51 protein-coding genes and 1 tRNA gene (1 of these 52 cut by a window edge) are annotated in these 56,623 nt (G+C 57.7%); 22 read left to right on the top strand and 30 right to left on the bottom strand.

The window, feature by feature from the left end; all coding sequences use genetic code 11:
• Positions 1–160, bottom strand: partial view of a hypothetical protein gene (locus DHN10_RS02855; protein ID WP_108813720.1) — the 5' end (the start) only. Its footprint begins 593 nt before the window's first position; the window shows 160 of its 753 coding nt (coding positions 1–160); it begins with the start codon at positions 158–160; its stop codon lies off the left edge, out of view.
• Positions 161–237: 77 nt separating this feature from the next.
• On the bottom strand, positions 238–1,110 hold the full coding sequence (gene dapA / locus DHN10_RS02860) for a 4-hydroxy-tetrahydrodipicolinate synthase (RefSeq protein ID WP_108813721.1): 873 nt from the start codon (positions 1,108–1,110) through the stop codon (positions 238–240).
• A gap of 182 nt (positions 1,111–1,292) precedes the next feature.
• On the opposite strand from dapA, the gene DHN10_RS02870 reads away from it, so the two are divergent.
• Positions 1,293–3,338, top strand: coding sequence for a lytic transglycosylase domain-containing protein (locus tag DHN10_RS02870; RefSeq protein ID WP_108813723.1), 2,046 nt, complete (start codon positions 1,293–1,295; stop codon positions 3,336–3,338).
• A 9-nt stretch (positions 3,339–3,347) separates the two neighbouring features.
• Here the strand turns inward: DHN10_RS02870 and DHN10_RS02875 are convergent, their stop codons facing one another.
• Positions 3,348–4,214 carry a DMT family transporter gene (locus DHN10_RS02875; RefSeq protein WP_108813724.1) on the bottom strand — a complete coding sequence of 289 codons (867 nt, stop codon included), beginning with the start codon at positions 4,212–4,214 and terminating at the stop codon, positions 3,348–3,350.
• Positions 4,204–4,884 (bottom strand): tRNA (5-methylaminomethyl-2-thiouridine)(34)-methyltransferase MnmD, encoded by a 681-nt coding sequence (gene mnmD / locus DHN10_RS02880; protein ID WP_108813725.1) that lies wholly within the window; start codon positions 4,882–4,884, stop codon positions 4,204–4,206. Before mnmD ends, DHN10_RS02875 begins: the two co-directional genes overlap by 11 nt.
• A gap of 47 nt (positions 4,885–4,931) precedes the next feature.
• Between mnmD and DHN10_RS02885 the strand changes: the two genes are divergently transcribed.
• Complete coding sequence (locus DHN10_RS02885; protein ID WP_108813726.1) at positions 4,932–5,936, top strand: NAD(P)/FAD-dependent oxidoreductase; 1,005 nt, start codon at positions 4,932–4,934, stop codon at positions 5,934–5,936.
• Between the two features lies 1 nt (position 5,937).
• Here the strand turns inward: DHN10_RS02885 and DHN10_RS02890 are convergent, their stop codons facing one another.
• The 5 genes from DHN10_RS02890 to DHN10_RS02910 are packed head-to-tail and all read right to left on the bottom strand — an operon-like array spanning position 5,938 to position 9,539.
• Positions 5,938–6,606, bottom strand: coding sequence for a cupin domain-containing protein (locus DHN10_RS02890; RefSeq protein ID WP_108813727.1), 669 nt, complete (start codon positions 6,604–6,606; stop codon positions 5,938–5,940).
• 9 nt (positions 6,607–6,615) lie between these two features.
• A complete protein-coding gene (locus DHN10_RS02895) occupies positions 6,616–7,374 on the bottom strand; it encodes a LamB/YcsF family protein (protein WP_108813728.1) in 759 nt (252 codons plus the stop codon).
• Positions 7,375–8,394 (bottom strand): biotin-dependent carboxyltransferase family protein, encoded by a 1,020-nt coding sequence (locus DHN10_RS02900; RefSeq protein ID WP_108813913.1) that lies wholly within the window; start codon positions 8,392–8,394, stop codon positions 7,375–7,377. It abuts the gene before it with no gap.
• Positions 8,394–9,128: a 5-oxoprolinase subunit B family protein gene (locus tag DHN10_RS02905; protein WP_108813729.1), complete on the bottom strand. Its 735-nt coding sequence runs from the start codon at positions 9,126–9,128 to the stop codon at positions 8,394–8,396. The genes DHN10_RS02900 and DHN10_RS02905 overlap by 1 nt, the downstream gene beginning before the upstream one ends.
• Positions 9,129–9,137: 9 nt before the next feature.
• A complete protein-coding gene (locus DHN10_RS02910; RefSeq protein WP_108813730.1) occupies positions 9,138–9,539 on the bottom strand; it encodes a rhodanese-like domain-containing protein in 402 nt (133 codons plus the stop codon).
• A 158-nt stretch (positions 9,540–9,697) separates the two neighbouring features.
• On the opposite strand from DHN10_RS02910, the gene DHN10_RS02915 reads away from it, so the two are divergent.
• The 3 genes from DHN10_RS02915 (at position 9,698) to DHN10_RS02925 (ending at position 14,860) form a co-directional block, all read left to right on the top strand.
• The gene (locus DHN10_RS02915; RefSeq protein ID WP_108813731.1) at positions 9,698–10,423 is read left to right on the top strand and encodes an OmpA family protein; all 726 of its coding nucleotides are present in this window, start codon (positions 9,698–9,700) and stop codon (positions 10,421–10,423) included.
• Positions 10,424–10,598: 175 nt separating this feature from the next.
• Positions 10,599–11,744 (top strand): efflux RND transporter periplasmic adaptor subunit, encoded by a 1,146-nt coding sequence (locus tag DHN10_RS02920; RefSeq protein ID WP_108813732.1) that lies wholly within the window; start codon positions 10,599–10,601, stop codon positions 11,742–11,744.
• On the top strand, positions 11,741–14,860 hold the full coding sequence (locus DHN10_RS02925) for an efflux RND transporter permease subunit (protein ID WP_108813733.1): 3,120 nt from the start codon (positions 11,741–11,743) through the stop codon (positions 14,858–14,860). The genes DHN10_RS02920 and DHN10_RS02925 overlap by 4 nt, the downstream gene beginning before the upstream one ends.
• 7 nt (positions 14,861–14,867) lie before the next feature.
• Here the strand turns inward: DHN10_RS02925 and DHN10_RS02930 are convergent, their stop codons facing one another.
• A complete protein-coding gene (locus DHN10_RS02930) occupies positions 14,868–15,905 on the bottom strand; it encodes a flavin monoamine oxidase family protein (protein ID WP_108813734.1) in 1,038 nt (345 codons plus the stop codon).
• A gap of 72 nt (positions 15,906–15,977) precedes the next feature.
• Complete coding sequence (gene katG, locus DHN10_RS02935) at positions 15,978–18,191, bottom strand: catalase/peroxidase HPI (protein ID WP_108813735.1); 2,214 nt, start codon at positions 18,189–18,191, stop codon at positions 15,978–15,980.
• 125 nt (positions 18,192–18,316) lie between these two features.
• Here katG and DHN10_RS02940 point away from each other — a divergent pair, with 125 nt between their 5' ends.
• The 5 genes from DHN10_RS02940 (at position 18,317) to DHN10_RS02960 (ending at position 23,334) form a co-directional block, all read left to right on the top strand.
• The gene (locus DHN10_RS02940; RefSeq protein WP_108813736.1) at positions 18,317–19,216 is read left to right on the top strand and encodes a hydrogen peroxide-inducible genes activator; all 900 of its coding nucleotides are present in this window, start codon (positions 18,317–18,319) and stop codon (positions 19,214–19,216) included.
• A 98-nt stretch (positions 19,217–19,314) separates the two neighbouring features.
• On the top strand, positions 19,315–19,638 hold the full coding sequence (locus DHN10_RS02945; RefSeq protein ID WP_108813737.1) for a hypothetical protein: 324 nt from the start codon (positions 19,315–19,317) through the stop codon (positions 19,636–19,638).
• A gap of 132 nt (positions 19,639–19,770) precedes the next feature.
• Positions 19,771–20,859 (top strand): glycosyltransferase, encoded by a 1,089-nt coding sequence (locus DHN10_RS02950; protein ID WP_108813738.1) that lies wholly within the window; start codon positions 19,771–19,773, stop codon positions 20,857–20,859.
• A complete protein-coding gene (locus DHN10_RS02955) occupies positions 20,846–22,870 on the top strand; it encodes a glycosyltransferase (protein WP_108813739.1) in 2,025 nt (674 codons plus the stop codon). The genes DHN10_RS02950 and DHN10_RS02955 overlap by 14 nt, the downstream gene beginning before the upstream one ends.
• Entirely contained in the window at positions 22,867–23,334 is a 468-nt protein-coding gene (locus DHN10_RS02960; protein ID WP_108813740.1) for a hypothetical protein, read from the top strand. Before DHN10_RS02955 ends, DHN10_RS02960 begins: the two co-directional genes overlap by 4 nt.
• 41 nt (positions 23,335–23,375) lie before the next feature.
• Here the strand turns inward: DHN10_RS02960 and DHN10_RS02965 are convergent, their stop codons facing one another.
• The 4 genes from DHN10_RS02965 to DHN10_RS02980 form a co-directional block, all read right to left on the bottom strand.
• Positions 23,376–25,811 carry a GcvT family protein gene (locus DHN10_RS02965; RefSeq protein WP_108813741.1) on the bottom strand — a complete coding sequence of 812 codons (2,436 nt, stop codon included), beginning with the start codon at positions 25,809–25,811 and terminating at the stop codon, positions 23,376–23,378.
• Between the two features lie 136 nt (positions 25,812–25,947).
• Positions 25,948–26,379: a universal stress protein gene (locus tag DHN10_RS02970; protein ID WP_108813742.1), complete on the bottom strand. Its 432-nt coding sequence runs from the start codon at positions 26,377–26,379 to the stop codon at positions 25,948–25,950.
• Positions 26,376–28,988: a TRAP transporter permease gene (locus DHN10_RS02975; protein WP_108813743.1), complete on the bottom strand. Its 2,613-nt coding sequence runs from the start codon at positions 28,986–28,988 to the stop codon at positions 26,376–26,378. The genes DHN10_RS02970 and DHN10_RS02975 overlap by 4 nt, the downstream gene beginning before the upstream one ends.
• A 104-nt stretch (positions 28,989–29,092) precedes the next feature.
• Positions 29,093–30,064, bottom strand: a complete 972-nt coding sequence (locus DHN10_RS02980; RefSeq protein ID WP_108813744.1) for a TAXI family TRAP transporter solute-binding subunit — start codon at positions 30,062–30,064, stop codon at positions 29,093–29,095.
• A gap of 228 nt (positions 30,065–30,292) precedes the next feature.
• Here DHN10_RS02980 and DHN10_RS02985 point away from each other — a divergent pair, with 228 nt between their 5' ends.
• From DHN10_RS02985 to DHN10_RS02995, 3 genes are read left to right on the top strand one after another with little or no spacing between them, the layout of a single operon-like run.
• A complete protein-coding gene (locus tag DHN10_RS02985) occupies positions 30,293–31,624 on the top strand; it encodes an aspartate aminotransferase family protein (protein WP_108813745.1) in 1,332 nt (443 codons plus the stop codon).
• Positions 31,625–31,660: 36 nt separating this feature from the next.
• Positions 31,661–33,661: a cache domain-containing protein gene (locus tag DHN10_RS02990; protein ID WP_108813746.1), complete on the top strand. Its 2,001-nt coding sequence runs from the start codon at positions 31,661–31,663 to the stop codon at positions 33,659–33,661.
• Positions 33,658–34,293, top strand: a complete 636-nt coding sequence (locus tag DHN10_RS02995) for a response regulator transcription factor (RefSeq protein WP_108813747.1) — start codon at positions 33,658–33,660, stop codon at positions 34,291–34,293. Before DHN10_RS02990 ends, DHN10_RS02995 begins: the two co-directional genes overlap by 4 nt.
• Here the strand turns inward: DHN10_RS02995 and DHN10_RS03000 are convergent.
• The gene (locus tag DHN10_RS03000; RefSeq protein WP_108813914.1) at positions 34,290–35,156 is read right to left on the bottom strand and encodes an urea carboxylase-associated family protein; all 867 of its coding nucleotides are present in this window, start codon (positions 35,154–35,156) and stop codon (positions 34,290–34,292) included. The two genes, DHN10_RS02995 and DHN10_RS03000, sit on opposite strands and share 4 nt — an antisense overlap.
• A gap of 148 nt (positions 35,157–35,304) precedes the next feature.
• Between DHN10_RS03000 and DHN10_RS03005 the strand changes: the two genes are divergently transcribed.
• Entirely contained in the window at positions 35,305–35,790 is a 486-nt protein-coding gene (locus DHN10_RS03005) for a DM13 domain-containing protein (protein ID WP_108813748.1), read from the top strand.
• Here DHN10_RS03005 and DHN10_RS03010 read toward each other — a convergent pair.
• Positions 35,787–36,584: a hypothetical protein gene (locus DHN10_RS03010; protein ID WP_108813749.1), complete on the bottom strand. Its 798-nt coding sequence runs from the start codon at positions 36,582–36,584 to the stop codon at positions 35,787–35,789. The genes DHN10_RS03005 and DHN10_RS03010 overlap by 4 nt on opposite strands.
• Before the next feature lie 439 nt (positions 36,585–37,023).
• Between DHN10_RS03010 and DHN10_RS03015 the strand changes: the two genes are divergently transcribed.
• Complete coding sequence (locus DHN10_RS03015; protein WP_108813750.1) at positions 37,024–37,824, top strand: citryl-CoA lyase; 801 nt, start codon at positions 37,024–37,026, stop codon at positions 37,822–37,824.
• Between the two features lie 71 nt (positions 37,825–37,895).
• Here DHN10_RS03015 and DHN10_RS03020 read toward each other — a convergent pair whose 3' ends face one another.
• Entirely contained in the window at positions 37,896–38,924 is a 1,029-nt protein-coding gene (locus DHN10_RS03020; RefSeq protein WP_108813751.1) for a LacI family DNA-binding transcriptional regulator, read from the bottom strand.
• 99 nt (positions 38,925–39,023) lie between these two features.
• On the opposite strand from DHN10_RS03020, the gene DHN10_RS03025 reads away from it, so the two are divergent.
• The 5 genes from DHN10_RS03025 to DHN10_RS03045 are packed head-to-tail and all read left to right on the top strand — an operon-like array spanning position 39,024 to position 44,970.
• Positions 39,024–40,553 (top strand): tripartite tricarboxylate transporter permease, encoded by a 1,530-nt coding sequence (locus DHN10_RS03025; protein WP_108813752.1) that lies wholly within the window; start codon positions 39,024–39,026, stop codon positions 40,551–40,553.
• Positions 40,550–41,014, top strand: coding sequence for a tripartite tricarboxylate transporter TctB family protein (locus tag DHN10_RS03030; protein WP_108813753.1), 465 nt, complete (start codon positions 40,550–40,552; stop codon positions 41,012–41,014). Before DHN10_RS03025 ends, DHN10_RS03030 begins: the two co-directional genes overlap by 4 nt.
• Positions 41,015–41,052: 38 nt before the next feature.
• A complete protein-coding gene (locus DHN10_RS03035) occupies positions 41,053–42,024 on the top strand; it encodes a tripartite tricarboxylate transporter substrate binding protein (protein WP_108813754.1) in 972 nt (323 codons plus the stop codon).
• A gap of 58 nt (positions 42,025–42,082) precedes the next feature.
• Positions 42,083–43,486, top strand: coding sequence for an acylating sulfoacetaldehyde dehydrogenase (gene sauS / locus DHN10_RS03040; protein WP_108813755.1), 1,404 nt, complete (start codon positions 42,083–42,085; stop codon positions 43,484–43,486).
• A complete protein-coding gene (locus DHN10_RS03045; protein WP_108813756.1) occupies positions 43,483–44,970 on the top strand; it encodes an AMP-binding protein in 1,488 nt (495 codons plus the stop codon). Before sauS ends, DHN10_RS03045 begins: the two co-directional genes overlap by 4 nt.
• A gap of 101 nt (positions 44,971–45,071) precedes the next feature.
• On the opposite strand, the gene DHN10_RS19645 is transcribed toward DHN10_RS03045, so the two are convergent.
• The 4 genes from DHN10_RS19645 to DHN10_RS03060 form a co-directional block, all read right to left on the bottom strand.
• Entirely contained in the window at positions 45,072–45,248 is a 177-nt protein-coding gene (locus tag DHN10_RS19645) for a hypothetical protein (protein WP_159086897.1), read from the bottom strand.
• 160 nt (positions 45,249–45,408) lie between these two features.
• The gene (locus DHN10_RS03050; protein WP_108813757.1) at positions 45,409–45,783 is read right to left on the bottom strand and encodes a cold-shock protein; all 375 of its coding nucleotides are present in this window, start codon (positions 45,781–45,783) and stop codon (positions 45,409–45,411) included.
• Between the two features lie 299 nt (positions 45,784–46,082).
• A tRNA-Ala gene (locus DHN10_RS03055) sits at positions 46,083–46,158 on the bottom strand.
• Positions 46,159–46,241: 83 nt separating this feature from the next.
• Positions 46,242–46,568, bottom strand: coding sequence for a TIGR02300 family protein (locus tag DHN10_RS03060; RefSeq protein WP_108813758.1), 327 nt, complete (start codon positions 46,566–46,568; stop codon positions 46,242–46,244).
• Positions 46,569–46,680: 112 nt separating this feature from the next.
• Here DHN10_RS03060 and DHN10_RS03065 point away from each other — a divergent pair, with 112 nt between their 5' ends.
• Entirely contained in the window at positions 46,681–47,370 is a 690-nt protein-coding gene (locus tag DHN10_RS03065) for a M48 family metallopeptidase (protein ID WP_108813759.1), read from the top strand.
• A 31-nt stretch (positions 47,371–47,401) separates the two neighbouring features.
• Positions 47,402–48,052, top strand: a complete 651-nt coding sequence (locus DHN10_RS03070; protein ID WP_108813760.1) for a GntR family transcriptional regulator — start codon at positions 47,402–47,404, stop codon at positions 48,050–48,052.
• Here the strand turns inward: DHN10_RS03070 and DHN10_RS03075 are convergent.
• The 8 genes from DHN10_RS03075 to DHN10_RS20160 all read right to left on the bottom strand — a co-directional run bounded on the left by DHN10_RS03075 (position 48,042) and on the right by DHN10_RS20160 (position 56,537).
• On the bottom strand, positions 48,042–48,884 hold the full coding sequence (locus tag DHN10_RS03075; protein ID WP_108813761.1) for a TerB family tellurite resistance protein: 843 nt from the start codon (positions 48,882–48,884) through the stop codon (positions 48,042–48,044). The two genes, DHN10_RS03070 and DHN10_RS03075, sit on opposite strands and share 11 nt — an antisense overlap.
• A 196-nt stretch (positions 48,885–49,080) precedes the next feature.
• The gene (lpdA, locus tag DHN10_RS03080) at positions 49,081–50,469 is read right to left on the bottom strand and encodes a dihydrolipoyl dehydrogenase (RefSeq protein ID WP_108813762.1); all 1,389 of its coding nucleotides are present in this window, start codon (positions 50,467–50,469) and stop codon (positions 49,081–49,083) included.
• Between the two features lie 51 nt (positions 50,470–50,520).
• The gene (locus DHN10_RS03085) at positions 50,521–50,931 is read right to left on the bottom strand and encodes an MAPEG family protein (RefSeq protein ID WP_108813763.1); all 411 of its coding nucleotides are present in this window, start codon (positions 50,929–50,931) and stop codon (positions 50,521–50,523) included.
• Complete coding sequence (locus tag DHN10_RS03090; protein WP_108813764.1) at positions 50,928–51,329, bottom strand: hypothetical protein; 402 nt, start codon at positions 51,327–51,329, stop codon at positions 50,928–50,930. The genes DHN10_RS03085 and DHN10_RS03090 overlap by 4 nt, the downstream gene beginning before the upstream one ends.
• 16 nt (positions 51,330–51,345) lie before the next feature.
• Positions 51,346–51,732: an MAPEG family protein gene (locus DHN10_RS03095; RefSeq protein ID WP_108813765.1), complete on the bottom strand. Its 387-nt coding sequence runs from the start codon at positions 51,730–51,732 to the stop codon at positions 51,346–51,348.
• A 241-nt stretch (positions 51,733–51,973) separates the two neighbouring features.
• On the bottom strand, positions 51,974–53,158 hold the full coding sequence (gene odhB, locus DHN10_RS03100; RefSeq protein WP_108813766.1) for a 2-oxoglutarate dehydrogenase complex dihydrolipoyllysine-residue succinyltransferase: 1,185 nt from the start codon (positions 53,156–53,158) through the stop codon (positions 51,974–51,976).
• Positions 53,158–56,115: a 2-oxoglutarate dehydrogenase E1 component gene (locus DHN10_RS03105; protein ID WP_108813767.1), complete on the bottom strand. Its 2,958-nt coding sequence runs from the start codon at positions 56,113–56,115 to the stop codon at positions 53,158–53,160. The genes odhB and DHN10_RS03105 overlap by 1 nt, the downstream gene beginning before the upstream one ends.
• Positions 56,112–56,537 (bottom strand): DUF805 domain-containing protein, encoded by a 426-nt coding sequence (locus tag DHN10_RS20160; RefSeq protein WP_108813768.1) that lies wholly within the window; start codon positions 56,535–56,537, stop codon positions 56,112–56,114. Before DHN10_RS20160 ends, DHN10_RS03105 begins: the two co-directional genes overlap by 4 nt.
• Between the last annotated feature and the right edge of the window lie 86 nt (positions 56,538–56,623).

Below are 56,623 nucleotides of genomic sequence, written 5' to 3' on the forward strand. Positions count from 1 at the left end.
CCGTCCAACGCCGGATCAGGCGACCACCGCGTGGCACATCGAAAAGAACCTGAGAACGCTGCAACACCACATTCAGGATGTCAGCGTCGTCAAACATGCCGACGTCAAGGGACGTGATGACATCAGAGTTGATCAGATCCTGCAGGACGTCGATATCCATATATCACCTTCTGTCGCCAGGATGGTCGGGCTGGTGAAGATGCGCGCCGCCTTGCTGGCGCGCATCCTGTTCACTACTCAGTTCAGCAAACCCGCATGCACCATGGCACTGCGCAGCTTTTCTTTCGTTTCATCCGTCAGCTCGGTCAATGGTGAGCGCACTTCATCGCTGCACAGCCCCAGCAGTGACATGCCGTATTTCGCACCGACCAGGCCCGGCTCTGTGAACACTGCCTCGTGCAGTGGCATCAGCCGGTCCAATTGTGTCAGCGCCTTGGCATAGTCGCCCGCCAATGTGCTTTCCTGAAATTCAGCAATCAGCTTGGGTGCGATGTTGGCCGTGACCGAAATACACCCGTGGCCGCCATGTGCGTTATAACCCAGCGCGGTCGCGTCTTCGCCAGATAGTTGGATAAAGTCAGGCCCGCAGCGCATCCGTTGCGCAGGGACCCGTGACAGGTCGGCGGTGGCGTCTTTGACGCCCACGATCATCTCATGCTTGGCCAGTTCCGCCATTGTGTCGGGCGTCATGTCGATGACCGACCGAGGTGGAATGTTGTAGATGATGATCGGCAATCCGCAATCGGCGGCGGCAGTGAAATGCGCGATTAGCCCACGTTGCGTTGGCTTGTTGTAATAGGGCGTGACCACCAGCGCCGCATCCGCGCCCGCCGCCTTGGCTGCTTTGACCAGTCGCACAGTCTCAGCCGTGTTGTTCGACCCGGCACCGGCGATCACGGGGATGCGCCCGGCTGCCTCATTGACGACCGTTTCGACCACCAGATCGTGTTCTTCATGGGTCAGCGTCGGGCTTTCACCGGTTGTACCGACTGGCACCAGCCCGTGGCTGCCTTGATCGACATGCCAGTTCACAAGTTTTTTCAGCGCGTCCACGTCAACTTTGCCGTCGCGAAACGGCGTGACGAGGGCGGGGAGAGATCCCTTAAACATGGCACGCTTCCTTCTTGTGATTGGCCGGGATTGGCCACTTAAAATCGCGCGGACACTAGGCTGCGCGCGCCCTTTCGACAAGCCCCAGATGCACGGCTTTCTGCCGATTGTCAGGTTTGTGAGTTGTGATTGCGCGCGGCCCGGCTACCTTGGGTGTGCAGGCAATTGGCAAGGTAAGTGACATGCGCATTCCAATGATCATAGCGATGATTGCAGCAATGGGCCTGCCGGCGCAGGCGCAAACCGTGCCGCCAGAGGCTGTGGCCGCGATTGCCGCTGCGGACGAAGACTGGGACATCGGCTATGCTTTGGCCCGCGATGCAGGGCCGGTGACAATCGATGCCATCACTTGGCTGCGTTTGCGTGCGGGAGACGCAACCTTTGCCGAATACCGCGAGTTTATTACACAGAAAGCAGGTTGGCCGGGGATCCGCCGTTTGCGCGCCGAAGCAGAGCTGGTCATCGATGAAGGTCATGATCCGGCGCAGGTGATCGCCTTTTTCGCAGAAGACGCCCCGCAAACCGGTGAAGGTGCCGTGCGTCTAGCGGAGGCGCTGATTGCTTCAGATCAAGAGGACGAAGCCCGCGCCGCCTTGCGCGCCGCGTGGATCAATCTGCGCCTGAGCGAGGATGGGCATGAGGTGATGGTCGCCAGCTTTGGCGATCTTTTGCAGCCGTTCCACCGCGCCCGCGTGGATGCGTTAATGTGGCGGTCGCGCCGTGCAGAGGCTGAACGGATGCTGCCTCTACTGGATGAGGGTCAAAAGGCGTTTACTACCGCACGGATCGGTTATGCATCGGGCACCCGCAATATGCGCCCTTTATATGACGCTGTTCCCGCTGCGCTGCGTGCGGACCCCGGTTTTGCCTATGATCGCTATTCCTGGTTGGCGTCGCGCGGGGAATGGACTGATGCGGTTGAGATGCTCATGGACCGATCTACCAGTCGCGCCGCTTTAGGTGAACCTCTGCGTTGGTCGGGCTATCGCCGCATTCTGGCGCGTTGGGAAATGCGCGAGGGGCGCGCGCAGCAGGCCTATGATTTGGCGTCGCGCCACTATTTGTCAGAGGGGTCGAGCTATGCAGATCTGGAGTGGTTGTCGGGTTACATCGCCCTGACATACTTGGGTGACCCGGAGCTTGCCCGCGGGCATTTTGAGAATGGCTTGCGTGTTTCCACTGGTCCAATCTCGGTCAGCCGGATGCAGTATTGGATTGGTCGCGCGCAGTCCGTTTTGGGAGAAACCGATGCTGCCGCCGCAGCCTACGCCGCTGCCGCCGAGCATCAGACGGCGTTTTATGGGTTGTTGGCGTCAGAGCAGACCGGGCGACCGTTGGCCCCCACCCTGTCAGGCTCTGCCATTGCGTGGCGCGACGCGCCGGTCTTTGACGACGAGATTGTCAAAGCCGCCCTGACCTTGCTGGCTGGTGGCGAGCGTGGGGCGGCGTTTACGTTCTTTGCCGCACTTGGCCAGAGCTTGGATGCCGAGGGTTTGACCGCATTGGGTGCGTATCTTAGCGAGATTGACGAGCATCGCTATACGTTGCTTTTGGGAAAGGCCGCTGTCACGCGGGGTATTTTGATCCCCGAAATTTACTTTCCCATTCATGATCTGGCAGAGATGGACCTGCCCGCGGCCCCGGCGTTGTCTTTGTCCATTGCTCGCCGCGAAAGTGAGTTCAATGAAAGTATCGGTAGTCCCGTCGGCGCGCTGGGCTTGATGCAGCTCATGCCAGCGACAGCGCAAGAGGTGTCAGAGGGGCTTGGGTTGCCGTATTCGCGCGGGCGCCTGACCTCTGATTGGCAATACAATGCGACCTTGGGCGCGCAATATCTGGATTTTTTGACCCAAGAGTTTGGCCCGACGCCCGTTATGATAGCCGCCGGTTACAACGCTGGGCCAAGCCGCCCCATCCGCTGGATCGATGAACGAGGTGACCCGCGCCTGCGCGAGATGGATGTGGTGGATTGGATCGAACATATCCCGTTTCGCGAAACACGGAACTACGTGATGCGGGTGACGGAAAGCATTCCCATCTATGAGGCCCGCTTGACCGGGCAAACCGGCCCTGTGCGCTTTACCGCTTTGTTGGAGGGGCGCAAGCCGTTGATCCGCCCGGTTGCGCGGCCAGCGCCGGATGTGGCGATGGCGACGTCGTCGGCCCCGTCGATGGAGGTTTTGACCGAAACACCGGATGTGCGCCCTGTGGCCAGGCCGGGAGGTTAGGTGCCCGACCTAAGCGGAGGCCCGCCGTGACCGCCAAAGCGTGAACAGCCCGGCCCCTACAACGATTGCCGCCCCGATCGCCACATTGGGGCGCAGCGTTTCGCCCAAGAGGAACAGGCCGATGGCGCTGGCAAAGACCAGCTGTAGGTAGGCGAAGGGTTGCACCGCGCTCGCCTCGGCCACTTCATAGGTTTTGATCAAGAGCCAGTGGCCAAGTGCCCCGGTGATGCAGAGTGTTGCCATCCATTGCCAGTCATGGGCGGTTATCGGTTCCCAGTACCAGATGCCCACTACCGTCATCAGCGCGGCCCCCGATGTGCCGGTCCAAAAGAATGATGTTGCCGTGCTGTCCTTGCGTGCCGCATAGCGGGTCAGCAGGCCATAGAGCGCAAACATCAGCGCGGACAGCAAGGGGATCGCCGCTGCAGGGGCAAAGACGGTGTAGCCCGGTTGCAAGATCACCAGTACACCTACAAAGCCGATGCCAATCGCGGCCCAGCGCCGCCAGCCGACGTTTTCGCCCAAAACCGGCCCGGACAGGGCGGCGATCAAAAGAGGGTAGCAGGCAAAGATGGCGTGGCTTTCCACCAAACCCAGCAACACAAAGGCACTAACCATCACGCAGATTTCAGTGGCAAGCAGTGTGCCCCGGAAAATTTGCAAGATCGGTTGTTTTGTTGCTGCGGCGGCGCGAATTGACCCGGATTGCCGGGCGGCAATGGTGACCACGAAGGCGGCAAAGAACCAATAGCGGATCATCACGATTATGATTACGTTGTAATTTTCGGCCAGAAGCCGCGAAATTCCGTCCTGCACTGCAAAGACAAATGTCGTTGCAATCATCAACAAGATACCAAGGCGCGGGTTATTCTGCATGCGCCATCCTTGCCGTTGTCATGTGACGTTTGCGCCCATAGCCGGGGGTGCGGGTGACGGTGAACCCGGCCTCTGCCAGTGTGCGCCGGATATGTCCGGCGGCAGAGTATGTCGCTGCCGTGCCGTTCGGTTTGGTATGGGTGCCAACGGCATTCAGCAAGGACGGCTCCCACAGTTCAGGGTTCTTTGCCGGTGAGAAGCCGTCAAGGAACCAAGCATCCGCTTTGCCCTGCCATTGCGGGAGTGTCGCGCGGGCATCCCCGAGGATCACCTCAAGCAGCGGCCCATCCGAAAGCTGGGTAACGCCAGTGCCCGGTGTCCATTCGGCCAGAAGTGTTTCAGCGTAGGGAGCAAGCTGCGGGAAGTGGCGCAATGCGTCACGCATGTCTGGCAGGGCCATGGCGAAAGCCTCAAAGGATGTGAACCGCAGGATGCCCGGTCGCCCGGCCTTGTCCCAGAGCGCCCATGTCACCAGCAGGTTCAGCCCGGTGCCAAACCCAAGCTCTGCAATCTGAAAGTCATCATTGAACCGCGCGGGCAGATCGTTGCCAGCAAGAAAGACATGCTCGGTTTCGGCCAGCCCGTTGTCGAGCGAATAATAAGGATCATCAAAAGCGGTCGCGATGGGCACGCCATCCCGCCATTCCAATTCTGCTCTCTGGTCTGTCATGCGCGTGTGCCCTACCTTTGCGTCATCTTTGTGCGGAAGGGCGCGGAATGGCAACGACAGATGTGACGGTGATGGGGGCCGGGGTGTTCGGCCTATCAGTGGCCTTTGCCTGCGCGTCACGGGGTGCAGCGGTGCGGGTCATTGATCCGCATGGTGTTGCTGCGGGTTCCAGCGGTGGTTTGGTCGGGGCTTTGGCCCCGCATGTGCCGGAGAACTGGAATGAAAAGAAGGCGTTTCAATTTGAAAGCTTGATCATGGCACAGGCGTTTTGGGATCGCGTTGAGGCGGTGACAGGGGCTGATGTGGGCTATGTCCGGTCGGGCCGTTTGCAGCCATTGGCGGACGACCGTGCCGTTGCATTGGCCCGGACCCGTGCACAGGGTGCGGCCGAGCTGTGGCAGGGCAAGGCCACCTGGGACGTTCGAGAGGCGCAAGATGCTGCATGGATGCCTCCTACGCCTTCGGGTTGGGTTGTGTATGACACGTTGTCGGGTTTGATCCATCCGCGTCGGGCCACGCGCGCGCTGGCAGATGCTGTGGTTGCCCTTGGGGGTGAGGTTTTGACCGAAGGCCAAGCGCAGGGGCAGGTGGTCTGGGCCACGGGATGGCCGGGCATGGTTGAGGTTGGAGGCAATGGGGTGAAAGGACAGGCCGCATTGCTGCGTCACGATGCGGCGGGTCAGCCGCAGCTTTTTGCTGATGCGTTGCACATCATCCCGCACGGTGATGGGACCGTTGCCATCGGGTCTACGTCGGAGCGAGAATTTGACGACCCCACCGGGACGGATACCGCATTGGATGATGTCATCACCCGCGCCGTTGCAGCATTTCCAGTGTTGAAAGGGGCGCAAGTCATTGAGCGTTGGGCGGGTGTGCGTCCGCGCAGCAAAAGCCGCGCGCCGGTCTTAGGTGCACATCCGACAAGGTCGGGCGCGTATATCGCCAATGGCGGGTTCAAGATTGGATTTGGCATGGCCCCGAAGGTCGGTGAGGTCATGGCTGATCTGGTATTGGACGGGCGCGATACGATCCCAGAGGGGTTCCGCGCCTGATTTAGATGGCCGGAGCCTGTGCAAAGGGCAGATGCCCCGTCTTGATCCAAACCCGCGCGCCATCATCATCGGCGGTCAAGTTCAGTGGCGCACCTTCTGGCAGGCGCAGCCATGAGCCTTTCGTCAAAGTGTCGCCACCTTCAACGCCGCTGCCCGCAATCATCAATAGTTCCACCCCGCCTTGCGGCGTTTCGTTCAACGTCACACGGGGTGCGAGCGAAACAAAGCGGACCTGTTCTTTTGTATCTTTATGCAGGGTTTTGGCGCTGATCCCGTCGGCAATGGGTGTCAGCCCGTCGTCCATTACCATGCGGAATTGCGTCCGGTCATCGGGGTCAAATTGCCAAAGCTTGACGAAAATCGTGCACCCTTCAGCCGCGCCCGGCGTGTGCGATGTAGTCGGCGGATTGCGTACGTAGGTGCCAGCGGGGTAGTCGCCGTGTTCGTCCTGAAAGACACCCTCCAGCACAATGAATTCTTCGCCACCCGTATGCGTATGCGCTGAGAATGTGCTGCCGGAGGCGTAGCGCACGATGGACGTGGCGCGTGCGACCTCATCCCCGATCCGGTCCAGCATCCGCCGGTCCACGCCGGGCATGGGTGAAGCGATCCAATCAAGGCTTTCGGAATGGACAAGGGCGCGCTGCGTGAAGTCTGCGTTCAGTTCCATAGGATACCTTCAAAATTGGGCGATTGTGACGCCAGCTTTTGTCAGATGATCGCGCAACCCGCGTGCCAGCGCAACGGCCCCCGGCGTATCGCCATGTAAACAAATCGTGTCGATTTGGCAGGGGATAAGCGTGCCGTTCTCGGCGATGATGGCCCCTGCTTCAAGCATTTCTAGGACACGCGGTGCGGCGGCCTCTGCGTCATGCAGCACCGCACCCGGCAGGCTGCGGTCCACCAGTGTAGCGTCGTCGTTGTAAGCCCGGTCGGCGAAAATCTCGCCCGCCCAATTGCAGCCCAACTCGCGTGTCACCTCTTCCATCGCGGTTGCGGCCAGCACCATGATGATGATGTCAGGATCCACGTCCAATGCGGCCTGATAACAGGCACGCGCCAGCGCGTGATCGACGCACGCCATGTTCGAGAGTGCCCCGTGTAGTTTAAGGTGCCGGACCTGTCCGCCTGCCCGTTTCGCCATCGCCTGCGCCGCGCCCAATTGATAGGCGACAGCATTGGCGATTTCTTCATGTGGTAGCGGCAGCTTGCGCCGCCCGAACCCCTTGAGGTCCGCAAAACCGGGATGCGCACCGATCCCCACACCCTTTGCCACCGCCCGCTGCATCGTTTGTGCCATCACATCAGGGTCGCCCGCATGAAAACCGCAAGCGATGTTGGCCGAACTGACGATATCAAGCAGGGCTGCATCATCGCCCATCGTCCAGGGGCCAAAGCCTTCGCCCATATCTGCGTTCAGGTCGATGTTATGTGTCATTCAGGGCCTCTCAAGATCGTCACCGGGGGTTGCCCCGCTGATCAATTGGTAGCCAAGCAAGTCGGCAATGTCATGTGGGTCGCGCAGCACAGGCGTGCAGCGGGCCCTGAGTTGGCGCAATTGGGCGGCGTAAGTGGTGGCAGTGGCGTCGGCCTCTACCACGCTCAGGAACTGAAAGCGGAGTGCCGTGCCGGGGGCCGCTTGCGCCACTTTAGGCAGGTCGGCGGGGATGACGCTGCCGATCCGAGGGTAGCCGCCGATGGTCTGGCATTCGGCCAGCAGGATGTAGGGCACGCCATCGCCAGTCATCTGGATATCGCCGGATACAATCAGGTCCGACACGAATGTGAGGCCACCTTGCATACCGAAGCCTTTGCCTTCGTAATCGAGCCTGATCCCTTGCCTGTTTCCCCGCGGATTGCGTTGAAAAGTCGTCGTGGCAAAAGCCGCTAGCGTCTGATCCGAAAAGAAGCCGGTCTGGGGGCCGGGCATGATCCGTATCGTGCCGCCAGAAAGCCGATCATCAACGTGCAGTTTGACCGGTGCGCGCATCCGGTCCATGTCAGCTCCGATGGGCAGCGCGTCATCTGTGGCAAGCCGCGTGCCGATCCCAGCGGTCAGATGTGTGGCACGGCTGTCCATGATGGGTGCTGTGGTGATGCCGCCAGCGAGGGCAAGGTATCCGTAGACGCCCTTGGTCGCGCCGGCGATTGTCAGCTTGGCGCCAGCGGGCAGGAATTGTGTGGTGTTATGTTCGACTGTCGCGCCGTCGATGTTTGCCTGCATCACGGCGCCAGTCAGGGCAAAGTGCGTCCCCTCGCTTACGGTGAATGTGCCGCCAAAGCCCATCATTTCGATCACAGCATTGTCGGTGCCTGCGCCAAGCAGCGCTGCCCCCTCAAGCAATGCCAGTGGATCGGCGGCGCCGCCGGTGGACAGCCCTTGAGCCTTCCATCCCGGCCTGCCGAGGTCTTGCACCGTCAGTCCCGGCCCGGCTTTGTGCAGCGTCAGGGTTGGCATCAGCGCAGCACCTCGCATCTGGCACCGCCGTTGGTTGTGCCGTCCCGTTGGATCGTTGCGAAATCGGTGTCAGAGACAGCGGCGAATTGCACGACATCACCCGGTTGCAAGGCGAAAGGTTGTTTGGTTTCGGGCAGGTAGACGCGAAACGCTGTCTGTCCGATGTGCCGCCAACCGGTTGGGGCCTCTGCCGCCCAGATGATCAACTGGCGCACCGCACAGATCAGCGCCCCTTGGGGGAGCGTATCGGTCAGTGCGGATTGGCGGGGGATGTTCCAGTGGTCGGGCAGTAGACCCAGATAAGGTTGGCCGGGTGCGAACCCGATCGCCATGACCCGCACTTGCTGGGTTGTGATTTCTGCGATGGCTTGATCGACTGTGCATCCGGCCAATTGGGCTGCTTCGGCCAGTTGCGCGGCGTGATCGGGGCTGAAACAGGCCGGAATGCGCCAGAGCCGTCGGGGGGGCGTGTCGCCTGACATGGGCTCTGCCAACAGCGTGAGGATTGCGGTGGTGACGGCGTTCCGGTCTGTTGCCGACGGATCGAAACCGATGCGCACAGAGACCAGCGAGGGCGCAACTTCGGTCACTCCGGCGATATCCGCCGCCTCGACCTGATCGCGAAACGCCAAGGCGCGGGCGTTGGCAGTGTCGTTGAGGTTGCGGGCAAAGCGCACAAGAATACCGTCCACGCCGAGCGGGCAAATCTCTGGGTCTTGCAGCGCGTCATTCATGGGCGCGGTCTAGGGGGATTTGTCGAGGCTGTCGATGGGGCCGCCTGCTTTGGTCCAACTGCCAAAACCATCTTTGAGGTGCGCGGCCGGAAAGCCCATCTCGTTCAATGTCGCCACTGTCAACGCGGACCGCCATCCAGAGGCGCAATGAAAGATGAAGGTCCGGTCTTCACCGAAGATATCTTTGAAATAGGGGCTTTCGGGATCGACCCAGAACTCTGCCATGCCGCGCGGGCAATGAAAGCTGCCGGGGATCGCCCCGCTGCGCTGCCGCTCGCGGACATCGCGCAGATCAATGAAGGTGACATTTGGGTCATCCAGCATGGTGATGGCGTCAGCGGTTTCGACTTCCTCGATCCGCGCGCGGGCTGCCGCCACGAGTGCGGCGGCGGATGTGGTGAGCTTGGGCATAGCGTCTCCTTTGCAATCATCTTGCGCACAGCGGGCAGGGGGATGTCCAGAATGGACTGCAACAATTCCTGACGCCGATATGATGAGGGTTCATTTTACTCTGAGCGGAAGTTTGGCCTAGGTGGCCCCAACGCAAATTTACTCACGGAGACCCCAAAATGCGCACATCAACCCTAACTTTCCTTTGCCTTCTTGCCGCAGCCGCAGGCCCGACCCTTGCCCAGGAAGACACCACCGACACGGACGCAATGACCGAAGAAGTGATGGAAGAGATGGCTGACGAAACGATGGCCGAGGATGCCATGGAAGACGAAACGATGTCTGAAGACACCATGGCGGAAGACACTATGGCCGAAGAGACTATGGCGGACGACACCATGGCAGAAGACACCATGGAGGAGGAAATGGCTGAAGAGGAGACCATGGCCGAGGATGTCATGCAGGAAGCGACACCAAGCCTTGAAGAGATCGCCGCCGCCGATCCTAACCTCGAGGTTGCTAAGAACGAAGACGGCGAAGTCGATGCGATGGTTATGCTCTCGGATGTGTTGTTCAGCTTTGGCGACGCCTCTTTGGAGGCCTCATCGTTGGAAACATTGCGTGGTGTTGCCGACAAACTCGACGGTGTCACCGCCATTGAGATCACTGGCCATACCGATGCCATTGGCGATGAATCCTTCAATGAAGCGCTTGGTCAGCGGCGCGCTGATGCGGTGCGCGACTGGCTGATCGCCAATACCGATCTGGCGGCGGAAGTCGTGACTTCACGCGGCGTCGGAGAAACCGATCCGATTGCGCCCAACCTTACCGAGGATGGTGCCGACAACCCCGCTGGGCGCGCCCAGAACCGTAGGGTGGAATTCACCTTGCCTGACGCGGGCTGATCAGACCGTAGGCAGAGGGCCACAGCTGTGATCAGCGGTGGTCCTCGCCCATTTTGCGACTTATTCTTGCCCGCTCTCTGGTAACTGCGGCAAACTGACCATAACTATCCCTCATTCAATTCTGTCTGCGGATTTGACCTGCGTGTGTCCGCAATGACGATCGAGGGATAAGCCAATGGCATCTGATACAACCCCGAATTTGACGGGAAAACTGACATTTCAAAATGACAAGGGCGCTGGGCGCTCAAAATGGCTCGCTGTTTTGCTGGCGCTCATTTTGGTGGGCTGGATGGGCAGCGGATACATCATTCCCACTGCCGATGCCGAGGAGGCGGCCCCTGAGGCACCGGCCAAGCGTGCAATTGCGGTCGCCGTCTTGCCGTCGCAAGCCAAGGACGTGCAACTGGTGCTGAGCGCCGAAGGCCAATCAGAACCGGACCGTGCCAGCGGCATTCAGGCCGAAGCCACCGGGCAAGTCCAATCGGTCCTCGTTGCCCGTGGTGATCTGGTGACAGCTGGCCAAGAGATTGGCCGCATTGACGCAGAAACGATCCAGGCTCAGTTGGCGCAGGCTCAAGCGCAGCAAGAACAGGCGACCCGTGATCTGAACAATGCCCTTGCCTTGCAGGCGCGCGGCGTCGCGACCGAAGACCGGGTGAGCCAATCGCGTGCCGCAAAAGCCGCTACCGATGCGGCTGTTTCGGCCGCAGAACAACAGTTGGATAATACCGTCGTTCGTGCCCCATTTGCGGGCCGTCTCAATGACATGACCCTTGATGAGGGCGAGTTTGTTGATGCAGGTGACGTTGTTGCCGAAGTTTTGGACAATGATCCGCTGACCGTTGTTATTCAGGTGCCGCAGCAGGCCCTGTCTCGCATTGATATCGGCCAGATGGCCCAAGTGCAGTTTATCACGGGCGAAGAACGCAGTGGTGCGGTGAGTTTTATCGGGGCCAATGCTGATCAGCAAACCCGGACATTCCGCGTTGAAGTCACCGTCGATAATCCTGACAGCGTGATGCCTGCGGGTCTGAGCGCGCGCATTGTCCTTCCAACCGGCATGGCCCGAGGGCATTTTATCTCACCCGCGATCCTGTCGCTGGGCACAGATGGTGCGCTTGGTATCAAAACCGTTGAGAGCGACAACACAGTGGCCTTTGCCCCGGTGTCGATTGTACGCGCCCAAACAGATGGTGTCTGGGTCACAGGCCTGCCGGAAGAGGCGGATATTATCACCGTCGGTCAGGGTTTTGTTGGCGCGGGTGACGTGGTTGAGCCACGCCTGGTGGAGGCAGCGCAAACTGCGGGAGTGTCACAATGATTGGTTTGATCGATGCGGCCTTCAGCCGCAGCAAGGTTGTGCAGCTGGTCTTGTTCTTTCTGCTGGCGATTGGTGCGCTGTCCTACAGTGCGATCCCCAAGGAAAGTAACCCCGAAATCCCCATTCCGGTGGCCTATGTCTCGACCTCGATTGACGGCATCTCGCCAGAGGATTCCGAGGATGTGCTGATCGGACCAATGGAGGCTGAATTTGCGTCACTCACCGGATTGAAATCCATGACGGCGACAGCCAGCGAAGGCCGTGCGACTGTGCAGCTGGAGTTTGAACCGGGCTTTGATTCCGATGCCGCACTGGACAAGGTCCGCGAAGCTGCAGACAAGGCCGAAAGTGAACTGCCGTCGGATGCCAGCATCACGGTCACGGAAATCAACACCGCCCTCTTTCCGATCATGACAGCGATCCTGTCCGGCCCCGTGCCGGAACGCACGCTGAACGCTTTGGCCGAAGATCTGCAAGACGACATTGAATCGCTCAGTGGTGTGCTTGAGGTGGATGTCGGCGGCAAGCGCACAGAGCTGTTGGAGGTGTTGATCGATCCGACTGTTTTCGAGACGTACAACATTTCGTTTGATGAGCTGATTAGCTCAATCACCAACAACAATCAGTTGATTGCCGCAGGTGCGATTGAGAGCGAAGCGGGTCGCGTTGTCTTGAAGGTGCCGGGTTTGATCGAGAACCTTGAAGATGTGATGGAGCTGCCCATTCTGGTGCGCGGCCAGACGGTTGTGACCTTTGCCGATGTGGCGACGATCCGGCGCACCTTTGAAGATCCCACAGGTTTTGCCCGGATTGACGGCCAGCCCGCACTTGCCCTTGAGATAAAAAAGCGGGTTGGTGCAAACATCATCGAGACCGTTGACGAGGTGCGTGCCGTCATCGACAGCGCGCGGGCGGATTGGCCGGAAAGCGTGCAAGTTCGCTACACGCTGGACGAAAGTGAGCAGGTGCAATCCATGCTCAGCGATCTGGAAGCCAACGTGATTGCCGCCATCATTCTGGTGATGATCGTGGTGGTCTATGCGCTTGGCTTGCGGTCGTCCTTGCTGGTGGGCCTGGCCATTCCCGGTGCGTTTCTGAGCGGTGTTGCGGGTCTTTATTTCATGGGCTTCACGATGAATATCGTGGTTCTCTTTTCTCTGATCCTTGTCGTAGGGATGCTGGTGGACGGGGCAATCGTCACGGTAGAGCTCGCCGACCGATATCTGCACGACGGCGATGCACCAAAGATTGCCTACGCCAAAGCAGCCAAGCGGATGGCGTGGCCTATCATTGCCTCGACCGCGACGACGCTTTGCGTGTTCTTCCCGCTGTTGTTCTGGACCGGTGTGGTTGGCGAATTCATGAAATTCCTGCCGATCACAGTGATCTTTACGCTGGCTGCATCACTGTTCATGGCACTGATCTTTATCCCTGTCATGGGCGGATTGATTGGCAAGCGCCAAGCGCAGTCAGCCAAGGCCAAGGCCCAGCTTTATGCCGCCGAAAAGGGTGATCCACGCGATATGACCGGCTTTATGGGCGGTTACGTGCGGGTGCTGCAATGGTCGCTGCTGCGCCCTTGGACCACGTTGAGCTTTGCCATGATGGCGCTGGTGGCCTCTTTTGTTGCTTATGGCAGCCTTGGCAATGGTTTGACCTTCTTTCCAGAGGTTGAACCCGACTATGCGCAGGTCGAGGTGCGGGCAAAGGACAATTTTTCGGTCTATGAGCAGGATGCGCTGGTCCGTCAGGTTGAGGCCCGTTTGGCCAATTATGAAGAGATCGCAAGCGTCTATGCCCGCTCTGGCAGTTCAAACGACGGCGGCGATGTGATCGGGTCGTTGCAATTGGAATTGGCGGAATGGGACACGCGCCGCCCAGTGACCCAGATCGCAGTGGACATCCGCACCGATATGGCTGAAATCCCCGGTATCGATGTGCAGGTGCAGACTGACTCCGGTGGTCCCGGTGGCGGCAAGCCGATCAATCTGGAGGTTCTGGGTAATATTCGGGCCGAACAGGAAACTGCCGTCCAGACCATCATCGCCAAGATGGAGCAGATGGGCGGTTTCATCGACGTTGTCGAATCCCGCCCTAACCCCGGTGTGGAATGGCAGATCACTGTTGACCGCTCAGAGGCGGCGCGCAGTGGCGCCAATGTCGCCCTGTTAGGGCAGGCCGTGCAGCTGCTGACCAGCGGCATCACCGTTGCCGATTATCGCCCAGAAGATGGCGATGGCGAGGTTGATATCGTTGTCCGGTTTCCTGCTGTAGACCGGACCTTGGCCGAGTTGGAATCGCTGCGCGTTCCCACAAACGCAGGTCTTGTGCCGATCTCGAACTTTGTCTCCTTTAGTCCAGCCCCGCAAAGCGGTGAGATCACCCGCATTGATCAGGCCCGTGTCATCACGATCTCGGCCGATGTGACAAGCGATGTGCTGGCCAATGATCAAACCATCGCCTTGCAGGCCGCCATTGAAACGCTTGATCTGCCCAGCAGTGTCAGCGTTGAATTCGGCGGCGAGGCCGAGGAACAGGCTGACGCAATGAGCTTTCTTGTTGGTGCGTTTGCGTCGGCGATTGGCCTGATGTTCCTGATCCTGCTGACCCAGTTCAATAGCTTCTGGCAGGCCTTTGTCGTCATGTCTGCAATCGTCTTCTCGATCGCGGGGGTCCTGATTGGATTGATGGTCACAGGCCGGCCCTTTGGCGTGGTCATGGGCGGGATTGGTGTTATCGCGTTGGCGGGGATTGTTGTGAACAACAACATCGTGCTGATCGACACGTTCAACCAACTCAAGGCGCAGGGCCTATCCTCGCTCGAGGCGGCCTTGCGTACCGGTGCGCAGCGTTTGCGCCCTGTTGTGCTGACCTCGGTGACGACTGCGCTGGGCCTGATGCCGATGGTGATTGGCCTGAATATCAACTTCTTTACCCGCGAAATCATCTATGGCGCCCCGTCAACCCAATGGTGGACCGAACTGTCCAGTGCGATTGCCGGTGGATTGGTCTTTGCGACGATCCTGACCTTGCTGGTCACCCCGGCAATGCTGATGCTGGGCGAACGGCGGGCAAAGCGGTTTGAAACCGGCCCTGATCTGGTGCCTGCCGAATAAGTCTGCGCTAAAGGATCTTTCTGGCGGTATGTTCTGCTGCTGCCAGTGCTCCTTCGATCAACCCGCCGTTGTCGGGGGCCATTTCGGTGGAGGTAAAGATGAGTTTGTCATTCCAGACACGCGAAAGTGGGGCTGGCATTTGATAGGGTGGATGCCCCGTAGGGGGTGTGGCGTCTGCGGCGGTCGAGGTGAATGCCGCGGCTGACCAGTCCTCCAAGTGGCTTGTCAGTGGTTTGCTTGCGGCTGCACCAAAGATGTTTGTCAGCTGCGTCAGTGCGGCATGCTGTACCTGATCACCGACCTGCGCGCGGACATGTGCCGGAAGCCCGACAAAGCCGAAGAGCGCGCCAAATGTGCCATCCTCGGGGCTGGCATCATGGATTTCGACCATTGGACCCCGCCTGCTGCTTGCGTCACCTGAAAGGCCCGCATCACGCCAGAAGGGCGTGCCATAGACGGCGACAAATTTAGCATGTGCACCCATCCAAGTAGGGATGGATTTGAGTGTGGCGATTTGGGGTAGAACAGGCGCATATGTCAGGTCGGCGGCGACCCGAGGTGGCAAGGCCAGCACGATCCGGTCTGCGGTGATGGTCCGCCCATCGGCGAGCGTCGCGCTTGGCGCGTCGCTGATATGTGCGGCTTGCGCGTTCATCGTCATGCGTGACGGATCAAGCCGTGCTGCCAGCGCGTCGGTCAGGGCGCTGGTCCCGCCCCCAATCCGCAGTGCACCCGCCATCGACATGAAGCCTGCATTTTGCATGACCTCGCCACTTGCTTGCTCATAAAGCTGTGTGCCTTGCGCGTGTTGTTCAAATGCATGCAGGCCCAGTTCGGGCAGCAGGGCCGCGATCCGTTCTTGCCCCGGCCAAATCCATGATGGCCCAAGATCAACGGCGACATCACCCACGATCAGCGATTTGATCCGCCCGCCCAAGCGCCTGCGCGCGTCCAACAGATGATAGTCGTGGTCTGCCTGTTGTAGGCGATAAGCCAAAGATAGCCCGCTAAGGCCGCCACCAATGATTAATGTTTGGGTGTGCATGACGCCGACCTTTGCTGTGGAGGTCCAGCGTAGGGGATGGGCGTAGCCTTGGACAGGCTACGCCCGATTTGTTTACTTCACATCAAAGCGATCAAGGTTCATCACCTTGGTCCATGCTGCAACGAAATCCTGCGCGAATTTCGCGGCCGCATCGCCTTGCGCATAGACCTCGGACAAGGCCCGCAGTTGCGAGTTGGAGCCGAAGACCAGATCAACACGGGTGCCAGTCCATTTGACGTCGCCTGTCGCGCGATCGTGGCCTTCAAAGGTGCCCTCTTCGCTCCCCTTCTTCCACTCGGTCGCCATATCGACGAGGTTGGTGAAAAAGTCGTTGCTGAGCGTATCGGTTTTGTCAGTCAACACACCATGCTTGCTGTCGCCAGAATTGGCACCCAGCACCCGCAGACCACCGATCAGTACGGTCATCTCTGGCGCTGAAAGCGTCATCAGCTGCGCGCGGTCCACCAGCAGTTTCTCTGCAGGCACGCTGTAGTCAGCCTTGGCAAAGTTGCGGAAACCATCGACTTCAGGCTCCAACGGCTCAAAGCTCTCGGCGTCTGTCTGCTCTTCCAAGGCATCCATGCGGCCCGGTGTGAAGGGCACAGTGATGTCGTGACCTGCGTTCTTGGCCGCCTGTTCGACCGCTGCGCAGCCACCCAAAACGATGATATCAGCGAGCGAGGCGCGTTTGCCGCCCGATTGCGCATCGTTGAACGAGGTCTGCACGCCCGTCAGGGTATCCAGCGCCTTGGCCAGCTTCGCAGGCTCGTTCACCGGCCAGTCCTTTTGCGGGGCCAGACGGATGCGCGCGCCATTGGCGCCGCCGCGTTTGTCCGAGCCGCGGAAGGTCGAGGCCGATGCCCAAGCAGTCGAGACCAGTTCGGAAATCGATAGATCAGAGGCCAGCAGTTTTGATTTTAGGACTGCGATATCTGCGTCATCGATCAGGTCGTGATCAACGGCAGGGATCGGATCCTGCCAGATTAGATCTTCTGCAGGCACTTCATCACCCAGATAAAGAACCTTTGGCCCCATGTCGCGGTGGGTCAGCTTAAACCAAGCACGGGCGTAAGCATCCGCGAACTCTGCAGGGTTTTCGAGGAAACGCTGCGAGATTTTGGCATAGGCTGGGTCCAGCTTCATCGCCATATCCGCCGTAGTCATCATCGGCGCGTGTGTGCGTGATGCGTCATGTGCATCTGGCACCGCGTCACCCATGGCTCCGCCCTTGGGGTGCCATTGGTTGGCGCCAGCGGGGCTTTTGCCCAACTCCCACTCATTGCCTAGCAGCGTTTCGAAATAGCTCATGTCCCATGTGATTGGCGTCGCAGTCCAAGCGCCTTCGATCCCGCTGGTGGTGGTGTGAACGCCCTTGCCGGACTCAAACCCGTTCTTCCAGCCAAGACCCATTTGTTCGATTGGCGCGGCTTCTGGCTCTGGTCCCATCAGGGCTGCATCACCGGCACCATGCGCTTTGCCAAAGGTGTGACCACCAGCGACCAAGGCCACGGTTTCCTCGTCGTTCATCGCCATGCGCGCGAAGGTTTCACGCACATCATGACCAGAGGCGAGCGGGTCAGGGTTACCGTCCGGTCCTTCTGGGTTAACGTAGATCAGGCCCATCTGCACAGCGGCCAGCGGGTTTTCCAGATCACGGTCGCCGGAATAGCGGCTGTTTGGCTTATCGGAACTGGCCAGCCATTCGTCTTCGCGACCCCAATAGACGTCTTCTTCTGGTTCCCATGTATCGGCGCGACCACCTGCAAAGCCGTACATCGGCAGGCCCATCGATTCCATTGCGACATTACCAACCAGCACAAAAAGGTCGGCCCAGGAAATCTGGTTGCCGTACTTCTGCTTGATCGGCCAAAGCAGGCGGCGGCCTTTGTCGAGGTTGCCGTTGTCGGGCCAGCTGTTAAGCGGGGCAAAACGCTGTTGACCGCCGCCTGCGCCGCCTCGGCCGTCTGCCGTACGATAAGTGCCCGCGGCATGCCATGCCAGACGAATAAAGAACGGGCCGTAGTGACCATAGTCAGCGGGCCACCAGTCCTGACTGTCGGTCATCAGCGCGTGCAGGTCCGCCTTGAGCGCCTTAAGGTCGAGTTTCTGGAACTCTTCGGCATAATCGAAATCCAAACCCATCGGGTCAGACGCGGGCGATTTTTGGTGCAGGATTTTGAGGTTTAGCTGGTTGGGCCACCAATCCTTGTTGCCCTGCACACTATGTGTGGCGTTCAGGGTCACCCCGTGCATGACAGGGCATTTTCCGGCGTCATTTCCGTCCATTGTCGTTCTCCGATGTTGGTTACGTTGCGTGCGCTGCCTTGATTCAAGCGCGCTTGGGGCAGAAATAGCACAGCATTTCAATTAGTTTAAGTTGCATTTTTGGATCATACCCATAACTTCAAATTATGAATAACCTTACACTAAAGCAGCTCCGCTATTTTGAAGCCCTGTCCCGCCACGGTCATTTTGGCCGCGCCGCCGAGGCCTGCGCCATTTCGCAACCGGCTTTGTCGGTGCAGATCAAAGAGTTGGAGGAAGGGCTAGGTACACCCTTGTTTGAACGCGGTCCGCGCCATGTTCGTCTGACCGCATTTGGCGAAGACTGGGCGCTGCGGGTGCGCGAGATTTTGCGCGCAGTTGATGATCTTGGTGATATGGCACGTGCGGCGCAGGACGGTTTGGCCGGGCGGTTGCGCCTAGGTGTGATCCCAACCATCGCACCCTATCTTTTGCCGGGGCTCATTGCCTATCTGGGGCGCACCTATCCAGAGCTTGATTTGCATGTGCGCGAAACGATGACGCCGCGCCTGATCGAGGAACTGGCGCGCGGTCAGATCGATGCAGCGATTGTGGCCCTGCCAGTGCATGAGCCGGGCTTTGAAGAGGTGCCGCTTTTTGAAGAGCCGCTGATGCTGGTGCGCCCTTTGGGCGAAGATGATCAGCCGGTGCCCACACCAGAAGGGTTGCGCGACATGCGTTTGCTGCTGCTTGAGGAAGGGCATTGTTTTCGCGATCAGGCACTGTCGTTTTGCCAGTTCGGGGCAGGGGCCACGCGTGAGGGTCTTGATGGCACGTCGCTTTCAACCCTTGTGCAGATGGTTGGGTCCGGCATCGGCGTGACCCTGATCCCACAAATGGCGGTGCGAGTTGAGACCCGTTCCGCCCCGGTGAGTGTCGGGCGATTTGCCAACCCCCAGCCGCAACGCACCGTGGGCATGATCTGGCGGAAAACCAATCCGCTGACGGGGCAGTTGCGCCAAGTGGCAGATGCGGTTCTGCGGGTTGGCCAATCTTTGCCGCTTTAACGCGACCCGTCAGGTGGTGAAGCGCTGGTAACCTTTCGTTCATAAGTCTCCGATATCCCTCGATTACGGATTCGCTCAGCTATGAAAAAGGACGGCCAATGAACCAGCTGAAGAAACTGTCGATTGCACTCTCGGCATTCGCGCTATCGGGCGCGTTATCGGGGCCAGCGCAGGCGCTGACCAGTGTGCAGGTTTCAGAGATCCGCGCCTATGTTGAATTTGGTGATACCCAGGGGTTGCGGGCGTATTTGCTGCAGAACCTCGATTCACTGGACAATAGTGAGCTGTCGGTGATGTTGCGCGACTTTGTATCGACCCCGCCGGAACAGACTTTGTTCACTAACATTGGCTTTCGCAACGCGATGCCTGCAGAACTGCGTGATGTTGTTGAGCGGTCCAAGACGGACGCCTCACTCTATTGAATTTGCAGTGCAAACTTACTGCCATCTTGAAACAGGATGGCATCGCTTGGTGTAGACTGCCGCGCGGTTCCACATGAACCGCAAAGACTGAACGCAAGGTGAAACCTTGCGCACTGATCAAGGAGGACCAGAATGGTCCAACCCAACCGGCAAAAGCTGACCCTGGTCATTGACCCGCGCTTTAGCGGCGGAACCTCCGCCGCTGTCGCGCGCGAGATTTATGCACTGGCACCGTTTTGCGATCTCAACGTTGTTGCGATTTCCTCGAAGCTCTTCAAGGGGCGGCATGTCCATGAAAGGATTGCTGAGGCTTGCGAAGATACCGCCACGCCATTGGTCTGGGACCCTGCCTTTGTCTCTGCAGACCTGATTGCGCTGCATAACCCCAGCTTCCTGAAATTTGACGATGCGCTGAACACGCGGCTGGTCTGTGACCGGCTGTTTGTCGTCTGCCACGAAAACCTGCTGCGCCCGGATGGGCCGGAAGGTTTTGATGTGAGGCATTGTCTTGGGCTGATAGCGGATCAGGCTCTGGCACGGGCGAAATATCTGTCACCCGTCTCCGGTTGGAACCGCAAGACTGTCACCCAATGGCTGAGCGAAAACGGCGGGCCTTGGCAGATCGCACCGTGTGACTGGACGAACATCTGTGACTTTCAGATGAAAGCGCCATGCAATGCGCCACAAGACCGCCGGGGCCGGCACTCGCGTCCCGGATTGGAGAAGTTTCCGCCGCTCTGTGATCTTGAGCAGATGTTCCCGCCAAGCTCCCAATCTGTGCGCATGCTGGGTGCCGACAACCTGATCGGAGAAGCGGTACCCCAGCATTGGGATTTGCTGCCCTTTGGCGCTGAGGACGTCGATGACTTTCTTCAACCCATCGACTTTTTCATCTACTACACACACCCCTTTTGGCAGGAGAGCTTTGGTCGCGTGATTGCCGAAGCCCTTGCCGCAGGCAAGGTTGTTATTGCAGCGGCCCCCACAGCGACGACATTCGCGGATGGTGTCATTGCAGCCGCCCCTGAAGAGGTGGACGGCATTGTTGCCGCGCTTATCGCCACGCCCCAAGACTATCACACGCAGGTGGCGCGGGGACAGGCGGCGCTGTCGGCCTTTGGTGTCACCGCCTTTCAGGACAGGTTTGCGGAACTTCTGACCCTCACAGAAAAGAAAACCACGTCAAACACACGGATGGAGACCCTCTATGATCTTTTGTGAAGCTGGCGGGCAAGATGCCGACGCCACTGACGAACTGGCGATTTTTGTATCGCACCTGCGGGCGCATGACATCCCCGCCATTGTACCCGCATCGCTGGTCCCTCAGCAAATGTCGGCTGCACATCAGTTTGATCTGGCTGCATTCCTGTCGGACGCGTTGCCGACCGAGGACGACCACCTGGTGTTGCTTGATGCTGACAAAATTGATGCTGCGCGGGCCAATAGGTTACGTGGCTTCGCCAAGGGGAAGGCAATTCGGAGCATAGGATTTGGTCAATTCGACCGGCGCCAGGATGAAATCACGGTTGCGTCTCGTCTGGCTTTTGCCTTGAACCGCGAACCCCTATTGCTGGAACCAAATGCGGTTCCGGCCCTGCCAGCCGCAAAGATGCCGATATTTGCGGCACCCGCAACCAAGAGCCGCCGCAGCAAGCCCCGTATCGGGCTGTTTTTTCCTGATCTGAAAGCTCAGAATATCCGGTCCGAACTGCGCGCACTGAGCTTAACACAGGATTTTGCGATTGAGATCGTCACTGGTGGCGCGGAAAAGAAGGCATGGATCGATGCCGATGGTTATAATGTGCCCACTTGGCATCCGGGCGAGTTGTTGCCTCGTGCCTTTGCCGCCCGATTTGACGGCGCTGTCTTCTTTGGCAAACCCGTTAGTTGGCCGCGCTTGCAGATGATCATTGCCAATCTGACGGCCCAAGGGGCGCCATTGATCGACGGGACCGTTGATCGGGCGTGGCACAATCAAGCAAATGAATTCATCGCAGGCCCTTCGGACCTGCGTAACCTGCCGCATTGGATGACGCAAAGCATCCTGCCCAATATGGCGCGCATTGCGGATGATCTGGCGCATACGACCCTGCAGCGTGCTGTCACCCTGCCACCAGCGCTGGCCAAACTGCGTGCCCCCAAAAACCCGCCACAAAAACCAAATCGCAATGAACCGCGTTCGGTTCTGTTCGTGCCGACCAACGGCGTGGGGCTTGGTCACGCAAAAAGATGCAGTCTGGTGGCAGATGCGATGCGCGAGAATGTGACACCACAGTTTGCAGCCTTTCCGTCATGCGTTGGTATGTTGAACGCTTCAGGCTTTGATACGATGCCACTTGTTAGCCGCGCGGCTGACCGGGCACCGCATGACAATGACGTGGTGAATGCGGTGCGCCTCTCTGTTCTTGCGCGACAAAGTGCGGTGACGGTCTTTGATGGCGGCTATGTCTTTGACAGCGTTATGCGCGCCGCCGCTGACAATGGCCGCACCAGTGTCTGGATCAGGCGTGGTCTGTGGCAGGCAAGCCAGAACAATCAAGTGGCGCTTGACCGCCAAAAGGCATTCTCTCGGATTATTGTGCCTTGCGAAGCCTTTGATGAACTTAACGCAGTTGAGGAACGGGCTACCGATATCAAATACGTCGGCCCAATTGTGCAGCGGGTCGAACCGGATCAGGCAGAGATGACCCGGCTGCGTGATGGGCTGGCGCTGGATGGTCGCCGACTTGTTGTCACGATGTTGCGTGGTGGTGTCGCCGCAGACAGACGCGCGCAGATCAACGCAATTTGCGCCCATCTGTCGACGCGCGAGGACATCCTGCATTTGCTGGTGGTCTGGCCCACTGCAACGACCGATCCGGGATGGTTTCAATATCCCAACACCCGTGTGGTGCAATCCATTCACGCCAGCGTTCTGATCCCGCTTGCGGATCTCTTTATTTCGGCCATTGGCTATAACTCTTTTCACGAGGCGATTTATGCCAAGGTGCCGACGATTTTTGTCCCACAGATGGCGAGCTTCATGGATGATCAACGTGCCCGCGGCAAGGCGGCCGCTGATCGGGAACTGGCGGTCCTTGTCGAACCTTGGGAACTGCTCAGCCTCACCCAAACCATTGATCAGTGTTTGGGCGAATGGGCCGAGGCGTTGCGCGAGAACTTGCGCGGCATCAACCTGCCCGAACCCGGTACAAAGGCCGCCGCACAGCATATCCTGGAGATGGTCGAATGATCACATCGCACAGAACGGACGAAAGCTTTTTGGCCGACAAATCTGCACAGGCCTGGTCAGAACGGCTGATGCGCACGTCGACGTCTTGCCCGGCAAACATCGACATCTTGCTGGCCCCTGCCAATCCGCTTGCTGCACATAAGGCGGGCAAGGCTATCTTTCCCCAGCTTGATGCACAGCAACTGCAGCGTACCTTGGGGCCGGACGCACGCCCCGCCATAGGTGTCTTACTGGATGACGCCGAGGCGCGCCTGGATGATGCAAGCACCAGTTTGATGGCAACACGCTATGCCTCTCTCGCGATTGAGAAAGAGTGTGAGGTCATCATTCTGTCGCATCAAAGCAATGCGGGATTTGAGCGATTTGGCTTTCGGGTGGAACGTATCGCGGGCAAGACAGCGGCTGAACAGAATGACTGTATCGCACAGATACGTCAGTTCTGGGGGCTTGAGATCATGATTTGAGGCCGGGATGGGATCGGGCAACATGTCTTCTAAACACCGTTCTATGCACGCATCCGCGCAAATTCAGGGTCATAGGGTGATGCTGCGATCACTTCAACGTTGACCAGTTCGCCGCAGAGATCCAACTGCAACACCGTCCCGATATCGGTGAACTTTGGATCCATGAACGCATAAGCAAGGTTCATCTTCACCCGGTGCCCCCAATCACCAGAGGTGATCGTGCCCACAACATTCCCATCGTTGAGAAGCGATGCCCCACCGTGTGCCGGTGCGTGGTCGGCATCGACGTTCAGCGTGACAAGCTGTTGCTCTGGGCCCCGTGCCATCCGTTTTGCCAAGGCGTCTTTGCCGATGAATTCGCCCTTTTCCATATTCACGAACCGGGTCAATCCGGTCTCGAACGGGTCACGTTCGGTGATCAAATCGGCTTTCCAATGCGGGAACCCTTTTTCCAAGCGCATCGCATCCACAGCGCGCGCGCCGAAAAGCTGCAAATCATCCGCCTTCCCGGCCTCGCGCAGCGCGAGGTAGGCCGCATAAAGTGCAGCATTTGGTACGTGGATTTCATAGGCCAGCTCTCCGGAGAAGCTGATACCCATCACCGTGGCGGGGACAAACCCGATGAAACACTCGCGGACGCTGAGCCACGGAAACGCGTCTTTGGACCAGTCACCGCGCGCGCAGGCGGATAGAACTTCGCGTGATTTTGGTCCGGCCAGCACCAGTATAGTCTGGTCATTGGTCAGGCCACGCAGTTGGACATCTTCATTGGCACGCAGATGTGCTGTAAGCCAATCCATATCGTGAAATTCGCTGGCCGCGGCAGAGCCGTACCAGACCCGGTCCGGTCCACGGTCGCTGGCAGGCAGATTGGCGATTGTTGCCTCACCTTTCACCATGCCGTCGTGATTGAGCAGATACCCCAGCCCGACGCGCCCAGCGCGTTTGGTGACATTGCCGCAGAACATCCGGTCGAGAAAACTGTGCCTGTCTGCTCCAGTGACCTCAATCCGGTTGAACCCATTCACCTCGGCCAGTCCGACGTTGGTTTGCACGTTGCGGACTTCGGCGGCGATCAAGTCGAAGGTTTCATCGAAATTGAAACTGAGCGTGGGGTGAAAATCCGGCGCGGGTTTGATGTAATCGACACGCTCCCACCCGTTCACGACGGTGAATTCGGCACCTTCGGCGGCCATGATTGGGGTAAGCGGTGTTGTTTTCGCGGGGCGCCCGGCAGGGCGGTGTTCATGCGGGAAGTGGAAGCGGAATTCGTTTTGGTAGTCCTCAATCGCCTTGAGCGCGGTCAGTTCGACATTGGCATGTCCGGTGAACCGGCGCGGATCAAGGCACCATGTGTCATAGCAGGCCTCACCATGGACAATCTGCTGCGCGAGCAGCCAGCCATGTCCGCCGCCTTCACCGACACCGGCCCGCAGGCCGATGATGCAAAAGGCGTTGCGTTTGCCGGGGATAGGCCCGACCAATGGCGCACCATCGATCGTATAGGTGATGGGGCCGTTTACGACCCGTTTGATCCCCGCTTCGGTCAGTGCGGGCATGCGGGCGAATGCCCCTTCGAGCACATCCATCACACGGTCCAGATCGTCAGGGCACAGGTCATTGGCAAAGCTGGGGCTGATCCCATCCATGCCCCAGGTTTTGCAATCCTGTTCATAGAAACCGACCAGCAGCCCGTCCTTTTCCTGCCGGCAATAATAGTCCGAGATCGGGCAGCGCAGCAGCGGCATCCGGTGCCCGGCCTCTTTGATCGCGGGGATGTCTTCTGTCACGAAATATTGGTGCTCCATCGACGCAACGGGGTGGTGGACCCCCATCATTGCACCCACTTCGTTTACCCGGTAACCGCAGGCGTTAACCACGATATCGGCGTCAATATTGCCCTTATCGGTTTCCACCAGCCAGGTGTCGTCATCGCGTTGCTTAAGGCCGGTGACGGAGGTGTGCCGATAGATCTCGGCCCCTGCTTTGCGGGCGTGAAAGGCCAGCGCCTGGCATAATTGGGCAGGGTCAATGTCACCGTCTTCGCCATCCCAAAGCCCACCCAGCAGGTTATCGGTTGAGATAAGCGGATGGCGCTTGGCACATTCTGCCGCATCGATCACCTCGAATTCGACGCCCATGCCCCGCGCCATAGAGGAGAAATGCCGGTAGCCTTGCATTTGCGCTTCGGTGTTGGCCAGCCGTATGCCGCCATCGCCATGGTGGTAGCCCACCGGGTATTCCGGGTCGTCGCGCAGCTTCTTGTAAAGCGCGATGGAGTGGGTTTTCAGCCCCACCATCGTCTGGTTCATCCCAAAGTTGGTGACCTGCGCCGCAGAGTGCCAGGTTGTCCCGGAAGTGAGTTCATCCCGCTCGATCAGGACCACATCGGTCCAGCCTTCCTCTGTCAGATGATAGAGAGCTGAACAGCCCGCGATGCCCCCGCCAATGACAACGACTTTGGTTCTGGTTTTCATGGCGCGCCTCTCGCTCTGATGCCGAGTGGCCGGGCGGCAAACGCCCCTGTCATCGCAGCATAGTGTTACTGCGACACTGGAGTGAAAAAATACCGCCCCTGCAAGTTAAATGATACGCACTGACAGGAAACAGCGCCTACCGCACCACGTAGACCGAGCAATTCGAATGCCTTACGACGCGTGCCGCGTTTGGCCCCAAAAGATAATCTTTGAAATCAGGCTTATGTGCGCCAATGACAATCAGGCTCGATTTCGTCTGTTCGGCTAGCTTGATGATCTCTTCATAGGCCGTACCAGTCGCCACGATGTGACGGACGTTTTCGTTGGCTTCTTTGCCGATGGTTGCACCGACAAGTTCGTTCAGCTTTTTTTTGGAAGATGCCACCAGCTTGTCATGGTGATCGCTTTCAAAAAAGCTACCCACCATGCTTTTGCCGTAGTCCGGCACCACGGTGACCACATCCAACGGTGCCCCTTCAAGGTCGGCCAGTTTCTTGGCGGCCAAGATCACGACGTTATCGTGATCAGCATCGGTGATGTCGATTGCGCATAAGACAGTTCCGGTCATGCGGCTTCTCCTTGGGGAATAACACGGCGCGCGCGACCGCGCTGTAGCATGTAAACGAAGGCCAGCAGCAAGAGTGCCGGGATGAACATCAGCTCTTTTGGCAATTGCGACTGTGGGGCCAGCACCTCTTTCACGGTGACAAATTCGTCGCCGTAGAAATCGTAATCGGCCAGAGCACTGGCATGAGGCGAACCAAAGGCAGGCTCATCAAGTGCCAGATCGTCGCCTTCTGCAAAGAACGAAAGCCCTGTTGTCGCTAGCCGGTCAGCGGGTGCTTCGTCACCGATGCTGAGCACAATTGTGGTGTCACGCAATTCGCTGGTGTCAAAGTCTGGGCCGTTGATGACCACACGCATTTCACTGCCTGCGGGGGCTTCTTCGATGGCTTGGGTCAGCGCCGCTGGTGGCACGTCCGCAAACGGCGGTTGGACACGGTCCATGAAGAAATCTGGTCGGAACAGCACAAAGGCAATCAGGATCAGCAGGACGCTTTCATAGATGCGGCTTTTGGTGACAAACCACCCCATCGTACCTGCCGTGAAGACCAGTATCGCGATACTGGCCGATATAAAGACCAATATCCCTTGCGCCCATCCGACGTCGATCAACAGCAAATCGGTGTTGAATATAAAGACAAATGGCAAGGCCACGGTCCGCAGGCTATAAAAGAAGGCCACAAAGCCGGTTCTGATCGCATCGCCACCCGACACGGCGGCGGCCGCAAAACTGGCAAGGCCCACGGGGGGCGTCACATCCGCCATAATCCCGAAATAGAAGACAAAGAGGTGAACCGCGATCAGCGGCACAACCAGCCCGGACTGTGCCCCTAATTGCACAACGACACCGGCCATCAGCGACGACACAACAATGTAGTTAGCGGTTGTCGGCAGCCCCATACCCAGCACCAGCGACAAGAGCCCGACCATAACCAGCATCAGGATCAGATTACCGCCAGAAAGGAATTCGACCAGATCGGCCATGACTTGCCCCACACCGGTCAGCGTGACTGTGCCCACGATCACACCAGCAGTGGCCGTGGCCAGGCCGATGCCGATCATGTTGCGGGCGCCATCGACCAGTCCTTGCAGCAGATCGACTACACCGTCCTTGAACCGCTCAAACAAAGCGCTTTCACCACGGAAGACGGATTTCAACGGGCGTTGCGTTAGCAGGATCACGAAGAGCAGCATCGTGGCCCAGAAGGCCGAAAGGCCGGGTGATTTCTGTTCGATCATTAGGAAGTAGACCAGAACGATGATCGGCAGCAGATAGTAGAGGCCAGCTTTGTAGATCTCGCCGACCACCGGCAGTTCAACCTCTTTGGCGTTCGGGTCATCGGCCTCAAGATCGGCAACGCCGGACGCGACCCAGAGCAGGGCGACATAGGTCAAAAAGACCAGCGCCGACAGGATCAATCCAGAGTTCGGGAGCGCACTCGAGATCGCCCTGACGGGGTATTGCACGCCATAGCAAAGGGCCGCGAACCCGACAAAGAAGGCCGCCATCCCACCAATGGTCCGGCCCATGGACACGACGCGGTTGCCCAGCGTCGGCATGTTGTTTTTCACCGCTTCAAGGTGAACGATGTAGACCAGCGCGATGTAGGAAATCGTCGCAGGCAGGAAGGCGTGGGTGATCACCTCGACATAAGAAATGCCCACATATTCGACCATCAAGAACGCCGCAGCACCCATTACGGGTGGCATGATTTGCCCGTTCACCGATGATGCCACTTCCACAGCACCCGCCTTTTCGGAACTGAACCCGACCCGCTTCATCAACGGGATCGTGAACGTACCCGTGGTCACAACGTTGGCGATAGAAGAGCCTGAGATCAGACCAGTTGCAGCGGACCCCACCACAGCCGCCTTCGCAGGCCCTCCTTTAAGATGACCCAGCGCGCCAAAAGCCATCTTAATGAAATAGTTACCAGCCCCAGCTTTATCGAGCAGCGCGCCGAACAACACAAAAAGGAAAACAAACTTGGTGGAAACACCGAGGGCGATACCAAACACACCCTCTGATGTGATCCACATATGGCTCATCGCTTTTTTCAGCGATGCGCCACCCCAACGGATCACATCGGGTACAATGGTTGATGACCCGTAGAAGACGTAGAAGAGAAAGATAACAGCAATGATCGCCATTGCCGGTCCAAGCGCGCGGCGCGCGCCTTCAAAAAGCAGGGCGAGACCCGCCAGCGCGAACCATTTGTCTATATCATCGGCAAGTCCGCCAGAGTTGACGATCTTGTCGTAGAAGAAATACCCGTAAAGCGCGATGAAAACGCCTGCAAATCCCATGATCCAGTCAGGGATGGGGATGTAGTCACGCGGGCTGGATTTGAATGCGGGGTAGGCCATGAAGGCAAGGAAAATGGCAAAGGCCAGGTGAATCTGACGAGAGTTGTTCACGACCGATCCGGGCAGGATCTGATTGGACAATGGGGAAGCGAGCACCACTTGGAAGACCGACCAGGTGATCGCAACAATGGACAAGAATAGCCCAACCGATCCAACAGGATTACGTGCGCCCGCGTCCGAAGATGAAACAAGGTCCTGAAGCTCTTCTTCGCTAAGGCCTTTGCGTTGGTCTTGATCGGTTGCCATGTGATCTTACTCCCCTTTGTCCTGCTCAAACGAGAGGACGGTCTTATTGGCTACGGAGGAGGCGATTTCCCGCCTCCTCTGAATGCTTTAGTCGCAGGCTTGAATTATTCCATCCAGCCTTGCTCGCGGTAATATTTGGCTGCGCCGTCGTGAATTGGTGCAGACAAACCAGCAGACGCCATTTCCTCAGGGGCAAGGTTTGCGAATGCAGGGTGGAGGCCGCGGAAGTCGTCGATGTTGTCAAAGACAGCCGAAACGAGGGTATAGACGACGTCTTCTGACACATCGGCGGAAGAGACAAATGTCGCACCAACACCGAAGGTTGCAACGTCGCCATCATTGCCGCGATACATACCACCCGGGATAGTGGCTGCGCGGTAATAAGAATTGTCGGCGATCAATGCGTCGATTTCGGGGCCGGATACTTCAACAAGGACAGAGTCGCATGCTGTTGTCGCTTCCTGGATGGAACCGGATGGGTGACCAACGGTGTAGATCATCGCGTCGATCTGATTGTCACAAAGGGCTGCTGATTGCTCTGCCGCTTTCAATTCGGAAGCCAGAGCAAAGCTGTCCATAGTCCAACCCATCTGCTCCATCACAACTTCCATTGTGCCGCGTTGGCCAGAACCTGGGTTGCCGATGTTCACGCGTTTGCCTTCAAGATCGGCAAGTGTGGTAATGCCAGCGTCAGCGCGGGCCACAACGGTGAAGGGCTCTGGGTGAACAGAGAAGACAGCACGCAGGCTTTCGAACGGACCCTGCTCTTCAAAGCGGGAAGAGCCGTTGAACGCGTGGAACTGCCAGTCGGATTGGGCCACACCAAACTCCAACTCACCTTCGCGAATTGTGTTGATGTTGTAGACTGAACCACCGGTGGATTCGACCGAGCAACGGATGCCGTGATCGCGGCGGCCCTGGTTGACCAGACGGCAGATTGCGCCGCCTGTCGGATAATAGACCCCCGTTACGCCTCCGGTGCCGATTGTGATGAATTCTTCGGCCATTGCAGCCGGCGCTGAGACAGTGAGCGCCACCGCGACAGCGGCAACAGTTGAGATTTTTTTCTGGATCATTGACGTTCTCCCTTAGTCAATTGTTTGGCATTCGGGTGTTCGTGGAAATCAGCGACATGTCGCCATTGTCCATCTTGTTTTGACACCGCAAGTGTAGCCGCGCAGGGGTTCCCCACTTGAAACTTGAATGTTTCAGCCGCCCGACACCCTGTCTATGCGCGTAACTACCTATAGCAAATTTGAAGCAAAAATGAGAGCATCGCTTCAGCCATCACTGGAAATCTGCGGATGTCCCACGTCTTTCCAAGAAATTCCAAACACTTACCTCCGGTCGGGGTGACGGGCGACGGCGTCTATTTGGTTGATGAAAACGGCAAGCGGTACTTTGATGGGTCAGGCGGGGCGGCTGTGTCCTGCCTTGGTCACAGCGATCCCGATGTCATCGCAGCCATCAAATCCCAGCTTGATAACATGGCGTTTGCCCATACCAGTTTCCTAACATCGCAGCCGGCCGAAGATCTGGCTGATCTGTTGATTGCACATGCACCGGAAGGCCTGGACCGCGTCTATTTTGTGTCCGGTGGGTCAGAGGCCGTTGAAGCGGCGCTGAAACTCGCGCGTCAGTACTTTGTTGAGATTGGCCAGCCGCAACGATCAAAGATCATCGCCCGACGACAGAGTTACCATGGCAATACGCTGGGCGCTTTGGCCGTTGGCGGCAACGAATGGCGTCGTGCGCAGTTTGCGCCGCTGTTGATAGAGGTCAGCCACATCGCGCCGTGCTATGCCTATCGCGAACAGCACGACGGCGAGACTGAGGCAGATTTTGGCCTGCGCGTTGCTGATGAGCTTGAGGCCGAAATCCTGCGCCTTGGTCCGCAGAATGTCATGTCCTTTGTTGCAGAGCCTGTCGTGGGGGCTACGCTTGGCGCTGCTCCGGCTGTGACCGGGTACTTCAAACGCATTCGCGAGATTTGCGACAAATATGATGTGCTGCTGATCTTGGATGAGGTGATGTGCGGCATGGGGCGTACGGGGACGCTTTTTGCCAGCGAACACGATGGGATCAGCCCCGATATCTGTACAATCGCAAAGGGGCTTGGGGCCGGGTATCAGCCGATTGGTGCCACGCTATGCACCAAGGCGATCCATGATGCGATCCAGCAAGGTAGCGGGTTTTTCCAGCACGGACATACCTATATTGGCCACCCGGTTGCCTGTGCGGCCAGTCTGGCCGTGGTGACAAAGCTGACTTCGGGGCTGGTCGCCGGGGTCAGCAGCAAGGGTGAAGCGTTGCAAGACATGCTGCGCACGCGGTTCGGCCAGCATCCCCATGTGGGCGACATCCGGGGCCGGGGGTTGTTCGTGGGTGTCGAGTTTGTCGCTGACCGCGACACCAAGGCGTGCATTGATCCGCAGCACAAATTCCATGCGCGGCTGAAGGCGGCGGCCTTTGCGCAGGGTTTGATCTGCTATCCCATGGGGGGCACTGTTGATGGCAAGCAGGGTGACCATGTGCTGCTGGCGCCGCCCTTTATCTGCACGGCTGACCATTTGAGCGAGGTTGTTGAAAAACTTGGTGTGGCTGTGGATGCTGTCACGGCTGATCTTGGGATGTGACTTGCCAAAGCGCGCTGACATGACCAAGCATTTCATATGAGGTATTCGCTCGGCTTTATTCTGGCGATCAGCCTGGCTGGACTTCAGTTTCTGGCCATCATCATCGTTGTTTCCACATCTTTCGTTTCATCAGAACGCGCGATGTTGGATCACGCGCGCGGGTTGATGCGCGATGCGGGCCACAACGCAGTGGATCACACGAAACGGTTTCTCGAACCCGCCCGCGAAAGCGCCGATCTGGCCAGCCGTATCCTGCAAAGTGAGGTTGTCTCGACCGCTGATCCGGTTGAGATGGAACGATATCTTTTTCGCCATCTCCAGTCCAAGGCGCAGCTTTCGGGCATCTACTACGGCGATGAGGCGGGCAATTTCGTCTATGTCATGCGCAGCGACGGTCCGGGGTCTTATCGCACGAAATTCGTCGCGATTGATGGGGAAGAACGCACAACAGAGCTGATCTGGCGCGCTGAGGATTTTAGTGTGGTCGAGCGGGCCTTTGACCCTGACGACATCTTTGATCCGCGCAGGCGGCAGTGGTACATCAACGCAAGCACCGCAGAGGCCGGTGTCTGGACCAACCCCTACATTTTCTTTTCGTCGCAGCATCCGGGGATCACCGTCGCAGCACCAGTGTCGCGCCCTGATGGTTCGCTGGAGGGCGTGGTTGGCGTAGACATCGAGATTGCCGAAATCTCGGAGTTTCTGTCCGGTCTTGCCATTGGCACAGAGGGCACAGCGATCATTCTGAGCGATAGTGCCGAAGTCATCGCGCATCCTGATCAAACGCAAATCAGCGTGGAAAATGCCGATGGCACGCTTGGTTTTGCGCAAGTGGACGATCTGGGCGACCCGATCGCGCGCACGGCATTGGCCGATCTTGATCCCCGCGCGATATACGCCCAAGGCCCGATGCAGTCAGAGTTTGCCTATGAAGGCGACAGGTTCATGACCTTGTTTTTGCCGATCTCAGGCATTGAGTTGCCTTGGACCATCGCCGTTTTTGCACCTGAGGATGATTTTATTCAGGGCATCAAGGATAACCGTCGGCGCAACACCTGGATTGCAGCGATTATCTCTCTGGTTACGGCTGCGGTGGGAGTCCTGCTGGCGGAATTGATTCTGCGCCCTGTTCGGGCTTTTGCGGTCCGAACGGCCCTGGTGTCACAGGGTGAAGTCTCTACGACGGACCCCTTGCCGCGCACCTATCAGGAATTGCGCAAAGCCAACCGGACCCTCATTCACGAGATTGCCCAGCGTCGCGATGCAGATCGCATGATCGAGGAACTCAGCCGCGACATGTCCCACTTCTCGCGGGTGAATGTCATGGGGCAGATGGCAACCGGACTTGCCCATGAGTTAAGCCAACCTTTGACCGCGATAACCCAGAACGTTGATGCGGCCATTACGGTGGCGCGCCAAGACCCCAACCCAAGTGCAGAACTGCTGACCATCCTGTCCGAGCTTGACGAGCAAGCCCATCAGGGTGGCGATATTATTCGCGCCTTGCGCGGTTTTGTCCGCAAAGATGAAGGTCAGTCAGAGCATTTTGATCTGGGCGAGTTGGTCGCGCAGACCAGCCATTTGATGCACAACGAAACCGAAACACATGGTGTCGCAATCAAGGCTCAACTGTCATCATTACCGCCCGCGATTGGAAACCGCGTTCAGATTGCGCAAGTGCTGATCAACCTGATGCGCAACGCCGTTGACGCGATGGTTGCGGCAGCAAGCACGCCCAAGATCATCACGATCACGGCGCGGAAGACTGGTGACAAGATAGAGGTCTGGGTCGATGACACCGGCCCTGGCGTAGCTAAGGACGTGACGCTCTTCAAACAGTTCCAGACCAGCAAGCCGGATGGGCTTGGTTTGGGGCTTTCGATATCGCGCACGATCATAGAGGCGAACGCGGGCCATCTATGGTATGATAGGACCGGGACGAATAGATCGCGGTTCTGTTTTACGATACCTTGTGCAGACCCCCGGACTGGCGACCCATCCCAACAGGCATCACAGATCAGGCAAACGACCCTTTGAGCAACGACCAGACATCCAAATCAACGGTTTTCCTGATTGACGATGACGACAAGATCCGGACGACCTTGTCGCGCGCGCTGACCAAACGTCAATTCAACGTGCGCAGCTTTGAAAGTGCAGTGCGTTTCCTTGCGGAATACGATCCGGCAAAGCCGGGGTGCCTCGTGCTCGACTACGGCCTGCCAGAGATGAACGGGCTGGAACTGCAGAGGGTTTTGGCAGACAAGCAGATTACCATTCCCATCATCTTTATCTCTGGCCATGGGGGCGTACCGGAATCGGTGCAGGCGATGAAGGCAGGTGCAGTCGATTTCCTTGAAAAGCCGTTTCGCCAACATGTTCTTGTTGATTGCATCACGGCTGCCTTTGCTTCTGACATGGCCATGCGCGCGTTAGAGGTAGACCGCAAATCAGCGCGCGAACGCTTTGCGACACTGACCACGCGCGAACGCGAGATTGCCAATTTCATGATCGCAAACCCATCAAATACGGCCAGTAAGGAAATCGGCCGCGAGCTGAGCATCAGCCCAAGAACCGTTGACCACCATCGTGCACGTATTCTGGAAAAGATGGATATCAATTCGGTGGCCGAACTGATTGATCTGTCCAATTCTGTGGCCGATCTGATCTAACTGCGCCCATGGCTTTGATCATAGGCCGACGAAGGCGGTGGCCGATGCAGCGCGCGGGCCTCTTTGCCGGGATCAAAGACCTCTATCAGTAGCGGATGGCATGTGGTCTTGTCGGATGAATGTTCTTCCGAGCAATCCCCGCCGGGGCAGGCCGACAGGCCCACGATCAGGTCAATCTCGGCAAAGAATTCAAGATAATCGCCCGGCCGCACCGGGCTTGCCTTCATGAAATACTGCCCCGTGCTGCGCGTAAATCCGGTACACATGAAGACGTTCAGCACATCATGGACATGTGCCTCTGCATCGGCCATGGACAGCCCGGTGTGATCTGCAAAAGCGCGGGTCAGGTTAGAGTGGCAACAGTGATGGTAGTCTGACCCAGACAACAATCGCCCGGTGTACGGGTCGCAACGTGTTCCGATCACGTCATGCACAGAGCCGCCGAATTCATCAAATCCATACCAATCCAATGTGTCCGCGGTGATCGTGGCCATAGGGCGCAAGTGCGGGAAACTGGCCCACATTCTGTCGCCTGTGGACAGATGGGTGCCATGCAGTGCCCGTGTCTTGCCGGAATAGAACCGCTCCTTGATGTCGGCCTTGCTCCACAGGTTTAGATCTCCGACCTGCGGCCCTTCAACGGATGAAATGCGGAAGAAGCAGCCGGCCGGCACATCAATGCAGGCCGCGTCGCGTGGGAGTGCAGTGACTTCGTCGGATTTGGATGCGCTTTGGCGTCGCGTCGAGAGTGCTTCAAGATCAGGCGGGATCAGCGCCTCGGGTGGATAGCAAATCACGGGCTTGATAGCGCGGCGGTCAGCGGCGTCACTGGGTGGCACGAACTTTGGATCGGTAGGTTTCATGGCGGCGTCTTTCATGGCGTTGAAGCCGAAAGGCTAGGCCGCACTGTTGGTGAAAACAAGGTCGGTACAGGACAGCTAGCCGTCGATAAACCTTTCACTGGCCGCCGATATCGGCAACACATGTGTCACTCACATTGAAAGGGCTGTCATGGTACGCTTCCTGAAAATCGCAATCCCTGTGTTCCTCTTGGGTTTCATCACCGGCAACGCGTTCTGGTATCTCGCCTCACCGCTCTGGATTGATCGGGAAGTGTCAGAAGCCTTGCCTGCTGATCTGGTGCTGACACAAGTGGCCAGTGGCACGTTCCGGGACGCAGACCGTGCCCATAAAGGCGAGGGTCAGGTCGATATCCTGCGCACGGGCAGTGGGGCAGGGCTTGTGTGCCTAACCGCGTTCCGCGTGACCAATGGCCCCGATTTGGAGGTTTGGCTGGTGGCTGCACCGAACCCCGAAACCTCTGATGATGTCAAAGCGTCAGACTGGGTCTCTTTGGGTCAGCTCAAGGGGAATGTGGGTGATCAGACCTATACGGTGCCTGATGACGTTGATCTGTCAGCCTATGGATCTGTTGTGATTTGGTGCGAGCAGTTCGGTGTTTTGTTTTCCCCCGCGATGCTGACCCATAGCAGCTAGGGCAGCGGGCCAACTGGGACGATATCGGGGCAATCGGCATGTGTTTCAGGTGTCCCGGTGTACCAGGTTGTCAAAAGGCTGACGCGTGGGGCATCGCCAACGACGGCCTTGTTTGACCTCTCAAACCCGTGCCATCCGGGGCGCGATTTTCGCTTGTTGCCCGAAAAATACATGCCTGTGTTGGGCAGGAATGGCGCGCGGCGCAGTTCACGGTGGGCTTTCCGAAACGGGCGTTGCCACTTTGGCAGATATTCATAAAGCGATGTGCCCAACCCGTCGAGGCTGTCATCTGGTGGCAGGTACAACAGCATTGTCGCAACCCGTGGCAGGTCGTCGAAATGCGGAGGCATATAGTAGGATTCCGTTTCGACCCGCAGGGCGGTGCTGACAAAGATGGGCTGGTCATTCACCTCTGCGGTATTACAGCCAAACACCGGTGCCAGATCCTCGGCAAGGCAACCAAAGACGGCTGATTTGACGTCTGTAGACATAATTGCCGTTCCCACGGCCCACCAGAGGGCTTGCTGTTCTTCTGCAATCCGCGCGACGCCAATATCCGGCAGTTCGATCAGGTCGCGGGTAGAGATGCCTTCACTATCGTGAAAAAGTTCAAGGCTCATGGGCCGGAAAGCCTGTTTGTCCGGCACATTGCCAAGCATGTCCTGATAGATGTCTTCGGGGAACACATCGTTGAGCATGGCATGCTGGCACGGGGCGACATCAACTGGAGTTGCATTGATCGCGTCCACAAGATGATGTGCGATACGTGTGCAGAGTGCGCTGTCCTTTTCCAAAAACTTACCCCCGGACTGATCAATGTAACGGGGTTGCCCAGCCAGCAGACGCCCCCAAAGACTATGCTATCACAACAGTAAATGAGGTGTTTCACCCTGAGCAAGGGCTTTGCGCGCGATCGGCAATAGTTTGATCAGTGAGCGGCGAAGATTGGCCTTCATTGGATTTTCGCCAACCAATCTGGGCGACGTAACCCACGCAGCTAATTCGCTGACGCGCAGGCGCGTTTTGGTCTGGACGATGCAACAACAGTCACCACAACCTCCTATACGGCCGTGACAGGCAGTGCTGGTACTATCAGCTTTATGGGCAGGCGATTTTTGACGGGTTCTTTTTTGAGATTGTGTAACGCAAGGCTCGTTATGCGGGCTATGGTGCGGGCAATGCCCCGATCCGGCTGGCCGCGCAGGCCCAGACACGCAAACAATGAGGTGCCGCATGACAGACGATGCAGATGCAATCCGCGCATGGTGGCGGACGTCCATCATCGATATGGAACCGGGCAAAATTGCCTTTCGCGGGCATCCGATTGAAGACTTGATCGGCAATGTTTCCTTTCCCCAGATGATTTGGCTGATGACAACAGGGCGCGTGGCCTCGGCAGAGGAGGCGGCCTTGTTGGAGGCGGCTTTGGTTGCTGGCGTTGATCACGGCCCCCAAGCGCCCTCGATTGCGGCGGCCCGCATGACCGCCACCTGCGGTGTGGGGCTAAACAATGCGATGGCCAATGGTGTGAACATGCTGGGCGATGTGCATGGCGGGGCGGGCGAACAGTGCGCAGAACTCTATTATGATATCGCGGCGCGCATGGATGCAGGTGCTGCCCTTGATGATGCGGTGCAGGCCGGGCTTGATGGCTGGCGTGCGCAGAATGGCAAGATTGTCAGCGGCTTTGGGCACCGGTTTCACAAACCCGTTGACCCGCGCGCGCCAGGTTTGATGTCTTTGGTCCGTGATGCTGCTGACGCTGGCACAGTGTCTGGTCGTTACGCTGATATCGGAGAGGCGGTGCAGGCTAACCTTGGCCAGACGCGCCCGCTCGCGATGAATATCGACGGCGCCACTGCGGTCATTTTCTGCGAATTGGGCTTTCCTGCGCCATTGTCGCGCGGGCTTTTCTGCTTGTCCCGCTCGGTCGGGATTTTGGCTCATGCTTGGGAACAGATGCAGCAGGGTGGCCGCAACAAAGGGCCGATGCCCCCTGCCTATCTGCCAAAGTATGAGCCAGGCAAAAAGTAGGTTGCAAAGAACATGATGTAATAAAAAACATCATAGATTGCTGAATGGAATATTTGTGCCCGTACCCAGCGCTATGCAGGGCACGCGCTTGACTGCCTGCGGATGAACTCAGGTGCGCAGTGCAGGCTGGTACCAGTGCCGGATGAAGGATCAATGATTGCAGACACAAGCGCTTGTCCCGCTTCTTGACCGATACGGCGCGCGGGCAGTCGGACGGTCGTCAAGGCGGGCTCAATCTCGGATGATCCCTTGAAGTCGCCGATCCCTACAACCGTGACATCGTCCGGTACGGTCAACCCGCTTGCCGTGGCACCGTAGAGCGCACCAGTGGCCAGAATATCATTGCCGCAGATCAAGGCGGTTGGCCGACTGCGCTTGGAAAATAGATGCTTCGCATCCAGTTTGGACTCCGAGATACTATAGACGGTTTCCAGCATCCATTCTTTTGGCAACTCAACACCAGCATCGCGCAGTGTTGTCAGAACGATCTCGCGTCGCGCAAGTGCGCGGTCGTTGCCATTGGTAGGGGGGAACATGCAAGCAATCCGCCTGTGACCCAAAGACAGGACGTGCTCTGCGATCAGTTTGCCGGCCTGTTCATTGTCAGCACCGATCGAAGGGTAACGCGATTCCGCCGCATAGTTCCACATCAAGACGCAAGGGATATCCTGACTATCAAGAAGCTGAAACACGGCTTCATCATGGTCGAGCCCGGTCAACACCACGCCATCAACCCGGTGTTCAAGAAACTTGCGCAGGATCGCATATTCACGTTGCAGGTCATACCCGTGCGAGGCCAACAGAATGGTAAAGCCTTGTGCTGCGACCGTATCGGAAAAGGCCTGCACCACCTCTGCAAAGATCGCGTGGTCCAGCGTTGGCACCAAAACGCCAATCGTCCCTGACCGGATGCCATGGATCGTTTGCGCCGCTCGGTTGCGGATGTAACCAGTGCGCCGCACGGCGGAATCAATTCTTTTGCGGGTGGCGGATTTGAGCAACTCGGGGTGGTTAAAGTACCGCGATACGGTCGATGGCGACACGCGTGCCGCCTTTGCCACGGTGATGATATCCGCCTTTTTTAGTTTATTTTCAGTCATCTATACCGCCAATTCACCGCATTTATGAAAACATTTGCAAAACTATTTTCATTGCGTAGCGTAAATGGTCAAGCCTGAGTTTGGGAGGAATTGGGCAAGATGGATTTCCTGTTCTATATGGGCGACGTGTTCACCCCGATCAATTTCGGGTTGCTTTTGCTTGGGACCATCGGTGGTCTGATCCTGGGCGCAACACCGGGGCTGTCGCCGACGATGGCCGTTGCTTTGCTGATCCCATTCACCTTCCAACTGGAACCGCAACAGGGGCTGATCCTGCTGGGGGCCGCCTATACCTCGACGGTGGCCGGGGGCGCAGTCAGTGCGATCTTGCTCAAGATACCGGGCGCGCCTGCCAATATCGCCACGACCCTTGATGGGCACACGATGGCGACGAAGGGCGAAGGCGCGAAGGCGCTGCAGTTGTCGTTCATTGCCTCTGCCATCGGTGGTCTGTTCGGCGTGTTTCTTCTTATCTTTCTAACCCCGGTTCTGGCCCAATGGGCGCTGGCCTTTGGGCCGTCACATCTGTTCTGGCTGGCCATTCTGGGTGTGACCGTGATTGGTACGCTCGATTCCAGCTCTGTTGTGAAGGGGCTTTTGTCGGGCTGTATCGGTCTGTGGCTCGCCACTATTGGCTTTGACGACATCATGGGCGCGCAGCGGTTTATCTTTCATCCTGCGGTTAGCGGCGGCATCAACGTCATTCCGGCGTTGATCGGTCTCTTTGCGATCCCGCAAGTGATCACGATGTTTACCAAAGGGCGCAGCAGCGACGATGCCGAGGTTATCAGTGTTCAAAAGCACCCGATCCGCCTTGCCTTTGTAGAGGTGTTCAAGCGCAAAACGGCGCTGGCCATCGGCACTATCACCGGGTCCATCATCGGGCTCATTCCGGGTGTTGGCGGGCAGATCGCGGGGCTTGTGGCTTACGACCAGTCCAAAAAGTTCAGCAAGGAGAGTGAGAAATTCGGGACCGGCCACAGCGAAGGTGTGATTGCCGCCGAAAGCGCCAATAACGCGATGGTGGGGCCATCACTGGTACCACTGCTAACGCTTTCTATTCCCGGCTCGCCCACTGCTGCCGTTTTGCTGGGTGGCCTGCTCATCCACGGGATTTTTCCCGGTCCTGACCTGTTCATGAATTACCCGCAGGTGGCTTGGACCTTTATCGACTCCATGTTGATCGGGCAGATCTTGATGTGCATCTTTGGCCTTTATATTGCAGGTCTGGCGGCAAGTGTCGCACGGGTGCCCCACGCAGTCATGGCGGCCATTGTGTTAGGGCTTGCTGTCTTTGGCAGCTACTCAGTCCAGAATTCCATGGGTGATGTCTATGTGATGGGCACCCTTGGTCTGGCGATGTACTTCCTTGAACGTTTTGGTTTCTCTGCGGCACCGCTGGTGCTCGGCTTGATCCTTGGACCCATCGCAGAGGCGAACTTTATTCAAGGCTCCATGATTGCCAATGCAACCGTTGGCACAGGCACCTACTTCTTCACTGGCTGGCTGAACTGGCTCTTGATTATCATCGTCTTGGCCTCGATCGGCTACTCTGTCTGGATGGAAGTCATGGCTCGCCGCTACACCACCAAAGAAGAAGCGGTCGCGAAAGAAGAGGCGTTGTCATGACTGATCTGCCACGCAACCAACATATCATTGCATCCGGCCTGATCGCCGCAGTCGGGATCAGCATTGCCTACATCAGCTTTACCCAAGAACCCGCAGACGCGTTTATCTTTCCACGCCTGATTTCATCAGTCTTCGCTGTCTTGGCGATCTGGACCTTCGTAAAGGCGCTTCTGGGCCGCACCAAGGTTGGCAACGGGATCAGCGGAGTGGCGATGCGCAATATGCTGCCGGGCCTGATCGTTGCGATCATCTATGTGTATTGGGCGGCCAAAGCGCTGGGGTTCTACACGGCAACCGCAATCGCTTTTTTCATCTTGCTTTCACTTTACGATCCGTCCCCGCATTCAGAAATGAAAAGTTGGGTCAAACGGATCTTGATTACCGCTGGTTTCATGGCGGTCATGTACGGTCTGTTCGCGCAATTGCTGAATGTCTTCACACCGCGAGAGATCTTTTTCTGAACCGCATAAGCGGCAGATTGAACCCTAGGGAGGATACTATGAAAAAATGGATTGCAGGGGCCGCAGTGGCCTTGGCCACAATGACGGGACAAGCCTTTGCCGAAGGGCATGGCGACTATCCGGAACGGCCTATCATGTTGATGGTCAGCTATGGCGCTGGTGGTGCGACTGATTTTCAGGCGCGCATCGTGACCATGACCGCGGGCAATGAGGATGCGTTAGGTATGCCTATCGCCATTGTAAACCGGCCCGGCGCGGGCGGCCGCGTAGGTTGGAACTGGTTTGCGACTGAGGCTGAGGCCGATGGTTATACACTTGGTGCGTACAACATTCCGCATTTCGTGGCTCAGTCGATTGAAGGTGGTGTTTCTTACTCATCAGACAGCTTCGAGCCAATCGCAAACTGGGGCGCAGACCCGGCGGTCTTTGTTGTTGGCGCTGATAGCGACTTCAACTCAATGGAAGACGTTGTGAACTACGCCAAAGCAAATCCGGGTGGTTTGACTTTCTCTGGCGCTGGTCTGTTTGTGGGTCACCACATTGCAGCATTGCAGCTAGAAAAGGCCGCAGGTGTTGAGCTGGCCTATATCCCAAACAACGCCGGTGGTGCAGGCGCGATGCGCGCCGTGATTGCAGGCGAAGTGCTGGGCGGGGTCAATAACCTGTCTGACGCCTTCCGCGCGCAGGCCGCAGGCAACGTCAAAATCCTTGGTGTGTTCGACTTGGAGCGCAACGCAGAGTTCCTGCCAGACGTGCCAACCATGATGGAGCAAGGCTTTGACATCGACAACGCATCCGTGAACTTCCGCGGTGTGATGGTGCCAAAGGGCACACCGCAAGAGGTGATCGACCATCTTGCCGCGACCGTGCCAACGATGTTTGAAAATGGCCGTGTCCAAAGCCGTATGGCCGCAGGCGGATCACCGATGCATATCATGACACGCGACGAAGTGCTTGAAATGTGGGCCGCCCGTCAGGCAACGCTGGAAGAGCTTTTGGCCGACCTTTAAACCTATCGCGCAGCACCCGAACATTGGGTGCTGCGCAACCCCAAACAGGAACATCCCCATGAACACCGTTGATCCCATCGCAGAGGTCGAAGCCATCGTTGCACGTGCTCGTGCGGCACAAAGCAGCTTTGAGCGCGATGGATCACAAGCCGCCTATGATCGTGCTGCACAAGCGGCAGCTTGGGCGATCATGGAACCCGCACGCAACAGGCATCTGGCAGAGCTTGCGGTTGAAACAACCGGGCTGGGAAATGTGCCCGACAAGATTACAAAAAACCATCGCAAAACCCTTGGCTTGATGCGCGACATTCAGAACGTACAGACCTATGGGATCATCAGCGATGATCCGGCAACGGGTATCACCGAAATTGCGCGCCCCATCGGTGTGATCGGCGCTGTTGTGCCTTCGACCAATCCGGGGGCGACGCCTGCCAACAACATCATCAATGCACTGAAATGTGGCAATGCGATTGTCGTTTCGCCGTCGCCAAAGGGTGTACCCACCTGCGAAGCGCTGTTTGGATACATTCATGCCGAGTTCGACAAGCTGGGGATTGACCATGATCTGGTTCAAATGATCCCCGGTCGCGGTTCAAAAGAGAAAACACAGCGCCTGCTTGAAATTGCCGATTTGATCGTGGTCACAGGCAGTCAGAATAACGTCAAGCGGGCCTATACATCCGGCACCCCGGCGTTGGCGGTTGGTGCGGGCAATGTCGCTGTCATCATAGATGAAACGGCAGATCTGGCCGCTGCTGCGGAAAAGATCAAAGCCTCCAAGACGTTTGATAATGCAACGTCCTGTTCGTCCGAGAACGCCATCGTTGTCGTCAACGAAATCTATGACACCTTCGCCGCCGAGATGGCGCGCACCGGCGGTGCCCTGATCACAGATGAAACGAAGGTCACCTCGAAACTCTGGATGAAGGGTCATCTAAACCCACAGGCCATTGCCCAAGACGCGGACAAGCTGATTGCAGCCCTCGGGTTGACCGGTGACGTGCCCGCTGACACCGCCTATATCGCGGTAGAAACAAAAGGCATTGGACCTGAACACCCGCTGTCGGGTGAGAAACTAAGCCGTGTTCTGACGGTTTACCGCGCCAAGGACTTCGCGGATGCCGTCCGCATCACGCATGAAATCGAAATGCACCAAGGGGCAGGGCATTCGGTTGGGCTGCATACGCAAACCGATGATCGGCCCCTGACGCTCGCCAAGGCGATCCCTACCAGCCGCGTGATCGTAAACCAGGCCCATACCTTTGCCACAGGTGGGTCCTTCACCAACGGCATGCCATTCTCGCTGTCGATGGGTTGTGGGTCGTGGGGCGGCAACTCCATCGATACCAATCTGCATTGGCGGCATTTCATGCAGACCACAAAAATCGTACGCGAAATTCCTGCCGACGAACCCGCCGTCGAAGATATCTTTGGCGGCTATTGGAGTGAGGCTGGCAAATGATCTTTGACAGAGCGGTGCCGCCTCAGGGAACCGTAAAAGACTGGCTGGATGCACGCGCCGACAGCGCTGGCGTTGCCATTGTCTTTCCTGAAACCAAAGAAACCCTGACGTGGCGCGTCTTGCGCGATGCCGCGCGCGACATGGCAAAGGGGTTGGTTGGCCTAGGGGTCAGACAGGGCGAAAGCGTCGCGGTCGTGCATCCCAATGGACGCGAGGGGGTGCTTGCTCTTTATGCTGCACTTTATGGCGGGTTTCGTGCGACGATGATCAATCTTGCAGCCGGGCCTGACGCCATTGCCTACGCGCTTGAACACAGCGGCGCACGTTTTGCCTTTGTGCATGATAGCCAGACCGAGGCCATCGGAAGGGTCGCGCCTGCGGGCCTGACAATCATAGCGCCGGGAATGCTGAACGGGCAGGCGGACATTCCGGCCTTCGATGCCAGCCAACACGCGCTGTTGATGTACACCTCTGGCACGACAGGGCAGCCCAAGGGCGTCGTGCATAGCCACGCAAGCCTTCTGGCTGGCGGATGGACAACCGCCATCGCGCATGACTTGTCTTCATCTGATCGCGGATTCTGCGTTCTGCCGATCTATCACATCAACGGGCTTTGCGTGACCATGATGGGGGCGCTGGTCTCGGGTGGTTCGCTTGCTATGGCGGCGAAATTCTCTGCAAGCAGGTTCTGGGCTCAGGCAGAGGCAACAGAGGTGACGTGGTTCTCTGTTGTGCCCACGATCATTAGCCATTTGCTGCATCATGAAACTGACCCAAGCCCGCAGGTTCGCAAACGCCTTCGGTTCGGGCGCTCTGCATCATCCGCACTTGCAGTTGAAACGCAGTCCGCATTCGAAGACCGCTTTAACGTGCCAATTGTCGAAACGATGGGGCTGACGGAAACGGCCGCGCAGATCCTGTCCAACCCCTTGCCACCCGGCGTACGCAAGATCGGATCGCCCGGGGTCGGGTATGGCAACGACGTGTGCATTCTGACATCTGACCTGAAACCAGCACCTGCCATGCAGGAAGGCGAAATCGCAGTTCGCGGTCCGAACGTAATGGTCGAGTATCTGCACAACCCCGAAGCCACGACAAAAACATTCAACGGAGAGTGGCTTCGTACCGGTGACCTGGGGCATATAGACGAAGACGGCTATGTTTTTGTAACGGGCCGTTTGAAGGAGCTGATCATCAAGGGTGGCGAAAACATCGCCCCGCGCGAAATTGATGAGGTGCTGTATTCAGAACCTGACATCATCGAAGCGGCGGCCTTTGCCCGGTCCTGCAAAAGCTACGGCGAGACGGTCGAGGCCGCAGTTGCCGTCAAGCCCGGGTCGAAACTGTCCGAGGCAGCATTGATCAAACTTTGCCAAGATCGGTTAGGCACGTTCAAATCGCCAGATACGATTCACTTTCTTGACGAGTTGCCAAAGGGGCCATCCGGCAAGATCCAACGGCTCAAGCTGGCCGATATGGTGTAGCGGGTTGCATGATCTGAAAGCAAGGTTTTGCTGAATGCACCAAAGCGCAAAAGGACCCTCGCGCACCTATCCCAATAGCGGAATTTGGGGTTGTTGAGGCGTCAATAAGACGACGTGCCTGCCTCGGCCAGATAACGGGCACGTGTGCCGTGAAACAGTTCACGCAAGCGATGATCACCGTTAACGATGCGATCAACTTGGATCGAGAAATCCGTATTGGCAGATCCGTAAAACGCTTCTGCTGCTTCATCCTTGGTCGTGTTGCTATTGCTGCTCATTGATCCCCCCTTGGCAGATTGGCGTTATGTGAAGTGTCCAGAAAAACCCACAACAGGCAATTACGTGTGATTACCTATGAGGTGTCGGAAAATCAGCTAACTGCGATGTGTCCTAGGGCTGCGATCGCAAACAGATCGCCCCGTCGGGCGGCACCATACCTCATCGCCGTCGCTTTGGTTCGCAGAACCAAAGACCTTTGCTTGTGTCCATCCACCGGGTTTCTGATTTAGGCGCGTCACTTGCCCCCGCATCGCGGGCGTGTTCCCGTTGGCCGGAGCAATCCGATGGTGTTGTGATAGCATGGACTTTTGCAATCGTGGTCTCACCCTCAGTGCGCCGACTTTCAAACGTCACTGTAGCACCTGCTGAAATTTCGCTGCGGTGGAGCTCGCTGAGTACATTTCCCTGCAGAAGGAACGCGTCCTCGGTTCCTTCAACAACAACCGACCCAATTCCCTTAGCACCATCAAACCACTTCACGATGCCGGTTAACAACAGATCTTCGCTTTGGGTCGCATTCGCACTGACGTTCACTCAACAGTTCTCCTCACTCGCATCATGTTCAGACATGAAATCTCGAACATTTTTTCACGGGCGATTGTGGCAATGTTGAGGATTTTGGCGATGACGTTGGGTTAGGCAATTGCGGTTGGATTGCTGATAGTCGGCAGATCACTCTTTGCCATGATCTTGCGAAGGTTCTGCTGCCTTGTCTGGGGCAAGTGCCACCGGAAACAAAATATACCGTGGTGTGACGTGTTTAGATAAGCCGGCATATTCATGGCGTGTCACACCAAACTAATGAATGGCTAATATATCGAAGTGTAAGTGAATGGTGGAGCCTAGGGGAGTCGAACCCCTGACCTCTTGCATGCCATGCAAGCGCTCTCCCAACTGAGCTAAGGCCCCATCTGTGCAGCAACTGCTGCGTGCTGCTCTTTAGGCAGCGGGCCGGGCGAGATCAAGTCAAAAATCGCGCCCGTACCTGTCGTTTATTCGTCGTCGTCCTTGGCAACGTCGGCCAGTTCGTCAAGCGAGACTGTGTCGTCGTCGTCATCTTCCAGAACATCATCGCCCAGATCGACGTCTTCATCATCGTCGTCTTCATCGTCAAGCACCAGATCTTCTTCTTCGGTGCTTTCCTTCATCTTGGTGGTCTGTGCATCCTCGGCATCCGCAACCATGGTGCGGGTCTTGGATGTGTCGACGGCCACCTCATTGCCCGAGTACGGGCTGATGATCGGCGTTGCGTTCAGGTCGTAAAAGCGTTTGCCGGTTTCGGGGCAAAGGCGCTTTGTGCCCCACTCTTCCTTAGGCATAGGCTATCCCTTCAAAACTTTAGGTCGTCCCTTGCGGGTGATCGGTGCCAACTGCCATAAGCAGGGGGGCGTGTCAAAGCCTTTGGCACCGTTGATATGCGAGTAGTTGGATATGGGCCGTCATACGCTTGAAGGCAACCCCCCGATTGATGTCACTTTGCGCCAATCCGCCCGTGCCAAGCGGCTTTCGTTGCGTGTGTCCCGTTTGGATGGCCGCGTGACCCTGACCATGCCGCCGCGCGCACCTTTGCGCGAGGGAATCGCCTTTCTGCACAGCAAGGAGGTGTGGCTGCGTGGCCATCTCGCTGATCTGCGCCCGGTGGCAAAGGCAGGTGCTGGCGGCACGGTGCTGTTGCGCGGAACACCTGTGCCTATTCTGGCAGGACCGTGGCGGCGTGCGTCATTGTCTGACGAGGGCCTGCGCGTCGCTGACAATGCGCCTGCCGGTCCGCAAGTGAAGGCTGTCTTGCGCCATCACGCGCGTGATGCGCTGGCTGCGGCCTCTGATCGCTATGCTGCCGCATTGGACCGCAGTTATTCACGCCTGACGATCAGGGATACCCGGTCGCGCTGGGGGTCGTGTTCGGCTGAGGGCGCGTTGATGTATTCGTGGCGGTTGATCATGGCGCCGCCTGAGGTGCTGAACTATGTGGCCGCCCATGAGGTTGCGCATCTGGTCGAGATGAACCACCAGCCCGCATTCTGGAACACAGTGGCGGCGATCTATCCTAACTATGCTGCACCGCGCCAATGGTTGCGCGATCATGGTGATGCTTTGCACCGTGTCAGCTTTGACGATTGACCAGACTGCTGTTTGTGATCACATTTGATCCATGATGATCCAACCCCGCCCTCAGGACAGTACCACAGCCGCCCATGAACGGGTTTACCGCGCGCTGCGCACTCGCATCATGCACGGTGAGATCGGCCCCGGAGAGGCGCTAACCCTCCGTGGGATTGGCAAAAGCTATGATGTCTCCATGACACCGGCACGAGAGGCCGTGCGCCGTCTGGTGGCGGAAGGGGCGCTTTTTTTGTCTTCATCGGGCCGGGTGTCCACGCCTGCGCTGTCGAACGAGCGCATTGAAGAACTGGCGACGCTACGCGCCCTGCTGGAGCCGGAACTAGCGTCACGGGCTCTGCCGCGCGCGCATTTCGCATTGATCGAGCGTTTGGAGGCCATCAATCATAGCGTCAGTCAGGGCATCGCGCGCCACGATGCAACGGGCTATATCCGCATGAACTTGGAATTTCACCGCACGCTTTACCTGCGCGCGCAGGCCCCTGCGATGCTGGCGATGGCGGAAACCGTCTGGCTGCAGCTTGGGCCGACGATGCGGGCACTGTACGGGCGGCTAAACCGGACAGAGCCGCCTTACAATCACAAGCTCATCCTTGCCGCCCTGAAGGCCGGAGATGAGCCGGGATTGCGCCTTGCCGTGCGCTCTGACGCCACGCAGGGCTTGCGGATGCTCAAAGGCTAGGCGGGTAGTTGTCCAGATCAGAGATCGCCTGATTCATAACCCGACGGAAATCTTCGCCGGGCATGCCGATGCCATAGGCGAGGTTGGAGAGGAACTCATGCTCTGCTGGCAAGATACGCCCGCTGGCCAAGGCCACATAGAACGCGCCGCGCATCATGATGTCCTTCTCACCATCACGCATACCTTTGCCAAAGTTGATGAAGTCCTGCGAACTGAGGTTCATATCAATATGGTCGGTGATGCGGATGATATCGGCGGCCAGCACATTGCGGCGTGTCAAGCGTCGGGCAGTTTGGCCGATTAGCGCAATCTCGTTCGAGGCGACGATGCCGTCGCATTTGCCAACATAGCACAGCACATCCAGAATCCGCTTTGAGGACTTCTTGCGCATGCGCGCACGCGGATCGAGCCCCATGATGGATTTGAGACGGCGAATAATGACCGCGATCAGACCCAAGGCCAGCGCCGCCCAAAGTCCGTAGTTCTGGACCGTTCGGCGTATGCCGTTCATTGGCACAGTGGGGATCGTTTGATCGACGAGGTTCAGCGACTGTGCCGTTTCCATCTGCTCGGCGCTGAACAGGCGGTCGGGCTCGGTGGCGCAACGGTCATCCGCCAGCGCATAGCCGACGATATCGCTCGTTAATGTAAGCCCGAAAATCCGAAAGTCGTTGGTGACATAGCACAGCGACATCTTGGAGTCGTCAGGGCCGGGGATTTGGGTCTGATCAACAAATTCCAGATCAGGAAACATGCCTGTGTTCGCCGTGAAGGCGTGGGCAGGACTGCTGAACAGCAAACTTAGCAACAAAAGGGTCGTGAACCGCCTCATGAGGACTCTCGGTCTATTTTACTCAATATCGAAACAACGAACTCAAAGAATGTGGCGTGCGTATGTCCGTGGCCAGATAAAATGTTGGATTTTCAATTGGATCTTGCAGCAATGACACAGTTGGCCGCAGCGGCGAGCAGAGCTTGTAGTGCCCCGAAAACGGGGCACTACACCTGCTGTCTATGGGTGCCTAGGCTTATGCGTGGATCGCGCCATCACCACAGGCCAATGCGGCTTCACGCACCGCTTCTGAATATGTCGGATGCGCATGGCACGTCCGGGCGAGGTCTTCTGCGGCGGCCCCGAATTCCATCGCCACACAGATTTCATGGATCAGATCACCTGCCATCGGGCCGATGATATGCGCGCCCAGCACCCGGTCCGTGGCTGCGTCCACAAGGATTTTCACAAAACCTTCGCCTGCGAAATTGGCCTTGGCCCTTGCGTTGCCCATGAAGGGGAACTTTCCGACTTTGTACTTGCGACCCTGTTCTTTCAGCGAATCTTCGGTTTCACCGACATTGGCGACCTCTGGGTGGGTGTAGATCACGCCGGGAATCACACCATAATTCACATGGGGGTGCTGGCCTGCGATGCCTTCGGCAACGGCCATGCCTTCGTCTTCGGCTTTATGGGCCAGCATCGGCCCGTCGATTGCATCACCAATGGCATAGATGCCGGCCACATTGGTGGCATAGCGGTCGTTGGTTTGGATCTGGCCACGCTCTGAAACTTCAACGCCCAAGCCGTCCAGTCCCAGGCCGTCGGTGTAGGGTTTGCGGCCTGTGGCGACCAGAACCGTGTCGGCGACAAGACTATGCTCGCTATCGTCCTTGCGCAGTTTGTAGGTAACAGTGGCCTTGTTGCCCTTGACTGTCACGCCCTGAACGGCGGCGCCAAGTGTGAACTTAAGCCCTTGTTTTTTCAGCATTCTCTGAAACGTCTTGGCAACCTCGGCATCCATGCCGGGGGTGATGGCGTCAAGGAATTCGATCACTTCAACCTCGGCCCCGAGACGCGCGTAAACCGAACCCAATTCAAGCCCGATCACCCCTGCACCAATCACGACCATTTTCTTAGGCACTTTGCCCAATTCCAGCGCGCCGGTAGAGGTCACAACAGTCTTTTCGTCCACTTCAACACCGGGCAGAGAGGATGGCTCGGAACCCGACGCAATCACGATGTGCTTGGCGTCATGGACGTCATCGCCAACCTTGACTTTGCCTGCCTCAGGGATTGAAGCCCAGCCCTTAATCCAGTCTACCTTGTTCTTTTTGAACAGAAATTCGATGCCGCCGGTATTCTGGGAGATCGTCTCGGACTTGTATTGCAGCATTTGTTTCCAATCGACCGAAGGCGCTTTGCCCTTCAGGCCCATGGTCGCGAAATTGTGCTGAGACTCATGCAGCATATGTGTCGCGTGCAGCATCGCCTTGGAGGGAATACAGCCCACGTTCAAGCAGGTCCCGCCCAGCGTTTCGCGCCCTTCGACGCAGGCAACTTTCATACCCAGTTGGGCGCAGCGAATAGCGCAGACATAGCCGCCGGGGCCGGCGCCGATAACGATGACATCATAGCTGGACATGGGGGTCTCCTTTAGGGGTAACAGGGCATACACATCCCGGAAATAGGTTTGTCATATCAAGGCTGACACTATCATCAGCATGGTTGAGAGAAAGCCCACAAACCAAATCAACGAACGCCAGGGCGCCCAGCCAAAGTAATAAGCGGGGATATAAAGAACGCGGGCACCCAGAAAGGTCCACGCACAGGCGGCGCTGAACCCGGTGCCTTTGTCGCCCAAAGTGAGAACGACAACAGCGATCGTGAAAAGGATCAGCGCCTCAAAATGGTTGTTCATCGCGCGGATCAGGCGGCCGGTCTTGTCGCTGACCTGTTCGACTATAGGCTTGCCCATACGACTGGGATCGCGGGGCGAGGCTGTCTTGCCCGTTCCCAGCTCGACATTGGCGGGGATCGCCATAAGGACGAACTGGAGGCCCTGAAGCAGGCCCGCGAGGGCGAGGACGGTGAGTTCTGCGGTCATAGTGCTCTGATTTCGGTTTTACGGATGAGGTATGTGAACAGCAAAGTGCCGATGATCAAACTGACGGTGGCAATCGCTACTGCGATGTACATCGGGCCTGAGTGAGCCTGGTTCATGAAAGACGGTGCCATAATGAGGCAAAGGCCGACGAACTGCATACCCAAAATCCAGACAACCGCACCGGATCGCACCGCCATTGCCAGTGCCGCAACTCCGAGAGCCATGGTGCCGTTCATGGCCCCCACCAGTGCGGTCAGAAAGACGCTCGTATCCACCTTTCCGACTGACGAGACAAACTGATCATAGACGAACTGGCCCAGCCGCAGGGTGCCAATGATCAAGAGTGTCAAAGAGATACGGTAGACCCAGTTTGATATCTTTGTGCGGGCGTTGGGCATGTGAGTGGTTTGTCCGTTAGAAAAGCGCTGTGAGCATCATGGCCAAACCGCCCAGCGATGCAAACCACGCGACTGAGCGCACGAGCGGAATGCCAGAGGCGTAGGCGGGGACATAGGCGACGCGCGCCCAGAACCAGACCGCGGCCCCTAGGGCGGACGTGGCGGTGCCCAGTTCTGTGACCGCGAGGATCAGGGCGAGTGCGGCAAAGGCCGGGAAGGTTTCTAGATAATTGGCCAAGGCCCGCTCGATCCGACTCGCGACGGTGTTCTGATCGCGATGTTCATCCTGCGGACCAAGCGCCCAGCCGAGGCCTTTGCTGAGGTCGCTGAAGGTGGCTTGGATGATGACATGGGCGATCAGGAGGATGACGCCGTAGGTGAGGTATTGGAGTTCTGGGGTCATTTTCTTCTTACCGGCTTTGGGGCGCCCTCTGCGTCCGTCAGATAGGTCATCCGCTCAGTTAGGGCTTGTAGATTCATGAGGTTTCCGCCCGGCTTGCCGGGCAGCGCCCGCCCCGAGGTCCGGGCGCTTCCCTGTGCCGTCGGTATGTGGGGAGGGTTTTCAAACTTTTGTGTCGCTTTCGTTTGGTTTTCGCGTGGGTTTCACCCACCCTACGTAGGGTGGGTGAAACCCACGCGGTCAATCACAGGTCCATCAACAACCGCCGTGGATCCTCAAGCGCTTCTTTCACCCGCACAAGGAACGTCACCGCCCCTTTGCCATCCACGATACGGTGGTCGTAGGACAAGGCCAGATACATCATGGGGCGAATGACGACTTGCCCGCCGATGGCCATGGGCCGATCTTGGATTTTGTGCATGCCCAAGATGCCCGACTGTGGAGGGTTCAGGATTGGGGACGACATCAGTGACCCGTAAACGCCGCCGTTGGAGATCGTGAAAGTGCCGCCTTGCATTTCGGCCATGCTCAGCTTGCCATCACGTGCTTTGGCGCCTTTTTCCGCAATCGCCTTTTCGATGCCTGCAAATGACATCTGGTCGGCGTCGTTGATCACCGGCACGACAAGACCCGTGGGCGTGCCTGCGGCGATGCCCATGTTGACATAGTTCTTGTAAACCACGTCCGTCCCATCGATTTCGGCGTTCACCTCTGGCACTTCGTTCAGGGCGTGGATGCAGGCCTTGGTGAAAAAGGACATGAAGCCAAGTTTGACGCCGTGCTTTTTCAAGAACAGGTCTTTGTATTCGTTGCGCAGCGCCATGACCTCGGTCATGTCGACCTCGTTATAGGTGGTCAGCATGGCAGCAGTGTTCTGGCTGTCTTTCAGACGCCTGGCGATGGTTTGCCGCAGGCGGGTCATCTTGACCCGCTCTTCGCGTTCCGCCTGATCAGCAGCGACCGGTGCGCGCGGTGCCGCAGCCGCGGTCGGGGTGGCGGAGGAGAGGGCGTTCAGCACATCCTCTTTCATCACACGACCGTCTTTGCCGGTGCCCGCGACGTCTGAAAGATTGTTTTCAGCCATCAGTTTCTTGGCGGATGGAGCGTCTTCGACATCTTTGGCGGCAGCTGGCGCTGGCGCAGCTTCTGCCTTGGGTTCTTCTTTCTTGGCCGCTGGTGCGGGCGCTGCGTCACCCTCGGCGATTTGGGCCAGCAAGGCATCAACGCCAACCGTCTCGCCTTCGGCGGCGACGATTTCGGACAATGTGCCAGCGATGGGGCTGGGCACCTCGACCGTCACTTTATCGGTTTCCAGCTCGCACAGCATTTCATCAACGGCGACGGCATCGCCGGGTTGTTTGAACCATGTGGCGACAGTGGCCTCTGTCACGGATTCGCCAAGTGTTGGGACGCGGACTTCGGTGCTCATTACTTTGTTCCTTTGATGGTCAGCGCATCGTCAACGAGGGCTGCTTGTTGTGCTTTGTGCTGGCTGGCCAGACCCGTTGCGGGCGAGGCTGCAGCGGCGCGCCCGGCGTAGGCGGGGCGTGTGTGCTTGGCTTTGATCCGGGTCAGGACCCACTCGATATTGGGTTCCATAAAGGACCACGCACCCTGGTTCTTGGGCTCTTCCTGGCACCAGACCATCTCGGCGTTTTTGAAGCGGGTCAGTTCATTGACGGCCGATTGGGCCGGGAAAGGATAGAACTGTTCGTAGCGCATGATGTAGACGTCTTTGATCCCGCGCGCGTCGCGTTCTTCCAGCAGGTCAAAGTAGACTTTGCCGGAACACATCACGACCCGCTTGATCTTGCTGTCTGCCACCAGTTTGGTGTCGGAGTTGCCAAGCTGAGCGTCGTCCCAAAGGACACGGTGGAAGGAGGAACCGGTTGTGAACTCTTCCTTCTTCGAGACCGCCAGTTTGTGCCGTAGAAGCGATTTTGGCGTCATCAGGATCAGCGGTTTGCGGAAGGTCCGATGCAGCTGACGCCGCAGCAGGTGGAAGTAGTTAGCCGGTGTCGTGCAGTTCGCCACGATCCAGTTGTCGCCGCCGCACATGGTCAGGAACCGTTCCAAACGGGCGGAGGAGTGTTCGGGACCTTGCCCCTCATAGCCATGCGGCAGGAGGCACACGAGGCCGGACATGCGGAGCCATTTGCTTTCGCCTGAGCTGATGAATTGATCGAACATAATTTGCGCGCCATTGGCGAAGTCGCCGAACTGTGCTTCCCAAAGCGTGAGTGCGTTCGGTTCGGCCAATGAATAGCCGTACTCAAAACCCAGCACAGCGTATTCGGAAAGCATCGAGTCGATGACTTCGTATTGCGACTGACCGTCACGGATGTTGTTGAGCGGGTAGTAGCGATCTTCGTTGTCTTGATTGATCAGGCCAGAGTGGCGGTGGCTGAACGTGCCGCGCGTACAGTCTTGGCCCGATAGGCGCACAGGGTAGCCCTCTGTCAGGAGCGAGCCAAAGGCCAGTGCTTCGCCTGTTGCCCAGTCGATATTCTCGCCGGTCTCGAACATTTTGGCTTTGTTTTCGATCAGGCGGCCGATTGTCTTATGCAGCGGAAAGTTTTCTGGCGCCGTAGACAGCGCCTGACCCACGGCGTTGAAGGTGGCTTCTTCAATCGCGGTCACGCCGCGCTGATAATCTTCGTCCTTGCGGTCGAGGTGGGACCATTTGCCATCCAGCCAATCAGCCTTGTTCGGCTTATAGGCTTTGCCTGCCTCAAATTCCTCGTTGAGGTAGGCTTGGAAGGACGCCTTCATGTCCTCAATCTCGCCTTCGGGGATCAGCCCGTCACGGACCAGGCGCTCTGTGTAAAGCGTCAGCGTGGTCTTCTGCTTCTTGATCTTTTTGTACATCACCGGGTTGGTAAACATCGGCTCGTCGCCTTCGTTGTGACCAAAGCGGCGGTAACATATGATGTCGAGGACCACGTCCTTGTGGAACTTCTGGCGGAACTCTGTCGCCACGCGAGCGGCGTGGACAACGGCCTCTGGATCGTCACCGTTCACGTGAAAGATCGGCGCCTCAACCATCAGCGCGATGTCAGTGGGGTAGGGGCTGGAACGGCTGAAGTGCGGCGCAGTCGTGAAGCCGATTTGGTTGTTGACGACGATATGCATCGTGCCGCCGGTCTTGTGACCTTTCAGACCAGAGAGACCAAAGCCTTCGGCCACAACGCCCTGACCCGCAAAGGCCGCGTCACCATGCAGCAGGATGCCCATAACACGTGTGCGATCTTCGTCGTTCTTCTGGTCTTGTTTGGCGCGAACCTTGCCCAGAACAACCGGGTTCACTGCCTCTAGGTGCGAGGGGTTCGCGGTGAGCGAAAGGTGAACCGTGTTGTCATCAAAAGCGCGGTCGGACGACGCGCCAAGGTGGTATTTCACGTCACCCGATCCATCGACATCCTCGGGCTTGAACGATCCGCCTTGAAATTCGTTAAAGATCGCGCGGTATGGTTTTTCCATCACATTGGCGAGCACCGACAGGCGGCCACGGTGCGGCATGCCGATGATGATCTCATCAATGCCCAACTGACCGCCACGCTTGATGATCTGCTCCATCGCTGGGATCAGGCTTTCGCCACCATCAAGGCCGAAACGCTTGGTGCCCATGTATTTGACGTGCAGGAATTTTTCGAACCCCTCGGCCTCGACCAACGAGTTCAGGATCGCCTTACGTCCGTTTTTGGTAAAGGCGATTTCCTTGCCGTAGCCTTCGATGCGTTCTTTCAACCAACCGGCCTCTTCGGGGTTGGAGATATGCATGTATTGCAGTGCAAACGTGCCGCAATAGGTGCGCTGCACGATGGCAAGGATATCGTTCATCGTGGCCACTTCGAGGCCGAGGACATTGTCGATAAAGATCGGGCGGTCCATGTCGGCGGCGGAGAAGCCGTAAGAGGCGGGATCCAGTTCGGGGTGCGGCGTGTTCTCACGCATGCCCAGAGGGTCAAGATCGGCAATCAGGTGGCCCCGGATCCGGTAGGCGCGGATGATCATTAGCGCGCGGATACTGTCAAGGACTGCGGCGCGGACTTGGGTTTCGTCTAGTGTGACGCCCTTTTCGGCGGCTTTGTCTTTGATCTTTTTGCCTGCGGCCTCAGGCTCTGCCGGCCACTGCCCGTCTAGGGCGGCGGTTAAATCGTCGGCAGGCGCGGGCGGCCAATCAGTGCGCGCCCATGATGGCCCCGTCGCCTCTGCCTTGGCATCCGCCGGAGCATCGCCCAAGGAACGGAAGAACGCTTGCCAGCTTTCATCAACCGCACCGGGGTTGTCGGCGTAGCGGGCGTAGAGTTGTTCGACATATTCGGCATTGTGCCCTTGCAAGAAAGAGGAGGCGTGGAAGACGTCGTTGGGGGAATGGTCGTTCATAAAGGGACCTCGTGAGGGTTGGGATCAGATTTCTTACTTGATCCCGTTAAAATCCAATAAGCGCGGGAAAGACAAAGGACCCAAACGCATGCGAATCCAAGAAAGGCGTAGGGGTGTGACTTGTAGAAGCCATCTTCTAGTGAAACGCTAACGAGTAGATTTGTGACCAAGAGTACGGGGCTGAGGATCAGAATTTCCCACTCCCAACTTTCTTGATCCCTTAACCTTCTGACAGCGCAAGAGTGCATTGGAACAAGAGTTGCAAGTTTGAGCAATAAGCCCGCAGCAATATTTAAGCTGAACAAGAGCAGCGTTATTAGGCTGCCAAAAATATAATACCACCAAAACTCGGACCGCGAGGCGCGGCCTTTGAATTGGAAAGACTTGGCAAGGCCAGTCTTGATGGCTTCAAGCGGTCCCATGGCGGGGTCCTGTGTGAGGTCCCGGGTCAGGCCCGGGACGGGTTGTTTTGATTTGCGCGCCCCGGACTTGATCCGGGGCCTCGCTA

It is taken from the genome of Loktanella sp. Alg231-35 (assembly GCF_900143545.1).
In the GTDB taxonomy this organism is placed as follows: Bacteria; Pseudomonadota; Alphaproteobacteria; order Rhodobacterales; family Rhodobacteraceae; genus Yoonia.

Excerpts from the sequence above, each read along its gene's own strand:
- DHN10_RS02980 (WP_108813744.1), bottom strand. The coding sequence starts at position 30,064 with ATGATCCAGAAAAAAATCTCAACTGTTGCCGCTGTCGCGGTGGCGCTC.
- DHN10_RS02970 (WP_108813742.1), bottom strand. The coding sequence starts at position 26,379 with ATGACCGGAACTGTCTTATGCGCAATCGACATCACCGATGCTGATCAC.
- DHN10_RS03070 (WP_108813760.1), top strand. The coding sequence starts at position 47,402 with ATGATGATCCAACCCCGCCCTCAGGACAGTACCACAGCCGCCCATGAA.
- katG (WP_108813735.1), bottom strand. The coding sequence starts at position 18,191 with ATGGACGGAAATGACGCCGGAAAATGCCCTGTCATGCACGGGGTGACC.
- DHN10_RS02920 (WP_108813732.1), top strand. The coding sequence starts at position 10,599 with ATGGCATCTGATACAACCCCGAATTTGACGGGAAAACTGACATTTCAA.
- DHN10_RS02990 (WP_108813746.1), top strand. The coding sequence starts at position 31,661 with ATGAGGTATTCGCTCGGCTTTATTCTGGCGATCAGCCTGGCTGGACTT.
- DHN10_RS03060 (WP_108813758.1), bottom strand. The coding sequence starts at position 46,568 with ATGCCTAAGGAAGAGTGGGGCACAAAGCGCCTTTGCCCCGAAACCGGC.
- DHN10_RS03015 (WP_108813750.1), top strand. The coding sequence starts at position 37,024 with ATGACAGACGATGCAGATGCAATCCGCGCATGGTGGCGGACGTCCATC.
- DHN10_RS02875 (WP_108813724.1), bottom strand. The coding sequence starts at position 4,214 with ATGCAGAATAACCCGCGCCTTGGTATCTTGTTGATGATTGCAACGACA.
- DHN10_RS02955 (WP_108813739.1), top strand. The coding sequence starts at position 20,846 with ATGATCTTTTGTGAAGCTGGCGGGCAAGATGCCGACGCCACTGACGAA.
- DHN10_RS03045 (WP_108813756.1), top strand. The coding sequence starts at position 43,483 with ATGATCTTTGACAGAGCGGTGCCGCCTCAGGGAACCGTAAAAGACTGG.
- DHN10_RS03090 (WP_108813764.1), bottom strand. The coding sequence starts at position 51,329 with ATGCCCAACGCCCGCACAAAGATATCAAACTGGGTCTACCGTATCTCT.
- DHN10_RS03030 (WP_108813753.1), top strand. The coding sequence starts at position 40,550 with ATGACTGATCTGCCACGCAACCAACATATCATTGCATCCGGCCTGATC.
- DHN10_RS03095 (WP_108813765.1), bottom strand. The coding sequence starts at position 51,732 with ATGACCCCAGAACTCCAATACCTCACCTACGGCGTCATCCTCCTGATC.
- sauS (WP_108813755.1), top strand. The coding sequence starts at position 42,083 with ATGAACACCGTTGATCCCATCGCAGAGGTCGAAGCCATCGTTGCACGT.
- DHN10_RS03005 (WP_108813748.1), top strand. The coding sequence starts at position 35,305 with ATGGTACGCTTCCTGAAAATCGCAATCCCTGTGTTCCTCTTGGGTTTC.
- DHN10_RS03105 (WP_108813767.1), bottom strand. The coding sequence starts at position 56,115 with ATGAACGACCATTCCCCCAACGACGTCTTCCACGCCTCCTCTTTCTTG.
- DHN10_RS03020 (WP_108813751.1), bottom strand. The coding sequence starts at position 38,924 with ATGACTGAAAATAAACTAAAAAAGGCGGATATCATCACCGTGGCAAAG.
- DHN10_RS02985 (WP_108813745.1), top strand. The coding sequence starts at position 30,293 with ATGTCCCACGTCTTTCCAAGAAATTCCAAACACTTACCTCCGGTCGGG.
- DHN10_RS02885 (WP_108813726.1), top strand. The coding sequence starts at position 4,932 with ATGGCAACGACAGATGTGACGGTGATGGGGGCCGGGGTGTTCGGCCTA.
- DHN10_RS02915 (WP_108813731.1), top strand. The coding sequence starts at position 9,698 with ATGCGCACATCAACCCTAACTTTCCTTTGCCTTCTTGCCGCAGCCGCA.
- DHN10_RS03000 (WP_108813914.1), bottom strand. The coding sequence starts at position 35,156 with ATGAAACCTACCGATCCAAAGTTCGTGCCACCCAGTGACGCCGCTGAC.
- DHN10_RS02900 (WP_108813913.1), bottom strand. The coding sequence starts at position 8,394 with ATGCCAACCCTGACGCTGCACAAAGCCGGGCCGGGACTGACGGTGCAA.
- DHN10_RS02945 (WP_108813737.1), top strand. The coding sequence starts at position 19,315 with ATGAACCAGCTGAAGAAACTGTCGATTGCACTCTCGGCATTCGCGCTA.
- DHN10_RS02870 (WP_108813723.1), top strand. The coding sequence starts at position 1,293 with ATGCGCATTCCAATGATCATAGCGATGATTGCAGCAATGGGCCTGCCG.
- DHN10_RS03025 (WP_108813752.1), top strand. The coding sequence starts at position 39,024 with ATGGATTTCCTGTTCTATATGGGCGACGTGTTCACCCCGATCAATTTC.
- odhB (WP_108813766.1), bottom strand. The coding sequence starts at position 53,158 with ATGAGCACCGAAGTCCGCGTCCCAACACTTGGCGAATCCGTGACAGAG.
- DHN10_RS02925 (WP_108813733.1), top strand. The coding sequence starts at position 11,741 with ATGATTGGTTTGATCGATGCGGCCTTCAGCCGCAGCAAGGTTGTGCAG.
- DHN10_RS02950 (WP_108813738.1), top strand. The coding sequence starts at position 19,771 with ATGGTCCAACCCAACCGGCAAAAGCTGACCCTGGTCATTGACCCGCGC.
- DHN10_RS02965 (WP_108813741.1), bottom strand. The coding sequence starts at position 25,811 with ATGAAAACCAGAACCAAAGTCGTTGTCATTGGCGGGGGCATCGCGGGC.
- DHN10_RS02975 (WP_108813743.1), bottom strand. The coding sequence starts at position 28,988 with ATGGCAACCGATCAAGACCAACGCAAAGGCCTTAGCGAAGAAGAGCTT.
- DHN10_RS02930 (WP_108813734.1), bottom strand. The coding sequence starts at position 15,905 with ATGCACACCCAAACATTAATCATTGGTGGCGGCCTTAGCGGGCTATCT.
- DHN10_RS03065 (WP_108813759.1), top strand. The coding sequence starts at position 46,681 with ATGGGCCGTCATACGCTTGAAGGCAACCCCCCGATTGATGTCACTTTG.
- DHN10_RS02905 (WP_108813729.1), bottom strand. The coding sequence starts at position 9,128 with ATGAATGACGCGCTGCAAGACCCAGAGATTTGCCCGCTCGGCGTGGAC.
- DHN10_RS02890 (WP_108813727.1), bottom strand. The coding sequence starts at position 6,606 with ATGGAACTGAACGCAGACTTCACGCAGCGCGCCCTTGTCCATTCCGAA.
- DHN10_RS02960 (WP_108813740.1), top strand. The coding sequence starts at position 22,867 with ATGATCACATCGCACAGAACGGACGAAAGCTTTTTGGCCGACAAATCT.
- DHN10_RS19645 (WP_159086897.1), bottom strand. The coding sequence starts at position 45,248 with ATGAGCAGCAATAGCAACACGACCAAGGATGAAGCAGCAGAAGCGTTT.
- lpdA (WP_108813762.1), bottom strand. The coding sequence starts at position 50,469 with ATGTCCAGCTATGATGTCATCGTTATCGGCGCCGGCCCCGGCGGCTAT.
- DHN10_RS03075 (WP_108813761.1), bottom strand. The coding sequence starts at position 48,884 with ATGAGGCGGTTCACGACCCTTTTGTTGCTAAGTTTGCTGTTCAGCAGT.
- DHN10_RS02895 (WP_108813728.1), bottom strand. The coding sequence starts at position 7,374 with ATGACACATAACATCGACCTGAACGCAGATATGGGCGAAGGCTTTGGC.
- DHN10_RS02910 (WP_108813730.1), bottom strand. The coding sequence starts at position 9,539 with ATGCCCAAGCTCACCACATCCGCCGCCGCACTCGTGGCGGCAGCCCGC.
- DHN10_RS03035 (WP_108813754.1), top strand. The coding sequence starts at position 41,053 with ATGAAAAAATGGATTGCAGGGGCCGCAGTGGCCTTGGCCACAATGACG.
- DHN10_RS02940 (WP_108813736.1), top strand. The coding sequence starts at position 18,317 with ATGAATAACCTTACACTAAAGCAGCTCCGCTATTTTGAAGCCCTGTCC.
- dapA (WP_108813721.1), bottom strand. The coding sequence starts at position 1,110 with ATGTTTAAGGGATCTCTCCCCGCCCTCGTCACGCCGTTTCGCGACGGC.
- DHN10_RS20160 (WP_108813768.1), bottom strand. The coding sequence starts at position 56,537 with ATGGGACCGCTTGAAGCCATCAAGACTGGCCTTGCCAAGTCTTTCCAA.
- mnmD (WP_108813725.1), bottom strand. The coding sequence starts at position 4,884 with ATGACAGACCAGAGAGCAGAATTGGAATGGCGGGATGGCGTGCCCATC.
- DHN10_RS03085 (WP_108813763.1), bottom strand. The coding sequence starts at position 50,931 with ATGACCGCAGAACTCACCGTCCTCGCCCTCGCGGGCCTGCTTCAGGGC.